35 protein-coding genes and 1 riboswitch (1 of these 36 running past the window's edge) are annotated in these 43,899 nt (G+C 73.7%); of the genes, 13 read left to right on the top strand and 22 right to left on the bottom strand.

The genetic code is table 11. The annotated features are described in order from the left end of the window. On the bottom strand, positions 1-142 hold the 5' portion of the coding sequence (locus ACFVS9_RS07755) for a MerR family transcriptional regulator (protein WP_389930885.1). The gene continues 818 nt to the left of window position 1, outside the view; only the first 142 of its 960 coding nucleotides appear in the window; it begins with the start codon at positions 140-142; its stop codon lies off the left edge, out of view. Between the two features lie 92 nt (positions 143-234). Between ACFVS9_RS07755 and ACFVS9_RS07760 the strand changes: the two genes are divergently transcribed. The 5 genes from ACFVS9_RS07760 to ACFVS9_RS07780 all read left to right on the top strand — a co-directional run bounded on the left by ACFVS9_RS07760 (position 235) and on the right by ACFVS9_RS07780 (position 6,735). Continuing rightward, positions 235-1,779, top strand: a complete 1,545-nt coding sequence (locus tag ACFVS9_RS07760) for an alpha/beta fold hydrolase (RefSeq protein ID WP_389930886.1) — start codon at positions 235-237, stop codon at positions 1,777-1,779. Between the two features lie 201 nt (positions 1,780-1,980). Further along, on the top strand, positions 1,981-3,243 hold the full coding sequence (locus ACFVS9_RS07765; RefSeq protein WP_389930888.1) for an NAD(P)/FAD-dependent oxidoreductase: 1,263 nt from the start codon (positions 1,981-1,983) through the stop codon (positions 3,241-3,243). Then, positions 3,240-4,448 carry a lycopene cyclase family protein gene (locus ACFVS9_RS07770; RefSeq protein WP_389930889.1) on the top strand — a complete coding sequence of 403 codons (1,209 nt, stop codon included), beginning with the start codon at positions 3,240-3,242 and terminating at the stop codon, positions 4,446-4,448. Before ACFVS9_RS07765 ends, ACFVS9_RS07770 begins: the two co-directional genes overlap by 4 nt. Then, positions 4,445-5,176, top strand: coding sequence for a class I SAM-dependent methyltransferase (locus ACFVS9_RS07775; RefSeq protein ID WP_389930891.1), 732 nt, complete (start codon positions 4,445-4,447; stop codon positions 5,174-5,176). The genes ACFVS9_RS07770 and ACFVS9_RS07775 overlap by 4 nt, the downstream gene beginning before the upstream one ends. Further along, complete coding sequence (locus tag ACFVS9_RS07780; RefSeq protein ID WP_389930892.1) at positions 5,173-6,735, top strand: FAD-dependent oxidoreductase; 1,563 nt, start codon at positions 5,173-5,175, stop codon at positions 6,733-6,735. The genes ACFVS9_RS07775 and ACFVS9_RS07780 overlap by 4 nt, the downstream gene beginning before the upstream one ends. 3 nt (positions 6,736-6,738) lie before the next feature. Here the strand turns inward: ACFVS9_RS07780 and ACFVS9_RS07785 are convergent, their stop codons facing one another. From ACFVS9_RS07785 to ACFVS9_RS07805, 5 genes are all read right to left on the bottom strand, one after another. Continuing rightward, positions 6,739-7,746: a DUF5914 domain-containing protein gene (locus ACFVS9_RS07785; protein ID WP_389930893.1), complete on the bottom strand. Its 1,008-nt coding sequence runs from the start codon at positions 7,744-7,746 to the stop codon at positions 6,739-6,741. Further along, positions 7,743-8,711, bottom strand: coding sequence for a phytoene/squalene synthase family protein (locus ACFVS9_RS07790; protein WP_389930894.1), 969 nt, complete (start codon positions 8,709-8,711; stop codon positions 7,743-7,745). Before ACFVS9_RS07790 ends, ACFVS9_RS07785 begins: the two co-directional genes overlap by 4 nt. Beyond that, complete coding sequence (gene crtI, locus ACFVS9_RS07795; protein ID WP_383116854.1) at positions 8,708-10,243, bottom strand: phytoene desaturase family protein; 1,536 nt, start codon at positions 10,241-10,243, stop codon at positions 8,708-8,710. Before crtI ends, ACFVS9_RS07790 begins: the two co-directional genes overlap by 4 nt. Further along, positions 10,240-11,424, bottom strand: a complete 1,185-nt coding sequence (locus tag ACFVS9_RS07800) for a polyprenyl synthetase family protein (protein ID WP_383116853.1) — start codon at positions 11,422-11,424, stop codon at positions 10,240-10,242. The genes crtI and ACFVS9_RS07800 overlap by 4 nt, the downstream gene beginning before the upstream one ends. A 339-nt stretch (positions 11,425-11,763) precedes the next feature. Continuing rightward, complete coding sequence (locus ACFVS9_RS07805) at positions 11,764-12,252, bottom strand: carboxymuconolactone decarboxylase family protein (protein WP_383116852.1); 489 nt, start codon at positions 12,250-12,252, stop codon at positions 11,764-11,766. A 121-nt stretch (positions 12,253-12,373) separates the two neighbouring features. On the opposite strand from ACFVS9_RS07805, the gene ACFVS9_RS07810 reads away from it, so the two are divergent. Next, on the top strand, positions 12,374-13,348 hold the full coding sequence (locus ACFVS9_RS07810) for a pirin family protein (protein ID WP_389930896.1): 975 nt from the start codon (positions 12,374-12,376) through the stop codon (positions 13,346-13,348). Between the two features lie 90 nt (positions 13,349-13,438). Here ACFVS9_RS07810 and ACFVS9_RS07815 read toward each other — a convergent pair whose 3' ends face one another. The 6 genes from ACFVS9_RS07815 to ACFVS9_RS07840 all read right to left on the bottom strand — a co-directional run bounded on the left by ACFVS9_RS07815 (position 13,439) and on the right by ACFVS9_RS07840 (position 21,147). Next, positions 13,439-15,649 (bottom strand): 2-dehydropantoate 2-reductase, encoded by a 2,211-nt coding sequence (locus tag ACFVS9_RS07815; RefSeq protein ID WP_389930898.1) that lies wholly within the window; start codon positions 15,647-15,649, stop codon positions 13,439-13,441. Further along, positions 15,646-16,503 (bottom strand): SDR family NAD(P)-dependent oxidoreductase, encoded by an 858-nt coding sequence (locus ACFVS9_RS07820; protein WP_389930899.1) that lies wholly within the window; start codon positions 16,501-16,503, stop codon positions 15,646-15,648. The genes ACFVS9_RS07815 and ACFVS9_RS07820 overlap by 4 nt, the downstream gene beginning before the upstream one ends. Then, on the bottom strand, positions 16,503-17,810 hold the full coding sequence (locus tag ACFVS9_RS07825) for an MFS transporter (protein WP_383116848.1): 1,308 nt from the start codon (positions 17,808-17,810) through the stop codon (positions 16,503-16,505). Before ACFVS9_RS07825 ends, ACFVS9_RS07820 begins: the two co-directional genes overlap by 1 nt. Next, positions 17,807-18,742, bottom strand: a complete 936-nt coding sequence (locus tag ACFVS9_RS07830) for a polysaccharide deacetylase (protein ID WP_383116847.1) — start codon at positions 18,740-18,742, stop codon at positions 17,807-17,809. The genes ACFVS9_RS07825 and ACFVS9_RS07830 overlap by 4 nt, the downstream gene beginning before the upstream one ends. A gap of 264 nt (positions 18,743-19,006) precedes the next feature. Continuing rightward, complete coding sequence (locus ACFVS9_RS07835; RefSeq protein WP_389931074.1) at positions 19,007-19,990, bottom strand: Lrp/AsnC family transcriptional regulator; 984 nt, start codon at positions 19,988-19,990, stop codon at positions 19,007-19,009. Between the two features lie 317 nt (positions 19,991-20,307). Continuing rightward, positions 20,308-21,147: a maleylpyruvate isomerase family mycothiol-dependent enzyme gene (locus ACFVS9_RS07840; RefSeq protein ID WP_389930901.1), complete on the bottom strand. Its 840-nt coding sequence runs from the start codon at positions 21,145-21,147 to the stop codon at positions 20,308-20,310. Between the two features lie 402 nt (positions 21,148-21,549). Between ACFVS9_RS07840 and ACFVS9_RS07845 the strand changes: the two genes are divergently transcribed. Further along, positions 21,550-21,888 (top strand): GNAT family N-acetyltransferase, encoded by a 339-nt coding sequence (locus ACFVS9_RS07845; RefSeq protein ID WP_389930902.1) that lies wholly within the window; start codon positions 21,550-21,552, stop codon positions 21,886-21,888. 51 nt (positions 21,889-21,939) lie between these two features. Here the strand turns inward: ACFVS9_RS07845 and ACFVS9_RS07850 are convergent, their stop codons facing one another. Together ACFVS9_RS07850 and ACFVS9_RS07855 are read right to left on the bottom strand one after the other, a co-directional pair. Next, positions 21,940-23,478 carry a glycoside hydrolase family 43 protein gene (locus ACFVS9_RS07850; protein WP_389930904.1) on the bottom strand — a complete coding sequence of 513 codons (1,539 nt, stop codon included), beginning with the start codon at positions 23,476-23,478 and terminating at the stop codon, positions 21,940-21,942. A 496-nt stretch (positions 23,479-23,974) separates the two neighbouring features. After that, entirely contained in the window at positions 23,975-24,409 is a 435-nt protein-coding gene (locus tag ACFVS9_RS07855) for a VOC family protein (protein WP_383116843.1), read from the bottom strand. Between the two features lie 266 nt (positions 24,410-24,675). Then, positions 24,676-24,896, top strand: a riboswitch (cobalamin riboswitch). A gap of 158 nt (positions 24,897-25,054) precedes the next feature. Here ACFVS9_RS07855 and metE point away from each other — a divergent pair. The 3 genes from metE to ACFVS9_RS07870 all read left to right on the top strand — a co-directional run bounded on the left by metE (position 25,055) and on the right by ACFVS9_RS07870 (position 30,081). After that, a complete protein-coding gene (gene metE, locus ACFVS9_RS07860; protein WP_383116842.1) occupies positions 25,055-27,373 on the top strand; it encodes a 5-methyltetrahydropteroyltriglutamate--homocysteine S-methyltransferase in 2,319 nt (772 codons plus the stop codon). Positions 27,374-27,690: 317 nt separating this feature from the next. Beyond that, complete coding sequence (locus tag ACFVS9_RS07865; RefSeq protein ID WP_383118887.1) at positions 27,691-29,106, top strand: NAD-dependent succinate-semialdehyde dehydrogenase; 1,416 nt, start codon at positions 27,691-27,693, stop codon at positions 29,104-29,106. Between the two features lie 147 nt (positions 29,107-29,253). After that, the gene (locus ACFVS9_RS07870) at positions 29,254-30,081 is read left to right on the top strand and encodes an aldo/keto reductase (protein WP_389930907.1); all 828 of its coding nucleotides are present in this window, start codon (positions 29,254-29,256) and stop codon (positions 30,079-30,081) included. Between the two features lie 112 nt (positions 30,082-30,193). Here ACFVS9_RS07870 and ACFVS9_RS07875 read toward each other — a convergent pair whose 3' ends face one another. After that, positions 30,194-32,539, bottom strand: coding sequence for a GH92 family glycosyl hydrolase (locus ACFVS9_RS07875; RefSeq protein WP_389930908.1), 2,346 nt, complete (start codon positions 32,537-32,539; stop codon positions 30,194-30,196). Positions 32,540-32,825: 286 nt separating this feature from the next. On the opposite strand from ACFVS9_RS07875, the gene ACFVS9_RS07880 reads away from it, so the two are divergent. After that, a complete protein-coding gene (locus tag ACFVS9_RS07880; RefSeq protein ID WP_389930910.1) occupies positions 32,826-33,998 on the top strand; it encodes a PP2C family protein-serine/threonine phosphatase in 1,173 nt (390 codons plus the stop codon). A 51-nt stretch (positions 33,999-34,049) separates the two neighbouring features. Here the strand turns inward: ACFVS9_RS07880 and ACFVS9_RS07885 are convergent, their stop codons facing one another. The 5 genes from ACFVS9_RS07885 to ACFVS9_RS07905 all read right to left on the bottom strand — a co-directional run bounded on the left by ACFVS9_RS07885 (position 34,050) and on the right by ACFVS9_RS07905 (position 39,560). After that, positions 34,050-34,652: a class F sortase gene (locus ACFVS9_RS07885; protein WP_383118883.1), complete on the bottom strand. Its 603-nt coding sequence runs from the start codon at positions 34,650-34,652 to the stop codon at positions 34,050-34,052. A 249-nt stretch (positions 34,653-34,901) separates the two neighbouring features. After that, complete coding sequence (locus tag ACFVS9_RS07890) at positions 34,902-35,318, bottom strand: hypothetical protein (protein WP_383118323.1); 417 nt, start codon at positions 35,316-35,318, stop codon at positions 34,902-34,904. Positions 35,319-35,419: 101 nt separating this feature from the next. Further along, positions 35,420-37,441 (bottom strand): sensor histidine kinase, encoded by a 2,022-nt coding sequence (locus ACFVS9_RS07895; RefSeq protein ID WP_389930911.1) that lies wholly within the window; start codon positions 37,439-37,441, stop codon positions 35,420-35,422. Continuing rightward, positions 37,425-38,147, bottom strand: coding sequence for a response regulator transcription factor (locus tag ACFVS9_RS07900; protein ID WP_383118321.1), 723 nt, complete (start codon positions 38,145-38,147; stop codon positions 37,425-37,427). Before ACFVS9_RS07900 ends, ACFVS9_RS07895 begins: the two co-directional genes overlap by 17 nt. Before the next feature lie 117 nt (positions 38,148-38,264). Then, positions 38,265-39,560 carry a YeeE/YedE family protein gene (locus ACFVS9_RS07905; RefSeq protein WP_389930913.1) on the bottom strand — a complete coding sequence of 432 codons (1,296 nt, stop codon included), beginning with the start codon at positions 39,558-39,560 and terminating at the stop codon, positions 38,265-38,267. 680 nt (positions 39,561-40,240) lie between these two features. On the opposite strand from ACFVS9_RS07905, the gene ACFVS9_RS07910 reads away from it, so the two are divergent. Together ACFVS9_RS07910 and ACFVS9_RS07915 are read left to right on the top strand one after the other, a co-directional pair. Further along, positions 40,241-41,143, top strand: a complete 903-nt coding sequence (locus tag ACFVS9_RS07910; RefSeq protein ID WP_383118319.1) for an SDR family oxidoreductase — start codon at positions 40,241-40,243, stop codon at positions 41,141-41,143. A gap of 142 nt (positions 41,144-41,285) precedes the next feature. Continuing rightward, positions 41,286-41,921 (top strand): Dps family protein, encoded by a 636-nt coding sequence (locus ACFVS9_RS07915; RefSeq protein WP_389930915.1) that lies wholly within the window; start codon positions 41,286-41,288, stop codon positions 41,919-41,921. Positions 41,922-42,091: 170 nt separating this feature from the next. Here ACFVS9_RS07915 and ACFVS9_RS07920 read toward each other — a convergent pair whose 3' ends face one another. Both ACFVS9_RS07920 and ACFVS9_RS07925 read right to left on the bottom strand, forming a co-directional pair. Beyond that, positions 42,092-42,616: a GNAT family N-acetyltransferase gene (locus ACFVS9_RS07920; protein WP_383118317.1), complete on the bottom strand. Its 525-nt coding sequence runs from the start codon at positions 42,614-42,616 to the stop codon at positions 42,092-42,094. A gap of 131 nt (positions 42,617-42,747) precedes the next feature. Continuing rightward, positions 42,748-43,899: RICIN domain-containing protein (locus ACFVS9_RS07925; protein ID WP_389930917.1), on the bottom strand; the 1,152-nt coding region annotated here is incomplete at its 5' end.

Genomic DNA, 43,899 nt, shown 5'->3' on the forward strand with positions numbered 1-43,899 from the left:
CGTACCTGCGGTGGCCCCCGGCGCTGCGGGACGCCTCGGGCAGCAGGCCGTTGTCGGAGTAGAAGCGGACCGTCTTGACGCTGACCCCGGCGCGCTCGGCGAGTTCGCCGATCCCGCACAGTCCGTCGTGGGACGCGAACACTTGAACCTCCCTCAGGGGGAGTTCCTACGGTACCCGCGAGAGGACCGGGAGACCGGGCCGGTCCTCCGACGACGGCGTACCGAGGAGAGACCATGACCGCTTTCATCCTGGTGCCCGGGGTGTTCACCGGCCCGTACGTGTGGGACGAGGTGGCCTCGCGGCTGACGGCCACGGGTGCCGAGGTCCACGCGGTGGCCCTCACGGGACTCGGCGGCGCCCGTCCCTCCGCCGGAGGGTACGGGGCGGACGGTACGGGTGCCGGGCACGCCGGGCACACGGACCTGGAGACGCACATCGCGGATGTCCTCACGGTGATCGACCAGGTGGTGCGGGAGACCGGGCAGGAGATCGTGCTGGTCGGCCACGACTACGGCATCCATCCCGTGCTGGGGGCGGCCGACCGGCGGGCGGAGTCGATCGCCCGGATCGTCCACCTGGACTCGGGGCTGCCCCGGGACGGTGTCCCCGCCCTGGCGGCCGTGGCCGACCAGGGCCTGCGCGAGGAGGCGTCGCGGGCCGCCGAGGGCGGGCCGGGCGCGGTGCTGCCGCCTCCCGCACGCGACGCGTGGCAGCTCTGGGGCAGTACCGCGGGCGTCCCCGGCCCGGCGCTCGACCTGCTCACGGACCTCGCCTCGCCGCAGCCGCTGGGCACGCTGCTCCAGCCGCTGTCGCTGACCGGCGCCGCGGCCGGGGTGCCCGTGACCGGAGTGCTCTGTACGCACGGCGGAGCCGGCATCGCGATGGTGCAGGCCCGTGTGGACTTCGGCGATCCGGCCCTGCGGGCGCTCACCGGCCCTCGGGTGACGTTCTTCGAACTGCCCACGGGTCACTGGCCGATGCTGTCCGACCCCACCGCGCTGGCCGACACGCTGCTGAGGGCCGCGCGCGGAGAGGGACACCACCTGACCCCGGCGGACGCCTCCGAACCGGGGCCGTTCCCGCTGGACGTGCCGGAACTTCCCGCCGAGCGCACGGGATTCCTCGACCTGTACCTCCCGCCGTCCGCTCCCGGACCCCGGCCCGCGCTGCTTCTCGTCCACGGTGGCCCGGTCCCCCGCGAGGCCCGCCCGACCCCGCGTGACTGGCCGGTGCTGTCGGGGTACGCCCGTTACGCCGCGTCCGCCGGAGTGGTGGGGGTGACCCTGGACCACCGGCTGCACGCCCTGACCGACTACGGGTCGGCCGCCGACGACGTGGCGGAGGCAGTGGAACGGGTCCGGGCGGATCCACGGGTGGACGCGGACCGGATCGCCCTGTGGTTCTTCTCGGGCGGCGGGCCGCTCGCCGCGGACTGGCTGGCGCGGCCCCCGTCGTGGCTGCGCTGCCTCGCGGCCTCCTACCCCGTCATGGCGCCCCTGCCGAACTGGGGCCGGCTCGCCGACCGCTTCCTCCCCGTGGACGCGGTGGCCCGGGCGGGTTCGCTGCCCCTGGTCCTGGTCCGCGCCGGGCTGGAGGCGGACGCCGTGGCGGCCACCGTGGAGGCGTTCCTCACCGCCGCCCGGACGTGCGGGGCCGTCGTCGAGGTGATCGACGTGCCGAACGGTCACCACGCGTTCGAGACGACCGACCGCACCGAGGAGTCGCGCGAGGCCGTGCGCCGCTCGATGCGCACGGTCCTGCGTCATCTGAGGGCCTGAACCCCGGGCCGGTCGCCGCCCTCGCGGCCCGCGCGCGGGGACGCGGCTGAGGACCCCGGGGCCACCGCCGGCTCCGGCCGCCCCTGCGGCACACGGGTCATATGAAGGGCCCCTCTCCGTGGCGGCTGCTGGCTTCAGGACCCGGAACATGATCGGGTTGACAACCCGTCAGCCGTACGGGGACCAAGCCGAGGGGCACGGATGACGAACCGACAGCACCCACCGCCGGACACCGTCGTCGTGGGCGCCGGCCTGGCGGGACTGGCCTGCGCGCTCGACCTCAGCGGCGCGGGCCTCCGGGTCGAGCTCCTGGAGGCGTCCGACGCGGTCGGTGGCCGGATGCGCACGGACCGCCGGGACGGCTTCCTCCTGGACCGGGGCTTCCAGGTGTTCAACACCTCGTACCCGCAGGTGAAGAAGCGTCTCGATCTGCGGGCCCTGCGCCTGCGGCCGTTCACCCCGGGGCTCATCGCCCGCACGCCGTCGGGCCGGGTGCGTGTCACCGACCCCACACGGCGTCCGCGGGACGCGGGCGCGCTGCTGCCCGGACGTGTCCTGCCGGGGCGCGACCTCGCCGCGCTCGCCGCACTCACGGCGCGTGACGTCCTCCTCCCGCCGCGGCGCCTGGGCCGGGTGACCGACCGCACCGCGTCGGAAGCCCTCGTGCGCGCGGGACTGTCCCCACGGGCGATCGAGGACATCCTGCGGCCGTTCCTGTCCGGGGTGTTCCTGGAGGAGGGGCTGGAGACCTCCGCGCGCTTCCTGCACCTGGTCTGGCGGAGCATGGCGCGCGGCACGCTCTGCCTGCCCGCGCGGGGCATCGGCGCGGTACCGGCCCAGCTCGCCGCCGGGCTGCCGGACGGCGTGCTCCGGCTGGGTTCGGCCGTCGCGGAGATCACGGACACCGGGGTCCTGCTGGCCGACGGGGGCGAGCGGCCGGCCTCCTCCGTCGTCGTGGCCACGGACTCCGCCACGGCCGCCCGCCTGCTGCCCGGCCTGCCGGTGCCGGACGGCCGTACGGTGACGACGTACTACCACGCGGCGGACCGGTCGCCGCTGACCGAACCGACCCTGGTCGTCGACAGCGGCCTCGCCGTCCTGAACAGCTGCGTCCTCACCGAGGTCGTGCCCGGCCACGCTCCCCCGGGCACCGCGCTGATGTCGACCTCCGTGCTCGGATCGGGTCCGCCCGGCGGGGAGAGGACGGTCCGCGCACGGCTGGCCGAGCTGTACGACACGGACACGAGCACCTGGGAGACGGTCGCCTCGTACACCGTGGAGGGGGCCCTGCCCGCCATGCGGCCCCCCTGGCCCCTGAGCCGTACGACCCGGTTCGCGCGGGGCCGGTACGTCTGCGGGGACCACCGGGCCACCGGGTCGGTGCAGGGTGCGCTGGCCTCCGGCAGCAGGGCCGCGCGCGAGGTGCTGGCCGACCGGGTGCCGACGCGGGCCGCCCGGACGTGACCGGGCCCGTCCAGGACCGGGTGGACGACGCCGTCGTCGTGGGCGGAGGTGCCGCCGGGCTCAGCCTGGCCCACTGGCTCACCAGGAGCGGGACGGGGGTGACGCTGGTCGAGGCGCCGGACGGGCCGCTGCGCCCGGCCGAGCGCACCTGGTGCTACTGGGAGGCGGGCACCGGGGAGTTCGAGGAGGCCGTCGTCGCTTCTTGGGAGAGGCTGCGGGTACGCGGACCGGACGGCTGTGCCGTCGAGGCGGACCCCTCTCCGCTGCGTTACCGCATGGTCCGCTCGGCCCTCCTCGAACGGCTGGTGCACTCCCGCCTCGCGGCCGCCCCGGCCGCCCGCGTCGTGCGGGCCACCGCCCATGAGGTGCGCGACGCGCCGCACGGCGCGACGGTGCGCTGCACGACACCGGGCGGGCAGCCCCTCACCCTGCGCGGCAGGGTCGTCTTCGACTCCCGGCCGCTGAGCGGCACACCACCGCACCGCACGCTCCTGCTCCAGCACTTCCGGGGCTGGTTCGTGCGGACCGCCGCCCCACGCTTCGATCCCGGAGTCGCGGACCTCATGGACTTCCGGGTCCGCCAGCCCCGCCACGGTCTCGCGTTCGGTTACGTCCTGCCGCTGGCCCGGGACCGGGCCCTGGTGGAGTACACCGAGTTCTCCCGCGCCCCGCTCACGACGGCCGCCTACGAGGCCGCGCTGCACCGGTACACCGGCGACGTCCTGAGGCTCGGCCGGTTCGCCGTGGAGTCGGCGGAACAGGGCGTCATCCCGATGACCGACGCGCGCTTCCCCCGCCGGACCGGCCGCGCCGTCTTCCGCGTCGGGGCCGCCGGGGGCGCCACCCGTCCGGCCACCGGCTACACGTTCGCCGCGGTGCAGCGGCAGAGCAGGGCCATCGCCACCGCACCGCACCGCGGGTCCCGGGGCGTGCCGCCACCGCACGGCCGCAGGGCGCTCGCCATGGACGCCGTGCTGCTCCGCGCCCTGGACACCGGCCGCGTGGACGGGCCGCGCTTCTTCACCGACCTGTTCCGCCGCGTTCCCGCGGAGCGGCTGCTGCGTTTCCTCGACGGCGGGAGCACGCCGTGGGAGGAGTTCGGGATCGGCCTGGGTGTGCCGGTGGGGCCGATGCTGCGCACGGCGGCCGAACTCCCCTTTCTCACCCGCCGGGCGACCGGCCGATCCGAAGGGAGACCCCGATGACCCTGCTGCGGGACGACGACCTGGCCCATGCCTTCGATCACGCGTCCCTCACCTACGACCGGCTCACCGCGCTGCATCCGGGATACCGTTCCGGGCTCCTGCGCTCGGCGCACCGCCTCCGGCTGCCCCGTGGCGGAAAGGGGCTGCGGGTGCTCGATCTGGGGTGCGGTACGGGCGCGTCCACGCGGGCGCTGCTGCGCGTGGCCCCGTACGCCCGGATCACGGCGGTCGACGCGTCCGCGGGCATGCTGGAGCGTGCCCGCGCGAAGCACTGGCCCCCCGGCGTCCGCTTCCTGCACCGGTCGGCCGAGGAACTCCGCGCCACCGACGAGGGCACCTACGACGCCGTCTTCGCCGCGTACCTCTTCCGCAACGTCGCCGCACCGAGCGAGGTCCTGGAGGCCGTCCGGTCCCTGCTGGGCCCGGACGGCCGTCTGCTGGTCCACGAGTACAGCCTCAGCGGCTCACCGGTGCACCGGGCCGTCTGGAACGCGGTCTGCCGGGGGATCGTCGTCCCGGCGGGGACGCTGACCGGGGACCGCGCGCTGTATCACCATCTGTGGCGCAGTGTCCTCGCGTTCGACACGGCGCCCGGCTTCGCGCGGCGGATCTCCCGGGCCGGGTTCCCCTTCGTGCGGACCGTGCCCGTCGGTGGCTGGCAGCGGGGGATCGTGCACGCGTTCCTCGCCCGGAACGGCACGGGTCCCGCCGGGCCGGGGGCGTCATGAGTGGCCGCCGGCGCCGCCCTGACCGCACCCGGCACGGACGCGACCGCAGGGCCGAGGTGCTGATGCCGGAGCCGGGACGTGAGCGCTTCACCGGCGACGCGCCCTCGGCCGGGGTCGTGGGCGGCGGCATCGCGGGTCTCGCGGCGGCGACCGCGCTCGCCGAACGCGGTGTCCGTGTGACGCTGTACGAGCGGGGAGAGTCCCTCGGCGGCCGTCTCGCCGGGTGGCCCGTCCGCCTCGCGGACGGGTCCGGGGCGACGATGAGCCGCGGCTTCCACGCGTTCTTCCGCCAGTACTACAACCTGCGCGGGCTGCTGCGCCGTACGGATCCCGGCCTCACCTCCCTCACGCCCCTGCCCGACTACCCCCTGCGGCACCGCGACGGCATGGCGGACGGTTTCGCCCGTGTGCCGAGGACTCCGCCGTGGAGCGCGCTCGGATTCGTCGCGCTCAGTCCGGCGTTCGGCTGGCGCGATCTCGCCGCGATGAACCCCCGTGAGGCGCTGCCCCTCCTCGACGTCGGGGTCCCCGAGGTGTACGAGCGGTTCGACGGGGTCAGTGCCACGGACTTCCTGCACCGGATCAACTTCCCCGAGGCCGCCCACCACCTCGCCTTCGAGGTGTTCTCCCGCAGTTTCTTCGCGGACCCCCGTGAGCTCTCCGCCGCCGAGCTGCTGCTGATGTTCCACATCTACTTCCTCGGATCCTCCGAGGGGCTCCTCTTCGACGTGCCGCGCGAGCCGTTCCCGCAGGCCCTGTGGGAACCGCTGGGCGGATATCTGCGGCGCCTCGGCGCCGAGGTGCGCACCGGCACCGCGGTCCACCGTGTCGGCGGCCCCGCCGACGGGGACCTCGTCGTGGAGAGCGACGGCGCGGCCGACCGCCACCAGGCCGTGGTGCTCGCCCTGGACACGGACGGTCTGCGCCATGTCGTGGGTGGATCGGAGCAGTTGGGGGACGCGTCCTGGCGCAACGGCATCGCCGCGCTGCGTACGGCGCCGCCCTTCCTCGTGTCCCGGCTGTGGCTCGACCGCCCGGTGCGCGAGGACCGCGCCGGGTTCCTCGGGACCAGCGGCTTCGACGGACTCGACAACATCAGCGTCCTGGACCGCTGGGAGGGCGAGTCGGCCCGGTGGGCCGCGCGGACGGGCGGTTCCGTGGTCGAACTCCACGCCTACGCCGTCCAGGCGGGCACCGGGCCCGAGGAGGTGCGGCGCCGGATGCTGGACCGGCTGCACGAGGTCTATCCGGAGACGAAGAGTGCCCGGGTGGTCGACGCCCGCCACGAATGGCGCGCCGACTGCCCGGTGTTCCCCGTGGGCGGCTACCACCGCAGACCGGCCGTGCGCACCCCGCACCCCCGGGTCACGCTGGCCGGTGATCTGGTGCGCACCGGGCTTCCCGTCGCCCTGATGGAACGTGCCGCGACGTCGGGTTTCCTCGCGGCCAACGCGCTCCTCGCGGGCTGGGGCGTCCGGGGGCAGGTGCTGTGGACCGTTCCGCGTGCCGGACGCTCCCGGGCCCTGCGCGCCCTGGCGGGGCGGGCGGCGCGGCGGTGACACTCAGCCGGGGAAGCGCCCCGTGCTCCGCAGCGACCAGCGGCGTTCGGCGTAGGCCAGGTCGTCGCGCCAGAGCCGGCCCGCGGTCCGGCGCATCAGGGGCCGCAGGGCGGGCGCGACGGCGCGCGCCAGGGCGAAGCCCGGCCGGCCGGAGGCCGCCACGACGGCCTCGACCACCGCGGTCCGGGGGCGGGGGGCGCCGGGGGCGGTGAGCGGCGTCGCGTGGGTCTCCACCACCGAACCCGTGCCCTCTCCGTCCGTGATGCGCATGACCACCGTGCGCGGTCCTGGCGCCGTGAACACCGCCCGCACCGGCACCACCAGGCGGCCGGCGACCTTGAACGAGACATCGACGGCGAACGCGTCGTCCTCGCCGTCCTCGGGGGTGGCGGCCACCTCCAGACCGACGAACGCGTACGGATGGAACCAGGAGCCGTGCCAGGGGTCGAGCCGGTTGGCGACCACGTCCTCGGGTTCGCAGTCGCCCGCCGCCGTGAACACCGCCTCGACCGCCTCACCGGGCACCGGTCTCACCGGGACGGCCGGCCGGTCCAGCGGGCTCTCCCCTCCCGCGGCGTCCAGTCTCACCCACACCAGGACCCCGTCGTCGTGCACCGGGTAGGGCTCCCACCCGGCGAAGGGCCTGCCCTCCAGAGCCAGACCGTGCCAGTGGCACAGGAGCGTCCCGCACACCACCCGGCTGTCGCGCAGCGGGGCTCCCAGGTGCGGGCACTCCCCCGGTCCGGCGCGCAGCGCACCGTCCTCGGAGCGCCACAGCACGACCTCCGTCCCGGCGACCGTCCGGCCGTACGGGCGCTCACGTGCCCCGATCGCACGGGACGCCCCCACGACGTACCAATTGCCCGACGGCCGGGCGGTGGCCCGCTCCAGTGCTCCGGCGATCAGGGCGGGCCTCGCCTCGCGCCAGGTGGGGGCCTGGCGTTCCCAGCGGGGGGTGCGCCGCAAGCGCAGCGGCGAGGTCCGGGCCGTCGTCACTCGGCGGCCGTTCATCGCGGTGCGCCCTCGGGCGTGGCGACGGGTGGGCGGGGCCGCATCCGTGCCCCCAGGATCCGGACCAGTCCGCCCGCGGCGGTGACGGCCCGACGCCCGCGTGGCACCACGGCCCGGCGGTGCAGGACCCGGTAGTCGTCGGCGGCGATGGCGTCCAGGATGCCCCGGTACAGGACGAAGGCCGTGCGGATGCAGGGCCGTACCCGCGGCTCCAGCATGGCGATGCCCCCTTCCGCCTCCCGGTACACGCTCCGGATCACCGCGTCGGCCTCGGCGAACGCGGCCCGGATACGCGGGTCGTGGCGTCCGGTGCGCCGGCTCCACTCCAGCAGGGGCCGTTCCACGGCGTGGGCGGCGAGCAGATCGGCGGGCAGGTAGACGCGCCCGCGCCCAAGGTCCTCGCCCACGTCCCGCAGGAAGTTGGTGAGCTGGAAGGCCTCCCCGAGCGCGGCCGCGTGCGGGGCCGCCTCCTCCCGGGGCACGACCGTCCCCAGCACGGGCAGCATCTGGAGGCCGATCACCGCCGCGGAACCGTGCATGTAGGCGCGCAGATCGTCGTACGTCGGGTAGTCGGTGACGGTGAGGTCGCTGCGCATGGACCCCAGGAAGTCGGCGAACAGGCCGTGGTCGATGGCGTAGCGTTCCGCGGTGTCCGCCACGGCCCTGACCACGGGCTCCTCGCCGCCTCCCGTGCGCAGCCCCTGGGCCAGGTCCCTCTCCAGCAGCCGCAGCAGGCGGTCGCGTTCCCCGGGGGACCGCCGGCGGTCCAGGTCGTCCACGATGTCGTCGGCCCACCGGGCGAAGCCGTACAACGCGTGGACGGCGCAGCGGCGTTCGACGGGCAGCAGCCGGGTGGCGAGGAAGTACGTCCTGCCGTGGCGGGCGTTGATCAGCCGGCACCGGGTGTAGTCGTCACGCAGGGCGGGTTCGGTGATCCCGGCGGCATCCAGTTCACGGCGGTTCATCGGCGCTGCCCTTCGAGGACGGGGGGACGACGGCGCGTGGCCGCCGCGCGGGAGGGGCCGGTGACGCGGGCGGCGGCGAGCTTGCCGCTCACCAGTACGGTCGGCACACCCACCCCGGGGGTGGTTCCGCATCCGGCGAGGACGACGTTGTCGTGGCCGCGTACGAGGTTGCGCGGCCGGAAGGGGCCGGTCTGCGCGAAGGTGTGCGCCACGGAGAACGGGGTGCCCGCCGCGTGGCCCCGGGACGTCCAGTCCACCGGTGTGACCAGCAGCTCCCGGTCCATCGAGGCCTCGAAGCCGTCGAGGCCCCGGCGCTCCAGCTCGGCCAGGAGACTGTCCCGGTAGCGCGGCCCCAGGTCCTCCCAGGTGCCCGCCGACGGGCCCGTCGTGGTGTTGGGGCACGGGGCGAGGACGTAGTGCAGGTGTCTGCCCGGGGGCGCGAGTGACGGGTCGTGCGTCGTGGGGCGGGTGATGAGCAGGGAGGGGTCGCTCATCAGCCGTCCGGTCCGGGTGAGTTCGTGGAAGGTGCGTTCCCACGCGGCGCCGAAGGACAGGGTGTGGTGGGCGAGTTCCGGCCAGGTGCGGTCCGTGCCGGCGTGCAGGACCACGGCGGACGGGGCGTGCCGCAGGGGCACGGGGCGGCGGGGCGCCCGGCCCAGGAGGCGGTGGACGACGGGCAGGTCCGGGGTCAGGACAACCGCGTCGCAGGTGATCCGTTCGCCCGACGCGAGCCGGACGGCCCGTACCCGGCCGGCGGACCGTTCCAGTGCGCTGACCTCGGCGGACCAGTGGAACCGGGCCCCGGCGTCGGCCGCCGCGTCCGCCATCGCCCGGGGCAGCGCGTGCATGCCTCCCTTCGGGAACCAGACGCCCGCGACCGTGTCCATGTAGGCGATGACCGCGTAGGCGGCGAGCGCGCGGGCCGGGGCGACGCCCGCGTAGAGCGACTGGAAGGAGAAGACCCGGCGGAGCCTGGGGTCCGTGAGGAATCTGCCGATCTGCGGATCGAGCCGGCCGAAGCCGCCCAGGGCCGCGAGCCGGGCGAGGTCGGGGTGCAGGAGTTGGAGGGGCGAGTCGAAGTTGGTGTCGATGAAGCGGCGCATCTGCGTGCGGTACAGCCGCTCCAGCCACACCCGCAGCCGGCGGTAGCCCGCCGCCTCGGCCGCCCCGGCGAAGCGGCGTACCTCCTCCTCCATGGCGTCGCCGTCGGTGTGTACGTCGATCCGGCTGCCGTCCGCGAAACGGGCCCGGTAGGCCGGGTTCAGCGGAAGCAGTTCGACCCGGCGGTGGAGGCTGTCCCCGACGGCGGCGAAGGCCTCGTCCGCCAGGTGCGGCATGGTCAGCACCGTCGGGCCGGTGTCGATCCGGTAGCCGCCGAGTTCCAGCCGCCCGGCGCGCCCCCCGGGTCCGGTGTCCCGTTCGACCACGGTCACCCGGCGGCCCGCGCCGAGCAGATGGAGGGTGGCAGCGAGGCCGGACAGGCCGGCACCGACCACCACCACGTGGTCCGTGGGGCCGGACAGGGTCCTCACAGGGCCTCCTCGTCGTGGGAGGGCGCGGTGCCCACGGCCCGCGCCACCAGCCCGGCGAACTCCCGTCGGGCACGGGCGTCCGGGTCCGCGGCGGCGAAGTGACGCAGGCTCGACTCCGAGAGGACGGCGATCTCCTCCTCGACCACCGCTCGCGCGCCGGTACGTTCCAGCGCGGCCCGCATCCGCTCGACCGTGCCTCCACCGGTCGGGTCCCCGTCGGGGCCGAGTACGTCCAGGGCGTCGGTGTCGCCCGACTCGGCGGCCAGGCGGAGGGCGATGGCGAGAAGGCCGGTGAGCTTGCGTGCCCGCAGGTCCTCGTCCGCCGGCTTCCCGGTCCGCGACGGGTCCCCGAACACGCTCAGCAGGTCGTCGCGGAGCTGGAAGGCGAGCCCGGCGCAGCGCCCGGCGGACCGCAGCGCGTCGACGGCAGGGGCGTCGGCCCCCGCCAGGGACGCGCCCAGGGCGAGCGGCCGCTCCACGGTGTAGAGGGCGCTCTTGAGGGTGGCGATCTTCCTGGCCTGGGCGGGGTCGGAGGAACCGGTCGCCTGCGCCCGCATGTCCAGGTACTGCCCGGCCACCATCTCACCGCGCATCGCGCGCCACTCCGCGTGCAGCCGTGGGCCGTGCGGAGAGGTCAGCGCGGTCTCGGTGAACAGATCGTCGGCCCAGGCCAGCGCCAGGTCTCCGGCGAGCACCGCCGCGGTGGCGGAGAAGGACGCGGCCGATCCCCGCATGCGGGCCGCCTCGTGCCGCCGCGCGAAGTCCGCGTGCATGGCGGGTGCGCCGCGGCGCACCGGCGACTCGTCCATGACGTCGTCGTGCACGAGTGCGCAGGTCTGCAGCAGTTCCAGGGCCGCGCCGACGCGCGGTGGTGTCCGGGGGTCGCCGGTGCCTCCCGCGGCCAGCCATCCGCACCGGACGAAGGCCGGCCGCAGCCGCTTGCCGCCGTGCAGTGCGAACGCGGCGACCCGGGACGCCACTTCCTCGGCGAACACGGCGTCCACCCGGCGGGCCTCCTCCAGCCTGGTGTGCAGGTACTCCGCGAGGACGGCGTCGACGGCCGCCGTGGCGTCGGCGGTGTGCGGGGCGCGGCCCGTCCCGGTGCCGCCGCCTCCGCCGCCGCCTGGGGCGGGGCCGGCGCCCGCACCGGTCCTTGCCCGCGTCGCCCGTGGCCCGAGCATGGACAGCCCCTTTCGCTCGGTGGCCGCTCGCGCGTCCACCGGTGCCTCCGGCCGCGAGGACCGCGGATGCGCCTATGCCTGCCCGGCACACGGCCGGGTCGGAGCGGAGTTCACCCGGACGGCGGACGACAAGGGGGGCGGGGCGCGGATCCGGCCCGGCGGGAGCACCCGGAGGTCCGCGCCCCCGGGTCCGGCGGACGGCGGTACGGCCCCGGCGCGGGCAGGCCACGGGGCTCCGGCACGGACGGCGCGGGGAACACTCCGGCGCGTCCCGCCGCGCCCGCGCCGGATGTCACGGGGAGGGCCGCGGCACCGCGGTGCCGCGGGCACGTCACCGCGTCACTGCCGGGGAACGCCGCGCACGGGGTGCTTGCTCATGATCGAGACGCGGTTGAAGGCGTTGATGGTGACGGCCACCCAGACCACGGCCGAGATCTCGTCGTCGGAGAGGGACCGGCGCGCGGTGGCGTACGCGTCCTCCTGGAGAGCCGCGTCGGCGGGGTGCGTCGTCGCCTCGGCCAGGGCGAGGGCGGCACGCTCCTGCTCGGTGAACACCTCGGTGTCGCGCCAGGCAGCCAGTACGCCCAGCCGCCGGCCGGTCTCGCCGGCGCGCAGCGCGGCCCTGGTGTGGACGTCCAGGCAGTAGGCGCAGCCGTTGATCTGCGACACCCGGAGGTTGACCAGTTCGACCAGGGTGCGGTGCAGCCCCGCCTCCCGCGCGACCGCGCGGACCGCTTCGGCCGTCGCGGTCAGCGCCTGGTAGGCCTTCGGGCTCCGCTTGTCGACGTAGACCCGGTCCCGCGCATGGTCCGCCTCCGTGTCGTGCACCCTGGACTCCTCACCGGGGCGTCCCGCCCCTCGAACGTGCCGCGCCCGGGGCGGACGGCGGCTTATCATCAAGCATGATTGTTGAACATGAAAGCACCTTTGTCGCACAGGGGGTCCCGCGATGAGCGGCGTGGACACGGGCGGGGCCGTGCCGGACGAGGCCACCGGCGGTCAGGAGGCGGCTCCGGAGACCGGCGTCAGCGTGCTGACGCCGCGTGACGTACCCCTGGGCGGCCCCCGGGCGATGACCGTGCGGCGCACTCTGCCGCAGCGGGCCCGTACGACCATCGGGGCCTGGTGCTTCATCGACCACTACGGCCCCGACGACGTCACCCTGACGGGCGGGATGGACGTGGCCCCGCATCCGCACATCGGCCTGCAGACGGTCAGCTGGCTGTTCAGCGGGGAGATCGAGCACCGTGACAGCCTGGGCAGCCACGCCTTCGTGCGCCCCGGTGAGCTGAACCTGATGACCGGTGGCCACGGGATCAGCCACACCGAGGTCTCCACCCCGGGCACCACCGTGCTGCACGGCGTCCAGCTGTGGGTGGCCCTTCCCGGGGAACACCGGGATGCCGCGAGCGACTTCCGGCACCACGCACCGGACCCGGTCCACCTGGACGGAGCCGTGGTCAGGGTGTTCCTCGGCACCCTCGCCGGGGACACCTCGCCGGTCCCGGCCTTCACCCCGTTGCTCGGGGCCGAGATCGTCCTGGAGCCGGGCGCGACGACGACCCTCGCCACGGACCGTTCCTTCGAGCACGGGCTGCTCGTCGACGTGGGGAGTGTCCGCATGAACGGCACACCGGTGCGCGGGGCGGAGCTCGGCCATCTGGGTCCGGGCCACGACGAGGTGACCCTGACCAACGAGACGGACGCGCCCGCCCGTGCCGTCCTCGTCGGCGGTACCCCGTTCGAGGAACGGATCATCATGTGGTGGAACTTCGTCGGCCGTACGCACGAGGACATCAGCCGGGCACGCGAGGACTGGGAGCACGGCACCCGCTTCGGCGTGGTGGAGGGCTACGACGGGGACCCGATCCCGGCGCCGCAGCTCCCCACGACCCGTCTGAAGCCACGGGGGCTCCCCCGCTGACCCGTGCCGGCGTCCGCCCGTCCGGGACGCGGCGGTCCCGCCTCCGCTCCGGACGGGCGGGGGCGGGACCGCTGTCGTGGGCCGGGCGGGTCAGCCGTCGGACAGGGTCGTGAGGACCATCGCCGTCAGCGCCGCGCGTTCCACCATGCCCGCCACCGAGGTGTTCTCCGAGCGGGCGTGGGCTCCGGAGCCGACGGCGCCGATCCCGTCCAGCACGGGGACCCCCGCGGCCACGACGAAGTTGCCGTCGCTCGCGCCCCCGACCGACGTCTCGCGCAGGTCGTGGCCGAGCGTCGCCGCGCAGGAGCGGGCCAGCTGTGCCAACTCGGCGACGGCCGGGGTACGTTCGAAGACAGGGCGGTTCCAGCCGCCCGTCACCTCGACCGACGTGCGCCCGTCCACCGGCCGCAGGGCGGCCAGCGCGGCGCCGACGCGCTCCTGTTCGGCGGCGGTGGCGACGCGGACGTCGAGCCGGGCGACGGCCTGGCCGGCCGTCACGTTGCTGCGGGTGCCGCCCTCGACCACTCCCACGTTGAGGGAGGTTCCGGCCTCCCGGTCGCGCAGACCGGCCAGCAGCAGGATCTGCTGGGCCAGTTCCTCGACCGCGCTCGCCCCGGCGTCCGGGTCGAGGCCCGCGTGCGCCTCCCGGCCGGTGACGGTGAGGGTGAAGAGGCCGACTCCCTTGCGTGCCGTCTTCACGGCGCCGTCGGCCGCGGCCTCGAAGACGAGGGCGGCGCGGCTGTCCAGGGCCTCCGCGACGATCGCGTCGCTCGAGGTGAGGCTGCCGGTCTCCTCGTCGCCGTTGAGCATGAGCGTGCAGGCGGGGCGGGGCAGGCCGAGCGCGTCCAGGGCCCGCAGGGCCCACACCGCCTGCACCAGTCCGGCCTTCATGTCGAAGACGCCGGGGCCGGTGATCCGGTCGCCGTCCCGCCGGAAGGGCCACTCCGCCAGGGTGCCGGTGGGCCAGACCGTGTCGTAGTGGCCCAGCAGGAGCACCGGGCGGCTCCCGGTGCCCGGGTAGCGGCGGACCAGGATGTCGCCCGTGCGCTCGCGTTCCAGGACCTCCTCCGCCTCCGGGGTGCCCAGGGCGCCGTCGAGCCAGCCGCGTACCCAGGCCAGACAGGCGGCGAGGGCCTCCCGGTCGTCGCTGGCGCTCCCCTGGGAGGTGTACGCGGCCAGGTCGTCGACCATGTCCTCCCGGTGCGCCTCCAGCCACGCGCCCACCGCCGTGGCCCTGTCCCGGTCAGGACGGGCCGAGCCGGCGGGACCGGCCTGGGCCGGGGCGGAGGCCGCGAGGTGGTCGAGCGCGTCCAGCCGCGACTCCGCCATCAGGTCCGGATCGCGCTCCAGCTCCCGCAGCCCGTCGATGACGGAGCGCAGGACGGGGGTGCCCACCCCGTGGCGCTCGGCCTGGGTGAAGACCTCCGCGTAGTGCGTGGTCACCTCGACGGGCCGGCGGCGGACCGCGAGGTCACGCCAGATGCCGCTGCGGTCCTTGGCCTGGGTGCCCAGCCAGGCGGTGAGACGGCCGGTGGCGGCGGAGCGCTCGCCGGGACCGGCGGCCCTCCTGAACGCCGAGGGCTCGAAGGCGTCGAACGCCTCCAGTTCCACCCCCCGGGCGTCGGCCACGTCGAAGACCTCGCCCGCCACCGCGTGCATGGTGAGCGGGTGGCGGTCGATCAGCTCCGCCATCGGCGCGTCGGCCAGGGCGGTGGCGGCCAGCATGGCGCCGAACCCGGCCTTGGCCCACAGATAACCCTCGACGTTGTCGCTGGCCACCGCGGGTCCCCAGCTCTGCAGGTCCGCGACGAGCGCGCGGACCCGCCCGGAGACGGCGGCGCCGTGGCACTCGCCGACCACCAGGGCCCCGGCGCCCCCGTCGAGGATCACCCCGGGTTCGATGACGTCGGCGAAGATGTTGACGAAGGCGGCGACGGTGCGTTCCGGCCCGATCCTGTCCGCTATCAGCTCCTCGTTGAAGCCGTTCTGGAACGAGACGACCCAGCCGTCCGGGGCGAGCCTCGGAGCGATCCAGTCCAGGGCGGCGCCCGTGGCCTGCGCCTTGACGGCGAGGAGCACCCGGTGGACGGTGCCGTCGAAGGCGTCGGGCGTGGCCGCCTCCACCCGCACGCTCTCCCGGCGCTCGCCCCGGGCCACGGTCAGCCCCCGCTCACGGATCACCGCCACGTGCTCCGCGTCGGTGTCGATGAGCTGGACGCGGTGGCCCGCGCGGGCCAGGGCGAAGGCGAGGGTCCCTCCGATGGCCCCGGCTCCCACCACGGTGTAGCTGTCGCTGCTCATGCGGACTGTCCTTCCGTGGCCGGCCGGGCCGGTGGTGCGGGTACGGCGGTGGGGGTGTGCGGGGTGCCGCCGGACGGCGCGGTGCCCTCCGGCGGCCAGATCCGGGGCAGCTGGAGCGCACCGGTGCTGGACCCTCCGTCGACCCGGAGGATCTCGCCGGTGATCCAGGAGGCGTCGGGGCCCGCGATCCAGCGGACCGCGCGGGCGATGTCCCCGGGGGTGCCCGGCCTGCCGAGCGGGTTGGCGCCGATGGCGGCGGCGTACTCCTCGGAGACCGGGTTGCACGCGCTGTCGACCGGGACGAATCCGGGGCTGACGGCGTTCACCCGGATGCCGTGGGCACCCAGTTCGAGGGCGGCGGCCCGGGTGGCCATCTCCAGGGCCGCCTTGGAGCTGGCGTAGGGCCCGCCCCCGGGCCGGGCGCGGAGTGCCGAGCCCGAGGAGATGTTGACGACCGCGCCGGGGAGACCGTGCTCCACGGCCAGCCGGGAGAAGGCCGCGGTGGCCAGGACCGGGGCCCGCAGGTTGACGGCGAAGAGCCGGTCCCACTCCGCGGCGGTCACCTCGCCCATGTCGAGGGACGGGTAGACGCCGGCCGCGTTGACCAGCACGTCGACCGGTCCGCGCGCGGCCCAGGCCTGGTGGACGAGGTCCGCCGCGGCGTCCGGCGACGTCAGGTCGACGGTGAGCGCTCCGACCGGTCCGGAGCCCGCCGCGCCGAGCTGTGCGGCGAAGGCGTCGAGTGCCTCGCGGTCGCGGTCGGCGAGGGTGAGGGCGGCACCTTCCGCGGCGAACTCCTCCGCGACGGCCCGGCCGATCCCGCCGGCCGCACCGGTGACGAGGACGTGGCGCATCAGTGGAACTCCTTGTTCTTGGTCTCGGGCATCGTCACGTAGACGAGGAACGAGATCAGCGACGCCCCGGCGACGTACAGCCACAGCAGGTCGCTGTGCCCGCTCTCGTGCATCCAGGTGGTGAGGTAGGGGGCGGTGCCGCCGAAGAGGGCGACGGCCAGCGCGTACGGCAGGGCGATCCCGGTGGCCCGGATCTCCGCGGGGAACTGCTCGGCCATGATGACCGCGCAGTTCGCGGAGTAGCCGAGGATCAGCAGCATCCCGATCAGCTGCACCAGGAAGAGGCTGAGGAAGCTGTCGCCCAGCAGGTGCAGCAACGGCCAGGCCAGCACGACGAATCCGCCCGCGAAGGCGGCCATGGTCGGCTTGCGGCCGAGCCGGTCGGAGAGCAGTCCGACGAACGGCAGCAGCACGACGAAGACGACCAGGCAGAGCGTCTGGGACAGCAGGGCTTCGCTCAGCGGGATGCCGGTGGTGAGATTGGCGTACGTCGGGAGGTAGTTGACCCAGATGTAGTACGTCAGCGTGCCCGCGACGGTGATTCCCGCGACGCGCAGCGCCGCTCCGGGGTGCTCGACGAACATCGCCTTGAGCGGGTTGGAACGCGTGCGGCCCTCGCCCCGGGCCTGGGTGAAGGACTCGGTGTCCTCCACCGAGACCCGCAGCCACAGGCCGACCAGTCCGAGCAGCCCGCCCACCACGAAGGCGAGGCGCCAGCCCCACGCGTGCAGGGCGTCGTCGCTGAGGGCGGAGGTGGTGATCGTCCCCAGCAGCGAGGCGATCAGCACACCCCCGGCGACCGACACCTGCTGCCACGATCCGGCGAAGGCGCGGCGTCCGACGGCCGCGGACTCCACGAGGAACGCGGAGGAGGAGCCGAACTCGCCTCCGGCGGAGAATCCCTGGACCAGCCGCGCCACCAGCAGCACCAGCGGGGAGAGCACGCCGATGGACTGGTAGCTCGGGGTCAGGGCGATGACGAAGGCGGCGCCCGCCATCAGCCCGACCGTCAGGGTCATGCCCTTCTTGCGGCCGTGCCGGTCGGCGTACACCCCGAGTACGGCCGCGCCCACCGGCCGCATGACGAAGCCGACGGCGAAGACGGCGAGCGTGGACAGCAGGGCCACGGCGCCGTTGCCGGAGGGGAAGAACTCATCGGCGATGATCTTGGCGAAGATGGAGTAGAGGGCCCAGTCGACCCATTCCACGGTGTTGCCGATCGTGCCGGCGACGATGGCCTTGCGCTGCTTGCCGTTCAGCTTGTGCGTGCCGGTGGCGGCCGGGACCGCGGGGGACTCGGTACTCATGACGTGTGCTCCGGGATCTCGTGGGGAGGCGTCGCGGCGCGGACGGTCCGGGCCAGTTCCGCGTGGGTCGCGAACCACACGCCGGGGTGAGCGGAGATGTGGTCGAGCAGTTCGCGCAGGACGATCAGCCGTGAGCGGTGGCCGATGACGTGCGGATGGAGGGTGAGCTGGAAGACGCCGCCCGCGCGGTAGGCGGCGTCGAACTCGTCGGTCCAGATCTCCAGCACGTCGCGGGGACGGCTGTGGGGGCGGACCGCGCCGTAGCGGTCCATCGTGAAGTACGGCGCGTCGTCGCGGATCCAGTCGACGGGGATCTCGACCAGGCCGGTGGGCCGGCCGGCGGCCAGGATCTCGTACGGCTCGTCGTCGGCCATCAGCGACGAGTCGTAGGAGAAGCCGAGGTCGAGGATGGTCTGGAGGGTCGAGTCGGAGAAGTCCCAGGACGGGGTGCGGATACCGGTCGGACGCTGCCCGGTGAGGTCGGTGAGGGTGTCCAGGGCCCGCCCCACGAGCTCCTTCTCGTCCTCCGCGCCCATCAGCGTGTTGCGCTCGTGGATCCACCCGTGCACCGCGATCTCGTGGCCGTCGCGGGTGTAGGACCTGGCCTCCTCGGGGTGGAGCAGCGCGGAGACGGCCGGCATGAAGAACGTCGCCGGGACCCCGAAGCGGGCGAGCAGGTCCAGGACCCGGGGGGCACCGACCCGGGCGCCGTACTCGCCCTGGGCGAGCAGTCCGGGGCTGGTCAGGCCGTCACGCAGGGGGATGGTCTCGTGGTCGGAGTCGAAGGACAGGGCGACCGCGACCCGGGCACCGTCCGGCCAGCGTTCGGGCAGCAGCCCGCGTCCGGCACGGACGGCCTCGACGTGCCGCCGCCATTCGCTCTCGGGCCACCGCCAGCTCTGCGTGGCGGTGTCCGGCTCGTTCGTGGGCATGGTGATCTCCGCTGTGACTCGGGGACGGGGGGCTCCGGACCGGAGGGCCGGGACGGGGGCGGGTGTTCGGGGCATGAGGGGGCGCGCACGGGCACGCTGCCGCCCTGACGCGGGTGCGGGACGGTCCTCGTCACCGGATACGGGCGCGCCGGAGCGGCCGCCGGCGTGTGCCGGGGTGACGGTGAGCGGATGTGCAGATGTACGGGCCGCGGCTCGGACGGTCCGCCGTACGTCGGGTGGTCGTACGGCAGGTCGCCCGGGGGCTCAGCCGGAGCGGTCCAGCCGGGTCCAGGCACCCTTGACGGTGGCCAGGTGCACGGTGACGTCGGAGGCGTTCAGTCCCGGGAGGGCTCCGATGACCTCGCCGGTGTAGCGGAACAGGTCGGTGCGGCGGGGCAGGACCATGTGGCCGACCAGGTTGAACCTGCCCGTGGCCGCGGCGAGGAACTTGGTGCCGGGATGTCGGGCGAGCTGCCGTCCCGCCGCGTCGAGCCGGTCCGGCTCGATGGAGAGCCACACCATGAACTCCGCCTGGTACCCCAGGAGCGCCGGGTCGACGAGGGTCCGGAAGTGCAGCACTCCGCGCTCCACCAGCCGGTCCATGGCCCGCGAGACACTGGACTCGCTGCGCCCCAGCCGGCGGGCCAGGGTACTGACCGGCAGCCGGCCGTCCTCGGCGAGTCCGTCGGCCACGGCCTGCTCGATGCCGGACAGCGCTTGTGGCGCCCGGTCCCAGTCGTCACGGTCGCAGGATGGGGCGAGCGTGGGCGGCCGCAGGTCGGCGACCGCCTCGGGCGGGAGCAGACCGGTGTCCCACATGGCAGCCGAGGTGAAGTTGCGGATGACGGCGACGCTCTCGGTGCCGGTCATCAGGTGTGCGCCGGGCAGATCGGTGAAGAGCAGCCTCATCAGCTGTTCGTTGTCCTGGGCGACGAAGTCGACGATCAGGTCGGCCGTACCGGTGACGACGGCCAGGAACCGCACCTCGGGGCACTCGGCCAGCAGCTCCGCGAGTTCCAGGCCCTTGCCCGGCTTGGCGTGCACGCGTAGGAGCATGGACGAGCCGCTTTCGGTGCGGTCCAGCTCCAGCGCGCCGACCACGTGTACGAGCCTGCGCTCGCGCAGCGCCTGGTAGCGCCGCTGCGCGGTGGTCTCGCTGACCTCCACCCAGCGGGCGACGGCGTTCCACGACGCACGGCCGTTGAGCTGGAGCGCGGCGATGACGCGGCGGTCCAGTTCGTCGATCATGCCTGCGTGGGCTCGGGATGACATGGCAGGGACGTTAATCACCACCCGGAAACCCGTCAACGATGGAATCCTGCATAAAGCCGCACCCCAGAAGGGGTCTCCGGTGTCAGATGTGTTTCGGACAGGGAAATTCAGCAGATCGTCCCTGGTCGGCCGGGGGTACCGCCCCGTGCAGGATCGCCCCGCGGGAGCGTGCAAGTTTCCGCTGGGCCGCTGTGAGGGCCGTCACCGGGGCGCGCGCCAGGCGCTTCACGGGTCCCGGTCGGCGCCGGCCGGAGCCCGCCGTGCGGGAACGCGCCGCCGTGTCGGCCCCCTCCTCACGGGGCCTTGAAGTACGCGGGGAACCGTGGCCCCAGCCACGGCCTGCGGCCCCATGCGAGGACGCGTCCCCTGGCCAGGGCGCCCGCCGGGGAGCAGCGGCCGAGGGCCATGAGCAGGAAGGTGACCGGCTCGACGGAGATCGTGCAGTCGGGGCGGTCCGGGACCTCGTGGCCCACGGTCGCCACGCCGTCGGTGAAGGTGACGCCGATCCGTCCTCCGCCCCGGAGCCTGACCGCGTAGCGGGCGTTCAGCCCTGCCGTGGTCGCGGGGTCGGTCACCCGTGGCATGGCCTCGACCATGAAAGGAAGCGCCAGCGCGACCCGGTCCCGGTCGACCATGTGCGGACGCTTCAGCGCGCGGGCCAGGTCGTGGCCGTGGCCCAGCATGTGCGTCAGGAGGTACGAGCCGAGGACCGCCCGGTCCATCGGACCCATCGGCGTCATCAGCCGCTCGTCCGCCGGGGGTCCGGACGCCGCGTCCAGGTACGCGTCGGCCTGCGCCACGATCATCGCGGCCAGCGGTTCCGCCCGCCGCTCGCCGAACGAGGCGAGCACCTGCTCGTTGGCCGCGGCGATGCCCTGCGGGGTGCCGTCGCCGTACCGGCGGGACCGTCCCGCCGCCGCCTCCGCCATCAGCGCGTTGGCCCGGGCCAGGTGCGCGGCCACCTCCCCCACCGTCCACACCAGCCCCGGCACGGGAGCGCCGGTGTCGGGGGCGCCCCTCAGCAGGTCCGCGATCTCCCCGGCCGTCGCGCGTATCGCGTCGGCCAGCCCTTCGGGCAGGTGACCGGGGTGCGTGCCCCGGACGTCGTTCCCCCGGTCCGCCGCTGAGCCCATACCGTCACCCTCCTACGGGACGAGGCACCCGTCGCGCGGGCCCACCGCCCGCTCGTTGCCTGCGGGTACACGAGAACAGTGACTACCGCGCCCGGGCAAGAGTCCTGCGGGTACACGAGAACAGTCACTACCGCGCCCGGGCAAGAGTCCTGCGGGTACACGAGAACAGTCACTACCGCGCCCGGGCAAGAGGCCTGCGGGTGCCCGGCGTTCGGCGTCCGTCGGCGAGCGAGCGCCTGACCTGGTGGCCCGGGACACGGCGGGTTCCCTGACGCCCCTGTAGTGTGCGTGCCCGGCGTCCGGTACCGGCCTCGCACCGACAGCCGAGCGCTGTCCCGCACCGTGGAGCCGGGCCACCCCCGCACCGCGTGGCGACCCGACACGCCCGAAGGAGAACACACCATGCCCCAGGCCGACACCCCCGTCGTCAGGAACGTGGACGCCAGACACCGCTACGAGATCCTGGTCGGCGAGGTGAGGGCCGGGTTCACCGCCTACCGCGACCGTGACGAGCGGCGCGTCTTCTTCCACACCGAGATCGACGACGCCTTCGCGGGCCAGGGGCTGGCCTCCGTCCTCGTGCGGGAGGCGCTGACCGAGGTGCGGCAGTCGGGCAGGCGGATCGTTCCGGTGTGCCCCTACGTGGCGAAGTTCCTGAAGAAGCACGAGGAGTTCGCCGACATCACCGACCCGGTGACGCCCGAGATCCTCCAGTGGCTGGAGACCACCCTGGCGCGCTGAACCGTCCTCTCCGCGACCCGGGCACCGTCCGGGTCGCGGGTGCGGGTGCTCTCAGGCGGGCCGCAGCTCGAACCAGTCGAAGGCCGGGGCTCCCCGGGTCGCGTACATGCCGATGACCCGGCCGGTGAAGCCTCCCGCGACCTCGGTCGTGAGGTAGCGGCCGTCGAGTTCGGCGAGGATCTCGAAGTCCCCGCCGTCGGTCTCGTACCCCAGGCGGAGGGTGTCCGGCGCGCCGATCCGGAGGCCGGAGGGGGCGGCCGCGTCGGGGCCGGTGGGACGCGTGGTGACGGTGGGCGGCAGGATCCCGGTGGTGGTCACCTCGATCCGCAGCGTCAACGGCCCTGCGGGTACGTCGCGTTCGGCCACGGTCCCGCGCAACGGTCCGATGCGGGCGACCGCGCGTACCTTCCCGTCCTCCACCTCCACCTGGAAGTGGTGGGCCTCGTCCAGCCGCACGGCGAGGCCGCCCCTGCCTCCCGCGCCCACGTCGACGCGCGTCCGCGCACCGCAGTCGGGGTCGCGCTGGCGGCGCCCCACGAACAGCGCCCCTGGTCTGTCCATGCTGTCCGCTCGGGCGTGCAGCACCAGGTGTCCGGGCCTCTCGTCGAGGCGTACGGCACTCGGGTCGTGGCGTCTGAGCGAGACCCAGCAGGGTGCGAGGGCGGGAGACCCGAAGTCGTCACGGTGCGGCTCGGCGGGCCAGGGGTGCGGGGTCAGCTCAGGTGCCGGGGAGCGGAGTTCCAGCGGTCCGGGCAGTGGCCACCCGTCCTCCCACCGCACCGGCACCAGGAACGTCTCGCGGCCCATGCCGTGGAACTTCGGGGTGTCGCCCCGGGGCCGGGTACCCAGGAGCACCATCCACCAGGTGCCGTCGTGCGCCTCCACCAGATCACCGTGCCCGGTGTTCTGCACCGGGTGACCCGTACTGCGGTGGGACAGCACGGGGTTGGCCGGATGCGGTTCGAACGGTCCCGTCAGGGAGCGGGCCCGGGCGATCGACATCGCGTGCCCGCGTTCGGTCCCGCCCTCCGAGAGGAGCAGGTACCACCAGTCGCCGATGCGGTAGAGGTGCGGACCCTCGGGGTACTGGAGCCCGCTCCCCGACCACATGTCCACGGTCCCGCCGAGCAGTTCACCCGTCTCCGGCTCGATGCGCACGGCCCGGATCCCGTCGTTGGAGAACACGCACCAGCAGTTCCCCTCCTCGTCCCAGGCGAGGTCGGGATCGATGCCCGGGATGCCGACCGGCACCGGATCCGACCACGGCCCGGCGGGGTCCTCGGCGGTCACCAGGACGTTGCCCGCCCCGGCCACGACGGTCGTGATCATCCAGAAGCGGCCGTCGTGGTGGCGCAGCGTGGGTGCGTAGACCCCGCACGAGGACGGCGCGTCGTCGGGCAGCGCGAGCTGTGACGGCCGGTCGAGCGCGTGCCCGATCAGCCGCCAGTGCACCAGGTCCCTGCTGTGCCACAGCGGTACGCCGGGGACGTACTCGAAGCTGGACGTCGCCAGGTAGTAGTCCTCGCCGACACGGCAGACGCTCGGGTCCGGACTGAATCCGGGTATCACGGGATTGTCGAAGAACGCCATGCTCTGTCCTCGGGGCTCGGGCCAGGACCGTGTCCCACGGCCATGATCGTTGAAGCGCTTCGAAGATGGCAGCCGGGCGGGAGGGTGTCAATAGGATGCGCCGGAACCGGGGCGGGGGCGCGTGCCGCCCCGCACGGCCGGTGCACTGCCTCGGAGGGTGCGGGCGCCCCGCCGCCGGGAAGGGAACGGTGTCGAAGCGCTTCGACGGCGGTGGTTCGTGTCCTCCGGATCCGCGCGCCGCGGCCACCCGCGGACCCTGCCCGACCGGTCGGCGCGGGCGCGTCCCGCGCGTCCGCACGGGGCCGGGACCCCGTGCGCCACAGGCAGCGAGTAGGACGGACGCGTCGCACCGGCGTCGGCGTCGGCGCCGCGGGGCGGGCGTCGGTGGGGCGGTTCCCCGACGGTTCGGCTGCTCAGCCGAGGCAGAGCTCAGGGGGCGGAGCCGAGCCTCAGCCGAGGCAGAACTCCGGGGCGGAGCCGAGCCGTGCGCGGTCGCTCAGTCGAGGCAGAACTCGTTGCCCTCGACGTCCTGCATCAGCAGGCACGACTCGTTCTCGTCGTCGGCGAGCAGCAGGTGCACCCGCCGGGCTCCGAGCGGGAGGAGCCGCGCGCATTCGGCCTCGAGCGCGGCCACCCGCGCCTCCCCCACGAGCCCGGTGCCGACGCGTACGTCGAGGTGCACCCGGTTCTTGACGGTCTTCCCCTCGGGAACGCGCTGGAAGTACATCCTCGGGCCCACGCCCGAGGGGTCGCCGCACGAGAACGACGCTCCCCTGAGCTCCGGCGGACGCGTGTCCTCGTAGTCGGCCCAGGTGGCGAACCCCTCCGGTGGCGCCGGTGCCACGTAGCCCAGCACCTCGCACCAGAATCGGGCGACGCGCTCCGGCTCCGCACAGTCGAAGGTGATCTGGACCTGCTTGATCGACGCCATCGGGCCACCCTAACGGGTGGCGTTCAAGGGGGCCTTCGAATTATCCGCCGCCCGGACCGGCCTCCCGTAGGCCCGGCCGGGCGCCCTGCCGGCGCCTGGGGGCGGGCCTCACGCGTCCGGGGGCACGGGCGCGGAATCGCCCTCCGCTGACGGCCGGACGCCGGCCCGTCCGGCGCGTCCGGCCCCGGCCCGCCGGTCGGCCACGGTCCGGCGCCCGGTCCATCCGCATGCTGGACCTGGCGCCTCGCGCCGCCCGGATGCCCCGTAGTCTGACGCGTGCAGCTGGTTCGCCCCGTCCGCCAGACGGGATGCGTCGTAAGAGGGAACCCGGTGGGAATCCGGGACTGCCCCGCAGCGGTGAGCGGGAACGACCGCCGTCATACGCACTGGGTCCGACGTACCGGGCCTGGGAAGCGACGGCCACTAGGTGTCCTCACACAGGACGTGCCCGCGAGTCCGAAGACCTGCCAACTGCCCGCGCGCGGACCATCCGTGCGCGGACATCCCGGTGACCTCGAGGGCGGGTCGGCGTACCTACCAGGCCGTCACGGCGTCGTACGACGCCTCACGTCCCGGTACGTCACCCCTTCGCGCGCTCGTGCCGTCCCCGGGATCTCAGGGATTCATCTCGCGAAGGAGATCTCCGTGACCACCGAGCACACGACCGCGACCGCGCGGTCCACCGTCCACGGCTACCCCCGGCAGGGTCAGAACCGGGAACTGAAGCAGGCGGTGGAGGGCTACTGGAAGGGGCGGGTCACCGCCGACGCCCTCCGCGCCACCGCGGCCCGGCTGCGCGGCGACAACTGGCGGCAGCTGAGCACGACCGGGATCGACGAGGTGCCCACCGGGGACTTCTCGTACTACGACCACGTGCTGGACACCACCGTCATGGTGGGAGCCGTGCCGGCCCGCCACCGCGAGGCGGTCGCCGCGGATCCGCTCGACGGCTACTTCGCGATGGCACGCGGCACCCAGGACGTCGCACCACTGGAGATGACCAAGTGGTTCGACACCAACTACCACTACCTGGTGCCGGAACTGGGGCCGGACACGGTCTTCTCGGCGGACTCCGCCAAGCAGGTCGCCGAACTGACGGAGGCACTCGCCCTGGGGCTGAACGCCCGGCCCGTCCTCGTCGGCCCGGTCACCTACCTGCTCCTCGCCAAGCCGGCCCCCGGCGTGTCCGCGGACTTCGACCCCCTCACACTCCTGGACCGCCTGCTGCCGGTGTACGCGGAGGTCCTCGCCGACCTGCGCGCGGCCGGTGCCGGGTGGGTGCAGCTGGACGAGCCCGCGCTCGTCCAGGACCGCACACCCGCCGAACTGAACGCCGTCGAGCGCGCCTACCGGGGTCTCGGCAGCCTCGACGACCGGCCCGAGCTGCTCGTCGCCTCCTACTTCGGCCCGCTCGGCGAGGCGCTCGCCGTGCTGGCCAGGACTCCGGTGGAGGGTCTCGCGCTGGACTTCACCGAGAGCGCCGCCGTGAATCTGGACGCCCTGGCGGCCGTCGGCGGACTGCCCGGCAAGCGCCTGGTCGCGGGGGTCGTCAACGGCCGCAACATCTGGATCAACGATCTGGAGAAGTCGCTGTCCACCCTGGGGACGCTGCTCGGCCTCGCCGGGCGGGTCGACGTCGCCTCCTCCTGCTCCCTGCTGCACGTCCCCCTCGACGCCACCGCCGAACGGGACGTCGAGCCGCAGGTACTGCGCTGGCTGGCCTTCGCCCGGCAGAAGACCGCCGAGATCGTCACCCTGGCCAGGGGCCTCACCCAGGGGGTCGGCGCCGTCACCGCCGAACTCGCCGCCAACCGGGCCGATCTGGCGTCCCGCGCCCACTCCCCCGTCACCCACGACCCGGCCGTCCGCGCCCGCACCGCCGCGGTGACACGGGCCGACGCCCTCCGCTCCCAGCCGTACGCGGAACGGGCCGTGGCCCAGCGGGCCCACCTGGGCCTGCCGCTGCTGCCGACGACGACCATCGGGTCCTTCCCGCAGACGGCCGAACTGCGCGCCGCCCGCGCGGGCCTGCGGAGCGGCCGCCTCGACGCGGCCGGGTACGAGGAGCGCGTCAAGGCCGAGATCCAGGAGGTCATCTCCTTCCAGGAGAAGGCCGGCCTGGACGTCCTGGTGCACGGTGAGGCCGAACGCAACGACATGGTCCAGTACTTCGCCGAACAGCTCACCGGTTACCTCGCCACCCGGCACGGCTGGGTCCAGTCCTACGGCACCCGTTACGTCCGCCCGCCGGTCCTGGCGGGCGACGTCTCCCGCCCCGAGCCGATGACGGTCGGCTGGACGACGTACGCCAGGTCACTCACCGACCGGCCGGTCAAGGGCATGCTGACCGGGCCGGTCACCATGCTCGCCTGGTCCTTCGTCCGCGACGACCAGCCCCTCGGCGACACCGCCCGCCAGGTGGCACTCGCCCTGCGCGACGAGGTGAACGACCTGGAGTCGGCCGGGACCTCGGTCATCCAGGTGGACGAGCCCGCACTGCGCGAGACGCTGCCCCTGCGTGCGGCCGGCCGTCCCGCCTACCTGGCCTGGGCGACGGAGGCGTTCCGGCTCACCACGAGCGGGGTGCGGCCGGACACCCAGATCCACACCCACATGTGCTACGCGGAGTTCGGCGACATCGTGCAGGCCATCGACGACCTCGACGCCGACGTGATCAGCCTGGAGGCGGCCCGCTCCCACATGCAGGTCGCCCACGAGCTGGCGGACCACGGATATCCGCGCGAGGCGGGCCCGGGTGTGTACGACATCCACTCGCCCCGCGTTCCGAGCGCCGAGGAGGCCGCGGAACTCCTCCGCAGGGGCCTGGAGGCGATCCCGGCCGAGCGGCTGTGGGTCAACCCGGACTGCGGGCTCAAGACCAGGGGCTGGCCGGAGACCCGGGCGTCGCTGGAGAACCTGGTCGCCGCCGCACGCGTGGTGCGCGGCGAACTGCCCGCGTCCTGACCTCGCCGGACCGGCCGGGGCGCCCCCGCGCGCCCCGGCCGGTCCGGACGCCCTCCGGTCCCCGGGCGCCCGGGGCGAGCCCCGTCCGCTCAGGTTTCGGGCGCCGGAGGCCGGACACGTGCGAGGGGGCGGGGCCGGAAGGAGATCCGCACCGACCCCTCCACGGCGACACGGAGAGCAAGAGGTCCAACACACCGCGTACAGGCGTTAATAATTTAGTCATTTGAACCTGTTTGCCCACTTTGCTGCCGGGTACCCCGCAGTGAGGACGGAATGAAGCATTCCGCCGCGTGACCGATCCGTCGTCTGGAGACTTCATGCCGGAGCAGCGCACGAGTTCATTCGCCACCGTCAACCCCGCCACCGGCGAAACCGTGGCGGAGTTCCCCTCGATCCAGGGCGAAGAGGTCGATTCCGCCCTCGACGCGGCGGACCGCGCCTTCGGTGCCTGGCGGAGGAAGCCGATCGAGGACCGCGCCGCCGTGGTCGGGCGCGCGGCCGAGCTGATGCGGGAGCGCAAGGAGCCGCTCGCCCAGATCATCACCCTGGAGATGGGCAAGCTGATCTCCGAGGCACGCGGTGAGGTGGACCTGGCCGCGTCGATCCTGGCGTACTACGCGGAGCACGGCCCCGGCTTCGCCGCCGACGAACCGCTGGACGTCGAGGAGGGCGAGGCCTGGCTCGTCAGCGAACCACTGGGGGTGCTGCTGGGCGTCATGCCGTGGAACTTCCCGCTCTACCAGGTGGTGCGCTTCGCGGGGCCCAACCTCGTGCTGGGCAACACCGTGATGGTCAAGCACGCGGGAATCTGCCCGCAGTCCGCGCTCGCCCTGGAGTCGCTGTTCCGGGACGCCGGCGCTGGACCCGGCGTCTACACCAATCTGTTCGTGAGCCACGAGGAGATCTCGCGCGTCATCGACAGTCCTGTCGTGCGCGGGGCCTCCCTGACCGGCAGCGAGCGGGCGGGAGCCCAGGTCGCCGAACGCGCCGGTCGGAACATGAAACCCAGCCTGCTGGAGCTGGGCGGCAGTGATGTCTTCATCGTCCTCGACGGGGAAGGCCTGGAACGCACGGTCGGCGCCGCGGTGGCGGGGCGGATGGCGAACACCGGGCAGAGCTGCGTGGCCTCGAAGCGGTTCATCGTCGTGGCGGACGTGTACGACGACTTCGTGGAGGGCATGCGCCGGGCCTTCTCCGAGCTCCGCCCCGGCGACCCCTCGGACGAGGCGACGACCCTGGGACCGCTCTCCTCGGAGCGGGCGGCGTCGGACCTGACCGACCAGATCCGTGAGACCGTGGAGCAGGGAGCCGACCTCGTCATCGGCGGCGCGCGCGTCGACCGCCCGGGCGCCTACGTCGAGCCGACGATCCTCACCGGCGTCAAGCCCGGCATGCGGGCCTACGCCGAGGAGCTGTTCGGGCCGGCGGCCGTGATCCACCGGGTGGCGGACGAGGACGAGGCGGTCGCCCTCGCCAACGACAGCCAGTACGGCCTCGGCGGATCCGTCTTCTGCGCGGACGTCGAACGGGCCCGGAAGGTGGCCGAGCGGGTGGAGACCGGCATGGTCTGGATCAACCACCCGACGTCCACCCAGCCGGATCTCCCCTTCGGCGGGATCAAGCGCTCGGGATACGGGCGGGAGCTGTCGAAGCTCGGCATGCGGGAGTTCGTCAACCGCAAGCTGGTCCGTGTCCTGCCGCCGGACGCGGAACTGCGCGGCATCGCGGGCTGAACCGCCGGCCCCGCGCCGTGGTGACGCCCCGGCCCGCCGTCACCGTCCCGGGAAGCCGGGAGCGAAGGGCCCGAGGACCGGAGAAGCCGGGAAGGACCGGGCGACCGGTCCGGCACCCCCGGAAAGACCGACGACAAGGAGCCACCCATGCCCGCAGTACCCGCCCTCACCCTCAACAACGGTATGGAGATCCCCCAGCTCGGTTTCGGTACCTTCCAGATCCCTCCGGAGGAGACCCGCGAGACCACCCTGACGGCGCTGAAGACCGGCTACCGCCACATCGACACCGCGCAGATGTACGGCAACGAGAGGGAGGTCGGGCAGGCCGTCCGGGACTCGGGGCTCGACCGGGCGGACGTCTTCGTCACCAGCAAGCTGGACAACCACGCCCACGCGTACGACGACGCGCTCCGGGCCTTCGACGGCACGATGGAGAAGCTGGGACTGGAGTACCTGGACCTCTTCCTCATCCACTGGCCCCTGCCGGACCGGGGCGACTTCGTGGAGACGTGGAAGGCCCTGGAGGAGATCTACCGTTCGGGGCGGGTCAAGAGCATCGGGGTCTCGAACTTCCAGCCGCACCACCTGCGCCGGCTGCTGGACGGCGGTGTGGTCGTGCCCGCCGTCAACCAGATCGAGGTGCACCCGTACCTCACCCAGGACACCGTGCGGGCGTTCGACGCCGAACACGGTATCGCCACCGAGGCCTGGTCCCCCATCGCGCAGGGCAAGGTGCTCGACGATCCCACGCTCGTCCGGATCGCGGAGCGGGTCGGCAGGTCGACGGCGCAGGTCACCTTGCGCTGGCACCTCCAGCGCGGGGACATCGTGTTCCCCAAGTCGGTGACCCGGAAGCGGATCGAGGAGAACTTCGACCTCTTCGACTTCGAGCTCACCGAGGGGGACATCGGCGAGATCAACGCCCTGAACCGTGACGAGCGCACGGGGTTCGACCCGGACCGCTTCAACGGCTGAGGCTCCCCGGCGCGGCAGCGCAAGCGCGCCGCACCGGACCCGCCCCTCGGTGAGGGGCGGGTCCGGTGCCGCGCCTGCCGTTCGGAGGCGCGCCCGCCACCGACGGGGAGCGCTACTTCAGGGCGGGCGGCGCCGCGTCCGGCGAGGTGCCCCACCGTGACGGCGTCCCGCCGACCTCGAAGGACAGCTCGCGTGTTCCGCGGATGTCGTCGGTGGTCAGGTAGGTCTTCCCGTAAGGGGTCCCGTCCGTCCGCGCCGACCGGATGTAGCGCGCCGAAGCCGACGTACCCGGAGCCTTCACGGTCAGGCCGCCCCGGGGGTAGTAACGGCGGTCGAGGGTCAGGTCGACCCGCTCGAACACGGGGGTCGACAGACCCCAGGTGTCGGTGCCCGGCTGGACCGGGAAGATCCCGATCGAGGACAGGACGTTCCAGGCGGACATCGTGCCCAGGTCGTCGTTGCCGGTCATCCCGGTCGGGCTGTCCGTGAAGAGCGTGAGCGCCGCGTGCACCACGTCCGTCGTCTGCCAGGGCCGGCCGGTGGAGAGATAGGTGTAGGGGGCGATCAGGTCGGGCTCGTTCTGCGGGTTGTACTTGTCGGCGTTGTAGTAGTCGTAGGGCCCGTTCACCCACACCTCCCGCGCGGTCCTCGCCGGGTCCTGGAGCAGCTGCTCGTAGGCGAAGAACGAGTCCAGGCGTTCGTTGGCGGCCTCGGTGCCGCCGATCAGGGAGACCACGCCGGGCAGGTCCTGCGGGACGAGCCACTGGTACTGCCAGGACGTGCCCTCGTGGAAGCCCTCGCTCCGCGCCGGGTCGACGGGGCCGGTGAAGTCACCGTTCGCGTCCCGTGCGCGGAAGAAGCCGGTCGAACGGTCGAAGATCTTCCGGTAGTTCTGGGCCCGTGCGGTGTAGCGCGCCGCGTCGGCCCGGTGTCCCAGTTCCTTCGCCATCTGCCCGAGCATCGCGTCGGACAGGGCGTACTCCAGGGTCGCCGAGGCCCCGTGGTCGTAGTCGGAGTCGCCCGGCTTCACATGGGCGCGGCCCTTGACGTACGGCGCGAACCCGTCGGCGAGGTACTCCTTGTTCGCCTCACGGCCCACCGGCGCGGAGTCGGCCGGCGGCACGCCGTCGGCGTTCTTCCTCAGCGCCCGGTACGCCCGCTCCTCGTACCCCTTGAGCAGTCCCTGCTGGTAGGCGTTGGTGAGGAAGGGAGTGACGGGGTCGCCCGTCATGATGTTCGTCTCGACCGTGCCGTAGCCCCACTTGGGCAGCCAGCCGCTGTCCTCGTCGATCGTGAGGACGGAGATCGCCATGTCCCGGGACTCGTGGGGCGCGAGCAGGGAGAGGAGCTGGGCCTGGGTGCGGTAGGTGTCCCAGAGGGACCAGTTCTGGTAGTAGGTGAATCCCTCGGCCCGGTGGATCCTCTGGTCCCAGCCCGTGTAGCGGCCGTCGACGTCGCTGCCGATGTTCGGCGCGAGGAACGAGCGGTACAGGGAGGAGTAGAAGGTCCGGCGCAGGGTCTCGTCGCCGCCCTTCGCCCGGACGTCGCCGAGGCGGTCCTCCCACGCGGCCCGCGCGGCGCGCGCCACGCGGTCGTACGAACGGCCGCCTTCGGCACGGAGGTTGAGGGCGGCTCCCCTGGCGTCCACGTACGAGATCGCCGTGGTCGCCTCGACCGTGCGGTCCTCGGAGGTGTCGAAGCGCACATAGGCGCCGTTGCGCTCGGCACCGGCGGAGGAGGCCGTGGACCCCTGGGTGACCGTGTCGCCCTTCCACGTCCCGGAGGTGGTGAAGGGCCGGTCGAAACGGGTCAGGGTGTACACCGTGTAGGGCTTGGTGTCCTGGCAGAAGCCGCTGCCGGTGACGGCCGTGCGCACGGTGCGGTTGTCGAGGATCTCGACCTCGGTGTTCACCGTCCGGTGGAGCGACTGGCCGGCGTTGATGAGGACGTTGGCCTTGTCCGTGGCGGGGAAGGTGTAGCGCTGGACCCCGGTGCGCCGGGTGGCGCTCAGCTCGGCCCTGATCCCCGTCCCGAGCCCGACCATGTAGGTGCCGGGGCCCGCCTTCTCGTCGTCGTGGCTGAACCCGGCCGCGTACGTGGCGTTGTCCGTCGAGGTGATGTCACCGGTCGTCGGGAGCACCGGGAGGTCACCGCCGAGGCCGCAGCCGACTCCTGACACATGGACGGTGGAGAAGCCCCTGATGCGGTTCTGCGCGTAGTCGTAGCCCGTGCTGTGTCCGGTGTCCGGCGAGAGCTGCACCATGCCGAAGGGCACCGCGGCGCCCGGGTAGGTGTTGCCCTCGTTCTCGGTTCCGATGAACGGGTTGACGAGATCGGTGAGCCGGCCGCGTTCGGCGGGGCCCCCTCCGCCCGCCGCTGCGGGTGCGACGGCGCCGCCGAGGAGTGCGGCCGTGGCGGCCGCCGTCCCCGCGCCGCGGATCCACTGGGTCCATCTCATGGAATGAGCGCCTCTCCCGATGCCGACAACGTTGTCATGCGCAGTGCGCGATCATTCTTGGCCCGTATGCGTGTACTCGTCAAGAGTCGCGGCGGGGCGCGTCACGGGCCGCCGGATCCGTCCACCGCACGCCTCGGTCACCGGACGGAGCAGGCCGGGAGGGCGGGTTCCCCGCTCGCCGGCGGGCTGCCTCCGCGTGCGGGAGCGGGCTTCCGGCACCAAGGTCGAGGCAGGACGCAGAACCTGCCTGGCGGCGGTCTGCCCGCTGCACCCCGGAGGCGATGCCGTGAGCCCGTACCGCACCACGACCGGGCTGACGTCGCACACCCCGCGGAACGAGAGCGACCTGCTCCCCCGGTGGACGCGCTTCGCACCCGTGGCGCTGGTGGTGCTCGCGCTGGCGGTCGACGTGCCCACGCCCGGAGCGTTCAGCGGGGACGTGTTCCTGATCCTGAGCTCCATGATCGCGGCCTGCGTGTACGCGCTGCGGGCGGTGGTCTGGGTGGCCGTCCTCAACAGCGCGGCAGGGCTGGTCCTCCTCTTCACGGGACACCTGTCGGCCGACGGCCGTCACGCGGTGGTCGACTACGCCGCCATGCTGGTCCTCGCCTGGGCCTCCGTGCCCCTGTGCCGGCTGCGGCTGTCCTTGCGGGACCGTCTCCAGGGTGCCGAGCGGGTGGCGGAGAGCGCCCAGCGCGCCGTGCTGCCGCCGGTGCGGGCGTGGTGGGGGAACACCTGGATCGCGGTCCGCTACGAAGCGGCGTCCGCCGCCGCGTCCGTCGGCGGTGACCTCTACGCGGCGGAGCACACGCCCTACGGTGTGCGCCTGCTCATCGGCGACGTACGCGGCAAGGGGCTGGACTCCGTCCCCGGCGTCGCCGCGCTGGTGGGCAGCTTCCACGAAGCCGCCCACCACACCCCTTCGCTTCCGGAGCTGGCCCGTCATCTCGACGAGGCCGTGACCCGTCACACCCGGGAGACCGCCGCGGTGAGCGGGAGGAGCGACATGAGCGGGGAGCACTTCATCACGGCGGCCATCGCCCAGATCCCGGACGACGGCACCGAGGTGCGTCTCATCAGCCGGGGGCACTGCCCGGCCTTCCTGGTGAGCGGGGACGCCGTGCGGGTCTGGGAGCCGGAGCATCCGGGCCTGCCCCTGGGGCTGGGCGAGCTGGACTCCGGCCCGTGGGCGGACGAGTCCCGTCCCTTCGGCCCGGGCAGTCTGCTCCTGCTGTGCACGGACGGGCTCCTGGAGGCCCGGGACGCCGACGGGCGTTTCTACACCCCGGACCAGGATCTGCGGCAGGTGTGGCGCCAGGGACCGCCGGCCGTCGTGGAGCGGCTCGCCCAGGCGGTCCACACCCATACGGACGGGGTGCTGACGGACGATCTGGCCCTGGTCGCCGTCACCCGTGCGGAGCACGCGCCGCCGCGAGGGGCGGGAACGCGGGCGTCGTGAAGGGAGGGGCACCGGCCGGTGGTGCGAGGGCCGGCGCCCCGTACGGCACGGTCAGCGCAGCTTCGCGTAGACGATGAGGTTGTCCACGGGGTGACCGGCGGCGTCGAAGTCGCCGTCACAGGTGATCAGCCGCAGGACGCGCTCGTCGGTGGCTCCGTAGACCTTCTGGCTGGGGAAGGCGTTCTTCTTCACGGTCTCCGTCCCGGTGACCGTGAAGTGGTTCTCCTTCCCCGCCCCGTCGGACACGGTGATGTCCGCGCCCTTGGCGATCGTGTGCAGGTCGTGGAAGACGGCCTTGCCGAGACGGGTGTCGTTGTGGCCGATGAGCACGGCGGCTCCGGGCTCGCCGGGCACCGCGCCGCCCGCGTACCAGCCGGCCGTCATTCCCTTCTCGGCGGCCGGGACCTCGACCGTGCCGTCCTCGTTGAGTCCCAGCCGCAACAGTTCGCTGTCTATCCCCAGCGACGGGACCGTCAGCCGGGTCGGGGCGGGCGCCTTGGGCGCGTCCGCGGATCCGGACGCCGGTGAGGCCGTCCCGGCGGAGGACGACACGGGCGCGTCGGACGCGCCGCAACCGCCGGCGAGGGTGATCAGCAGAGCTGCCGCCACCACGGAACCAGCGGTCCGCCGGGGCGAGTGAGGGATGAGGGGCATGAGTACTCCGGTGCGGGACGTACGGAAGCGGGAGGGACAACGGCGGGTGGCGGCGCGCCCCCCCGGGGGGGGGGGGGCCCCGGGGGGGGGGGGGGGGGGGGGGGGGGGGGGGGGGGGGGGGGAGGCCGGATGCGAGAGGGGCGGGGCGGAGCTCACGTGCCGGACCGGGCGGGCGGCTCTTCGGCTCGGGGGTGCCCCTGGGGGGGGGGGCCCCCCCCCCCGGGGGGGGCCCCCCGCCACGGTGCGGGATCAGCCGTTGACGTGCGCGGCGGACCGGCGGCGGAGCACGAGGACACCGGCGCCCGCGAGCAGCACCGCACCGGCCGCGGAACCGTACAGCGCGGTGCTGCCGTTCTCGGCCGGACGCTCGCCGGCGGCGACGCCGCCCCTCGGCACGGTGCCGGCCGGGACGTCCTCCGCGGGGACCGGAGCAGGCGTCGCCGACTCCCCGGCGGGGACGGGCGACGGCGGCTCGGTGGCCTCGGCGGGGGCGGGGGACGGCGCCTCGGTCGCCTTGCCGGGGGCCGGCGCCGCGCTCGGGGACTCGGTGCGCTCGGCGGGAACCGCCGAGGGGCCGTCGGCGACGGCGGCGGCGGACGGCAGCAGCACCGCGCCGATGGCGGCGGTGGCGAGGAACGCGGTCCGCAGGGTGGGACGAAGGGACATGAAGAACTCCGATTCCAGCCCGGCGTTGGTGGTGCCCCCGCGCGGATGCGCGTGGGGCGCCGGGCATGCCCACAGACTGGCGTGAAGTTGTGAGGAAGCTGTCAGACCTCCGTGTCCATCGGATCAGGACCGGCCGGCGGCAGCCGCAGGGTGAACACCGATCCCCGGCCCACGGTGCTGGTCACGTCCGTCGTCCCGCCGTGCGCCTCGATGAGCTTGCGGACGATCGACAGTCCCAGTCCGCTGCCTCCGGTGCGGCGGCTGCGTGACTTCTCCGCACGCCAGAACCGGTCGAAGACGTGGGGCAGATCCTCGGGCGCGATCCCGCTGCCGGTGTCGGCGACCTCCAGGGCCACCCGCTGGTCCGCTCCCCCGGTCCCGGTCACGTGGGCGCGCAGGGTGACCCGCCCTCCCTCCGGCGTGTGGCGGACGGCGTTGGAGACCAGGTTGCCGAGCGCCTGACGCAGCCGGACCGGGTCGGCCACGAGTTCCGGAACCGGTTCCGGCCCTTCCGCGGCGGCCACGGTGAGGCCGACGCCCGCCGCGTCGGCCTGCGCCTGGTGGGCCGCCACCACATGGGCGAGCAGGTCACCGGCCCGTACGGCCTCGGGGTGCAGGCGCAGGGCTCCGGCATCGGCCGCCGACAGGTCCTGGAGGTCGTCGATGATGTGCTGCAACTGGACCGCCTCCTCCAGGAGCGAGGAGACGAAGGAGGCGTCCGCGTCGGCTATGCCGTCCTGGGCCCCCTCCAGCCACCCCCGGATGTTGCTCAGCGGGGTGCGCAGTTCGTGGGCGACGTCGCTGACCATCACCTTGCGCTGCTCCTCCAGCCGGGCGCGGTGGGCCGACATGTCGTTGAAGGCCGCGGCGAGGCGGCCGATCTCGTTGTCCGAGGTCACCTCCACATGTGACGGTCCCTCACCGTCCCGCATGCGCTGGGCCGCTCCCGTGAGCGCGTGCAGCGGTCGCGTGAGGCGGATCCCGGCGAGCACGGAGGCACCGACGGTGAGCGCGAGGACGAGCGCCGCGGCCCCGGTGATCTTCGCGGTGTTCCCGTAGGACAGTTCGAAGCCGGGGACGGCACCGCCCCCCGGATCGGTGATGAAGAGCAGGGCCGGTGAGGCGACGTACGAACTGAGCTGCTCCTGGCGGGCGATGCCGATGCACGAGGCGATGTCGCGGTCGTTCTCGCTGTCGAACGGCGCGGGCGTGGGGGCCGACGAGGGCGAGGCCTCCCGCGCGGCCTCGGTACGAGGCACGGGCACCGGCTCGGGCACCGCCGTGGCGGCGCGGGGGTCCTCGGCCGTGTTCCACGACAGGTCGAGATCGAGCTGTACGCCTTCACGGCCCTGCCGGTCCAGGCAGGCGTTGACGAGCGCGTTGAGCGCGGTGAGCGCCTTCGCCTCGGTGCCGGTGGGGTTGTCGAGGTCGTCCGTCGAGCACTGGCTCCAGCGCAGGCGGTCGGGGTCGTTGCCCACGACCTGGATACGGGGCCGTCCGCTCGGTCCCTCGACGACGTCGGAGGCGATTCCGGACCTGCTGAGGCACTGCACCGCCTCATCGGCGGTGCGCCGCAACGACGTTCGCTCGGTCTCGGACAGCCGGAACGGGCCGACGGCGCGTGGGTCGACGCGGTCGTTCCCGGAGCGCTGTTCCCCGTCCGTGCCGGGGGCCGCGATCGTGACGGAGCCGGATCCCGCCTCCTGCTCCGCGGAGACGGCCGCCACGGACAGCGGGTCCACGACCGCGGACGCCTGGGGAGGCAGGGCGGGCGGCGGCGAGGAGGGGCCGGCGGAGTCCGCGAGGATCTGCCGGGTCTGGGTCGTCAGTGTGATCCGCCGGTCGGACGCCTCGGCGAGTTCGTCGACCGTGGCCCCCACCCCGTCCCAGGTGGGGTGGCCGGCCGCGTAGGCGAGCAGGGAGTCCAGGACCCGGGTGTCGGCGGCGAGGTTGCGGCCCTGTTCCTGCTCGATCGCTCCGGACGTGGTCTGCACGGCGAGCCACGCGGTCGCGGCGACCGAACAGGCCGCCACCAGCGCCGACACCCCGAGGAGCCGGCCGAGGAGGCTCTTGCGCAGCGGCAGCCGCAGGCGCTGCGCGCGCCGCTCAGCGCGCCGACGCACGGGGGGCGCCCTTCAGCGGGTCCATGAGCTTGTAGCCGACGCCGAAGACGGTGAGCAGCCGGACGGGCCGGCGGGGCGCGCGCTCGATCTTCTTGCGGAGGTTCATGATGTGCACGTCGACCGTACGGCTGCTGATGTAGCGGTCGAATCCGTGGAGTTCGGCGAGCAGTTGGTCGCGGGTGAAGACGCGTTCGGGTTCGGCGGCCATCGCCGCGAGGAGCCGGAACTCCCCCGGGGTGCACTCGACGCCCGCACCGTCGACCGAGACCTCGTGGCGCGTGGGGTCGACTGCGAGTGTTCCCACCCGCAGCACCTGGTCGTCCTCGCGCGCCCCGTCCCGCCGGGTGCGGCGCAGGAGGGTGCGGACCCGCGCCATGAGTTCACGGGGGCTGTAGGGCTTGGTCATGTAGTCGTCCGCGCCCAGGTCGAGCCCGAGGAGCATGTCGTCCTCCGTGGCACGGGCGGTCAGCATGAGGACGGCCGGCTCACGTCGCTCGGCGCGCAGGATGCGGACCACGTCGAGTCCGTCCGCCCGCGGCATCATCACGTCGAGGACGAGCAGGTCCGGCGCGCCCTGCCGCGCCTGTTCGAGGGCGGCGAGACCGTCGGGGACCACGGTGACCGTGTGTCCCTCGCGTTCGAGGTAACGGCGGACCAGTTCGGCTTGTTTCGCGTCGTCTTCCGCGACTATGACGTTTGCGCACACGCGGTCGATCGTAGAGGAGCGTGCGACGCGCCCTCTTCCCGTGGAGCGGAGGCCGCGGCTCCGGCTACGGTCTCCGCACCCCTGGCCGGCGGGCCGGGGTGCGGAGTCCGCAGCGGGTCAGCAGACGCCGTCGCCCGGCTTGGGGTTGCCCAGGCCGAACAGCGGGCGCAGCTTGAGTCCGATCCAGGTGCCGGCCAGGGCGACCGCGCCCCAGAGCCAGCCGCTCAGGCTGCCCGAGGCCACCCCGGCCAGGTACGCGCCGATGTTGCAGCCTCCGGCCAGCCGGGCGCCGATGCCCATGAGTACCCCGCCGAGCACCGAGGCGACCGCCGTGCGCCAGGGGATCCCACGGTGCAGGGCCCACGTACCGCCGAGGGCGGCGGCCACCGCGGCGCCGATCATGATGCCGATGTCGGTGAGGCTGTTCTTGTCGGCCAGCACGGGGCCCGCGAGCATCTCCGCGTTGCCGGGCTGCCGCCACCAGGTCCAGTTCTCCGGGTGGCCGCCGAGGGCGCCCACCAGTTCCGAACCCCACAGGCTGAACGCGCTGGTGACACCCCAGGCCCCGCCGGACACCGCGAGCACTCCCGCTCCGAGGACGGCCAGTGCGAGGGCCCCGGCGGCCAGCGGCCAGGACCCCCGCAGGGCCCGGACGGCGGCGGTGCGCGCGGAGGGTACGGCGCCGAGGGGCGGCGGGTTGCGGCGGGCCTGGATCCGCCGGGTGACCACGACGACGAGCAGCAGCGCGGCGATCGTCACCGCCCACGAGCCGAACCAGCCGATGTGGTCGGACAGCACGACCGGCTCCCAGGCGGGAAGGTCCTTCCACAGGTCGAACTGCCAGGCGGCGAGGGTGGCCCCGGCGATGAACCCGCCGAGGGTCAGGAGTACGGAGGTCTGCCCCGCCCCGACGGCGAAGAGGGTGCCGGAGGCGCAGGCACCGCCGAGTTGCATCCCGACGGCGAAGAGCAGCGAGCCCACGACCAGACCGGCTCCGAGCGGCCCGGCGGACGGGGCCGGCGTCGAGCCGAACAGCCCGGTGCCCGTGCCGATCAGCAGGGCGAACAGGGTGGCCGTGGTGCCGAGCAGCAGCGTGTGCGCCCGCAGGCCGGCGCCGTTGCCGACCGCGATGAGCTGCCGCCAGGCCGAGGTGAAGCCGAACCGCGAGTGGAAGAGGGCGACGCCCAGACCGAGCCCCAGCAGGAGCAGGACGCCCGGCCGGGCGCCGTGCGTGGACCACACGTACGCGGTCAGGGCCACGGCGAGGAGCCCGGCCACCACGAGGGGTGTCCTGCGCACCGGGGGCAGGGGCGGCGCCTCCGGTCGCGGCACGGAGGTGCGGGAGGGGACGAACAGGGCGGCGGGCCGTGCGCGCGGCGGCGCGGCCGGCCCGGCAGGTGGCGCGGTGGTCACGAGAGGTCTCCGGGGTGGTGCTCGGCGGACGGCGGCGGGGAACGGTCGACGGCGCTGTGCGCACCGCGGACGCGGGTTCAGCCGCTACAGAGTCCGTCGTCGACGCACCACGCCGAGTGCGCGAACAGCGCGAGGCACAGGGACGCAACCGATGCAGACATGCGTACGAATATACGGACGGCGGTGCTCCGTATGCCTCGCCGTCTCGCCATGCGGAAGGCCCGGCCGGCTGCCCGGCGCCGGGCGGCGAGGTCCTCACGGGCGGCGACGCCGGCCCCGGCGCCCCGGCGATCCCCCTCGCCGCTCCGGCCGTGGGCCGCGACCGTGGACGCGGCCCCGGCACGGTGCCCTCGTACACCCCCGGCGGCCGTCCGACGGCCCCGCACCCGGCGGCCCCCGCGGGGATCGCGCCGGTCCGTTCCGCCGGAGGCTCTCCGCCGGGGTCCCGGGCACCGCCCGGGACCGGCGCGCGTGCGGGTGGTGCGGACGTGCGCCACCCGCACGGGGAACACCTCGCAGGTGCGCCCTCACCCCGTAGGCGTGAGGATGGCCGTGCCGCACGGGTGCGCGTCCCCGGCCGTCGCCCGTCCGGGTCCCGGTCGTCCGTCGGTGGTGCAGGACGGCCCGTCCGCCCGGCGGCGTACGCCGCCACCGCGGTCCCGCCCGTCGAGGAGGTCCATGTGTCCGGCTCATCAGTCCGTCCCCTGCACGGCCGTGTGGCCGTCGTGACCGGTGCGGCGCGCGGCGTCGGAGCGGCCGTGGCGCGGGAACTGGCGCGGCGGGGAGCCACGGTGGCTCTGCTGGGCCGTGAGGAGGCGACCCTCGCCCGGGTCAGGGACACCGTTCCCGGGGCGATGTGCTGGGAGGTCGATGTCACCGACGACGCCGGTATGACGCGGGTCGCCGGTGAGGTCCGCGACCGGATGGGTCCGGCATCCGTCGTGGTGGCGAACGCCGGACTGGCCGAGGGCGGCCCGTTCGGGGAGTCCGATCCCGTCACCTGGCGGCGCGTCGTCGAGGTGAACCTGGTGGGCAGCGCGATCAGCGCACGTGCCTTCCTGCCCCACCTCCGGGCGACGCGGGGTTACTTCCTCCAGGTCGCCTCACTGGCGTCCATCGGAGCGGCGCCGATGATGAGTGCCTACTGCGCCTCCAAGGCCGGGGTCGAGTCGTTCGCCCACTCCCTGCGGGCCGAACTGGCACACGAGCGGGTGGGGGTCGGCATCGCCTACCTGAACTGGACCGACACCGACATGGTCCGCGACGCGGACGAGCACCCCGTCCTGCGGGAGCTGCGGGCGCACATGCCGGCCCCGGCGCGGAAGGTGTACCCGGTGGAGACCGTGGCGGGGCGGCTGGTGCGTGCGGTCGAACGGCGCAGCGCGGCCGTGTACGCGCCCGGCTGGCTCCGCCTCACGCAGGTGGTGCGTGCCGCGATGCCGCCGGTGGTCACCGCGCTCTCGAAGCGGGAGATCCCCAGACTGCGCCGCGAGACCTCCTTCGAGGCGACGGGACTGCTGGGAGCCGGCGGCCGGGCGGACCTGGACGGCCGGGAAGCTCACCGGGAGCCCCGCACGCCGTGACCGGCCGCCGCCCGCCCACGGCACGCCCCGAGGCCGTGCGCCACAGGGCCGGTCAAGTGGTGTCGGCCGCGAACGCGCGTGGCTCCGGGAGCGGCGGGGGCACATGAGTGGCGTAACCCGTCCCCGCGTCCGCAGGAGCATCATGCCGCCTCAGGGTTCCACCCCGCGCTACACCGTTCCCGGTCTGAGCACCAAGGAGGGCGGGCGGATGATCGACTTGTTGCGCATGCGCCTGCACTCGCTCAACGACCTGGCGCTCACGCTGAAGCACATCCACTGGAACGTGACGGGCCCTCACTTCATCGCCGTGCACGAGATGCTCGACCCGCAGACCTCGGCGGTCCGGGACATGGCCGACGCCACCGCGGAACGCGTCTCGGCCCTGGGGGGCGTGCCGCACGGAACGGCGGGCGTGCTGGTCGCCGAGCGGACGTGGGACGACTACAGCGTGGGGAGGGCGGACGCCATCGCCCACCTCGGCGCGCTGGACCTCGTCTACACGGGCATCATCGAGGACCACCGGAAGGCCGCCGCCAAGGCTGCCTCCGTCGACCCGGTCACCGAGGACCTGCTCATCGAACACCTCCGTTCGCTGGAGCAGTTCCAGTGGTTCGTCCGAGCCCACCTGGAGAACAGCGCCGGGGCTCTCACCACCACGGAAGCCCGCAGCGAGAAGCAGGCCGCGGCGGCGGCAGGTACGCCGATCCCGGCGAGGCAGACGGCCAGCCCCCGGCGTACGGCCAAGAAGCCCGCGGCCTCGACCAAACGCGCCAGGTGACCCCCGGGCGCCCCTGACCTGCGGGTCGCGGGCTTAGCGGGGCCGGCGGCGCGGGGAACCTCCCGTACGACGGCGCCTTCCGCGAAGGGCGGTGCGCCCCGCGCTCCCGACGGAGCACCGGGCACACCGCTCACCCCGCGTTCACGTCCGCGGGAACGTCACGTCGCCGCTCACGCCTCGTCGTGGTCGTCGACGAAGCCGAGTCGCCGGTTCAGGGCGATGACCGCGTCGTTGGCGGGGTGGTGGACGGTCCGCAGCAGCTTCATGCCGTGGGCGCGCGCGTAGCGGATGCCCAGGACCTTCATGGCGAGCGCGATCCCGCGGCCCCGGTGGCTCGCGAGGACGCCGGTCATCTCGTTGAACGCGTGGCCCTCGGGCTGGAGCGAGGTCGACGCCATACCGACCCACGCCCCGCCGTCCAGAGCGAGAACGACGCCGGCCGGGTCGTAGGTGGGTGTGTCGACGCGCTGCGCCAGGTACTCCTCGAACGTGTAGAACCGGCCGCGCTCCGGGATGTCCGCCGCACAGGTCCTGTTCAGTTCGTAGAGCTGCCGCCGGTGCCCGTCGGTGTCGCCCAGGTCCGCCATGGTGGTGAAGTCGGTCCCGGCCTCCCGGCAGCTCAGGAGGCGGGGTTCGAACCGGGCGTCGTCGAACGCGTCCAGTTCGAGCTTGAGCCGAACCCACTCGATGGCCATGAGCACCTCCGTCGTCACCCGTTCAGAGCACAGCCACCGAGCCTACCGTTCGCCGGACCCGTTCCTCCCTGTGCCCGTGCCCCCACCGCGGTGGTGCGCGGCGGGGGCACGGACCGTGGGCCCGGAGCGGGTCAGCCCGTGTAGGGGGCGAAGACCCGGGTGAAGTCCCACGGTTGCTGGGAGACACCCGAGCAGGTGTCGGCTCCTCCGCCGGTGCAGGGCCGGTCGCGGTTGACCGACCAGAAGGTCAGCCGCGCCAGGTGGCGCTGCTGGGCGTAGGCCAGGATGGTGCGGAAGTCGGCCACGGTCACGGTCTCGCCGTTGTCGGTGATGCCGTTCATCGAGGAGATCCCGGTGTGGCGGTAGGCCTGGTCGTCGGAGTACCCGTAGGCGTTCTTGACCGCGGTCTTGAGGCCCTCGGCGGCGCGGACGGTGAGCTGACCCATGTTCTGGCCGGCGCCACCGAAGTTGAACGGCATGATGGTCCAGCTGTCCACGGTCAGCCCGGAGGCCGCCGCCTTGCCGATCAGGCTGCTGTCGGGGCCGTTCTGGCCCGTGCCGAAGGTGACGTACAGCTTGATGCCCGGGTTGTTGGCCCTGACGGTCTTCAGCGCGTCGACCGTGCGCTGCTGGACGGTGGGACTGTCGTACGCCGCGGCCTCGATGTCGATGTCGATGGCCTTGAGCCCGTAGGCGTTGATGACCTTCTGGTAGGCGGCGGCCAGCTCGCCCGCGCTGGAGCACGAGCTCTCCAGCTTGTTGCCGCTCCAGCCGCCGAAGGAGGGAATGACGTCGCCGCCGGCCGAGCGCACCGTGTTGACGGTCTGCTGGTCGACCCCGCCGGTGAGTGGCCGGCTGCCGTCCCACTGCGGGTTGCAGTAGCCGTTGCTGAGGACGAAGGCGAGGGTGAACCACTTGACGCCGGTCGCGTTCATCACGGTGGTGGGACTGGGCGGACTGCCCCAGCCGTTGTAGAGGTACGGGGCCACGGCCATGGCTCCCGGTGCCGGGGTCCCCCCGCCGGCGCCCGGCGCGTTCCACTTCTGGTTGGCGGCGCCGGTGCACGTCCAGATCTGCAACCGGGTCGCGTTCGCACTGCTCCCACCGCTCACATCAAGACACTTGTCCGCCTGCGGATTCACGATGTCCCGCGCTGCCGGCGTGGCCCACTGCTGCGCCGCCGAACCATTGCAGTCCCACAACTGCACCACGGTCCCGTCCGCCGTACCCCCCGACGCGACATCCAGGCACTTCCCCAACGCCCGGATCGTCCCGTCGACGCC

The organism is Streptomyces sp. NPDC058008 (genome assembly GCF_042886395.1).
Lineage (GTDB): Bacteria > Actinomycetota > Actinomycetes > Streptomycetales > Streptomycetaceae > Streptomyces.

Bases quoted from the DNA above. Each gene is read 5' to 3' on its own strand.
- ACFVS9_RS07760 (WP_389930886.1), top strand. From the start codon at position 235: ATGACCGCTTTCATCCTGGTGCCCGGGGTGTTCACCGGCCCGTACGTG.
- ACFVS9_RS07765 (WP_389930888.1), top strand. From the start codon at position 1,981: ATGACGAACCGACAGCACCCACCGCCGGACACCGTCGTCGTGGGCGCC.
- ACFVS9_RS07775 (WP_389930891.1), top strand. From the start codon at position 4,445: ATGACCCTGCTGCGGGACGACGACCTGGCCCATGCCTTCGATCACGCG.
- ACFVS9_RS07780 (WP_389930892.1), top strand. From the start codon at position 5,173: ATGAGTGGCCGCCGGCGCCGCCCTGACCGCACCCGGCACGGACGCGAC.
- ACFVS9_RS07785 (WP_389930893.1), bottom strand. From the start codon at position 7,746: ATGAACGGCCGCCGAGTGACGACGGCCCGGACCTCGCCGCTGCGCTTG.
- ACFVS9_RS07790 (WP_389930894.1), bottom strand. From the start codon at position 8,711: ATGAACCGCCGTGAACTGGATGCCGCCGGGATCACCGAACCCGCCCTG.
- ACFVS9_RS07800 (WP_383116853.1), bottom strand. From the start codon at position 11,424: ATGCTCGGGCCACGGGCGACGCGGGCAAGGACCGGTGCGGGCGCCGGC.
- ACFVS9_RS07810 (WP_389930896.1), top strand. From the start codon at position 12,374: ATGAGCGGCGTGGACACGGGCGGGGCCGTGCCGGACGAGGCCACCGGC.
- ACFVS9_RS07815 (WP_389930898.1), bottom strand. From the start codon at position 15,649: ATGAGCAGCGACAGCTACACCGTGGTGGGAGCCGGGGCCATCGGAGGG.
- ACFVS9_RS07820 (WP_389930899.1), bottom strand. From the start codon at position 16,503: ATGCGCCACGTCCTCGTCACCGGTGCGGCCGGCGGGATCGGCCGGGCC.
- ACFVS9_RS07825 (WP_383116848.1), bottom strand. From the start codon at position 17,810: ATGAGTACCGAGTCCCCCGCGGTCCCGGCCGCCACCGGCACGCACAAG.
- ACFVS9_RS07830 (WP_383116847.1), bottom strand. From the start codon at position 18,742: ATGCCCACGAACGAGCCGGACACCGCCACGCAGAGCTGGCGGTGGCCC.
- ACFVS9_RS07835 (WP_389931074.1), bottom strand. From the start codon at position 19,990: ATGATCGACGAACTGGACCGCCGCGTCATCGCCGCGCTCCAGCTCAAC.
- ACFVS9_RS07840 (WP_389930901.1), bottom strand. From the start codon at position 21,147: ATGGGCTCAGCGGCGGACCGGGGGAACGACGTCCGGGGCACGCACCCC.
- ACFVS9_RS07845 (WP_389930902.1), top strand. From the start codon at position 21,550: ATGCCCCAGGCCGACACCCCCGTCGTCAGGAACGTGGACGCCAGACAC.
- ACFVS9_RS07850 (WP_389930904.1), bottom strand. From the start codon at position 23,478: ATGGCGTTCTTCGACAATCCCGTGATACCCGGATTCAGTCCGGACCCG.
- ACFVS9_RS07855 (WP_383116843.1), bottom strand. From the start codon at position 24,409: ATGGCGTCGATCAAGCAGGTCCAGATCACCTTCGACTGTGCGGAGCCG.
- ACFVS9_RS07865 (WP_383118887.1), top strand. From the start codon at position 27,691: ATGCCGGAGCAGCGCACGAGTTCATTCGCCACCGTCAACCCCGCCACC.
- ACFVS9_RS07870 (WP_389930907.1), top strand. From the start codon at position 29,254: ATGCCCGCAGTACCCGCCCTCACCCTCAACAACGGTATGGAGATCCCC.
- ACFVS9_RS07875 (WP_389930908.1), bottom strand. From the start codon at position 32,539: ATGAGATGGACCCAGTGGATCCGCGGCGCGGGGACGGCGGCCGCCACG.
- ACFVS9_RS07885 (WP_383118883.1), bottom strand. From the start codon at position 34,652: ATGCCCCTCATCCCTCACTCGCCCCGGCGGACCGCTGGTTCCGTGGTG.
- ACFVS9_RS07890 (WP_383118323.1), bottom strand. From the start codon at position 35,318: ATGTCCCTTCGTCCCACCCTGCGGACCGCGTTCCTCGCCACCGCCGCC.
- ACFVS9_RS07915 (WP_389930915.1), top strand. From the start codon at position 41,286: ATGCCGCCTCAGGGTTCCACCCCGCGCTACACCGTTCCCGGTCTGAGC.
- ACFVS9_RS07920 (WP_383118317.1), bottom strand. From the start codon at position 42,616: ATGGCCATCGAGTGGGTTCGGCTCAAGCTCGAACTGGACGCGTTCGAC.